This window comes from Acinetobacter sp. AHP123 (assembly GCF_023757925.1).
Taxonomy (GTDB): domain Bacteria; phylum Pseudomonadota; class Gammaproteobacteria; order Pseudomonadales; family Moraxellaceae; genus Acinetobacter; species Acinetobacter oleivorans.
In genome coordinates this window covers 1,901,854-1,959,524 of the sequence record NZ_CP092454.1, presented here as the reverse complement: position 1 = coordinate 1,959,524, position 57,671 = coordinate 1,901,854, and the positions used below count along the sequence as shown (strand labels likewise).

Sequence of the window (57,671 nt, the reverse complement as noted above, 5' to 3'; positions counted from 1 at the left end):
TAGAACCGTCTTCACGTTGGTAATTTTCCATTACAGCAAGCAAAGTACGTCCAACTGCAAGACCTGAACCATTTAGTGTATGCACTAATTCAGTCTTCTTTTGATCCATTCTGTAGCGTGCTTTCATGCGGCGTGCCTGAAAATCACCCATATTAGAGCAGCTTGAGATTTCACGATAAGTATTTTGGCTTGGAACCCAAACTTCTAAGTCGTAAGTTTTAGTCGCACCGAAGCCCATATCCCCACCACAGAGCAAAATTTTGCGGTACGGCAAACCAAGTGCCTGCAAAATGCCCTCAGCATGTGCAGTAAGGTCTTCAAGTGCCTGCATAGAAGTTTCAGGTTTAACGATTTGCACCATCTCAACTTTATCAAATTGATGCTGACGAATTAAACCACGGGTATCGCGACCATAAGAACCAGCTTCACTACGGAAACACGGTGTATGCGCTGCATATTTTAATGGCAAGCGTTCGGTATCAATAATCTCATCGCGAACGAAGTTAGTAACAGGAACTTCTGCTGTAGGGATGAGGTAATATTCTTTTTCACCTTGAAGTTTGAACAAATCTTCTTCAAATTTTGGTAACTGACCAGTACCACGAAGTGAATCAGCATTTACCAAATAAGGCACATAAGCTTCTGTATAACCATTCTTTAAAGTATGGGTATCAAGCATGAACTGCGTTAAAGCACGTTGTAGGCGCGCTAAAGAACCTTTCAACACACTAAAACGTGAACCAGTCAATTTAGTCGCAGTTTCAAACTCTAAACCGCCCATCCACTCACCTAAGTCAGTATGATCTTTGATTTCAAAATCAAACTGACGAGGCGTACCCCATTTTGAAATTTCAACGTTATCATCTTCATCTTTACCAGCAGGAACAGACTCATCTGGTAAGTTAGGAATGCTTAGTGCTTTTTGTTCAATCTCGTTTTGGAGCTCTGACAAAGCTACTTCAGCAGCTTTGATTTCATCACCAATCGCTTGCATACGCGCCATGATTTCAGAAGCATCACCACCGGATTTTTTAATCTGACCCACTTGTTTTGCACCGGCATTACGTTCTGCCTGCAATTTTTCAGTTTTTGATTGCAAGTCTTTACGGCGAGTTTCTAAAGAAGCCCATTCTTGAACATCTAATTGAACACCACGTTTTGCCAAAGCTGCATTAACAGCTTCAATATTATTTCTGAGTAACTTAGGGTCGATCATAATCAATCATAATATGGGTAAAAAACTGGCTATAGTGTAAGGCCTTCACACTAAAAAATATAGTGATCATCTTCATAACGAATAGCTTTCACACAATTGTTAGAATAGATCACCTATTTTAGAACTTATACTTTGGCACACTCGGTAAATACTCAGGTTTAATGAATTTACTCGCTTCAAAATATGGCAGCGTTAATTCAGACATCCCTTCAGCATAAGAAGCCAACTCATAAATTGGATAGACAAAAACAATCCCATTTGCGCCGTAGTAGAAATTATCACTTAATTGCAGTTTTTCACGGCTGATATTGTGCTCTTGAAGCCAATTTGTATTCGCATCAAAAAGTGCATCAACTAATTGTTTTTCAACATCTGGCTGAATGAGTTCAGCAACAGTAATATGTTTTTTATTTAATAAATCAAAAGTCACGAACTCTTGATGTGACATGCCATGTGCTGCGCCAACAGAATACGAATAGGTCTGTAATGCAAAGGTTGCAAGATTATAATTTTGCCCTAAATAGCGAACATAAATTGCACTTTGACTCGAACGAGGCTCGCCTTCAGGTACTTCGACTGGCTGATCAGCCAAATTTGCAAAAGCATTCGGATCTGCTTTCTTTATTCGATTAGTGAAGTAATCATTAATCCACTTCTGATTGGTTTGTACTGTTTGAAAATCATACTCAGTACAACCATCCTCTAAACAAACTTTTGATTTTGGCAATTTTACTGGGATTACTTTCGCTTGAATTACAGGAACACCAGCCTCTTTAGTTTCTTTAACTTTTGCAGTCGAAGCAGCCTGCTCTTCTTTGGCTGTCGACTTTGGTTGGCAACCACTCACAATTGCCATTGCAGCCATTAATGGAAGAATACAAATAATTTTTTTATCGTAAAGTCGCATAATAATCCCCATGAATTTACCTCTATCACTATACAAAGCGTCCGATCGAGGTGGGGTTAAAAAATGTATCTATCTCTCTTATATAAAAAAAGCTACCGTGAAAGGTAGCTTTTTTGAAGAGGCTTTAATTATTGGTCAATAATGTCGGTGCCTTTTGGTGGCGTAAAGTTAAAGACAGATGCTGGAATTGAAGCATTTACTTTCACGTTCTTAAAGCGCACATAGGTGGTCTGACCTAATGAGTCTTGTAATACCATAAGCGTAGGTGCTTTATTTGCTCCAAAACTAATCGTTAAGCTTTGGAAAGCACCATCTTCTTTTTTAGGGAATAATGTGAAATAAAGTTTTGATTTATCGGGTTGCGTTACACGATAAGATTTCATGATTTGATTGGTATTACCAGAGAGTAATAACGCTGGTGTATCTGCGACCTGATCATCTAAGCTTTGGCGGACCGCTTGTTGTAAATCTGGATCATAGATCCAAACTGTTTTTCCGCTCGTTACGATCGTTTGTTTAGCAGGACTTACTGTTTCCCAATAAAATTTCCCCGGACGTTCAACTTTCATTGAGCCTTTGAATGTCTGGTTCATATGCTGTGCACTTAAACTCTTTTTCTGTGCCACAGTTTTTGTATTGGCTTTAGTTGTTTGTTCAAAATCGGCAGTCAAACGCTGTAATCCTGATAACTGATTAACCAGGTTCCCAATTGCCTGTTGCTCCGGTGCTGCTACAGGCGCAGCAAACACTGTAGTACTCATTACAGGAGCAAGCACTGACGCGCTGAGTGTAATAGCACACATAGTTTTACGAAGCATATTCATGTCATCACCTTTTTAGTTGCTGTAAGACAACTTGCCATCTTCCAAAATTATGAAACTTAGCAAGCTCTTAATTCAAGACTCATATTAACCGACAAACTCTGTGCTAATCATTGAGAAAATAAGATATTTTGTTATGTTATTCATGTTGTTTGTAGAATTTCATTCATCATGATGAAGATACACCAGATTAAATTCCATAAAAAAAGCCCACAAAATGTGGGCTTTTTTTTGAAGCTAAAACTTATACAGTTTCAACTTTTACGTAGCGACGGCCAAATTGACCTTTCACTTCGAATTTTACTACGCCGTCAGCAGTAGCAAATAAAGTATGGTCACGGCCCATACCAACATTTGCACCAGCGTGGAACTCAGTACCACGTTGACGAACGATGATGTTACCAGCAGTTACAGCTTGACCGCCGTAAACTTTAACACCTAACATTTTTGGGTTTGAATCACGACCGTTCTTCGTCGATCCACCGGCTTTTTTAGTTGCCATGTCTCTTACTCCTCGTGATTAGCCTGAAATACCAGTAATTTTCAACTCAGTGAACCATTGACGGTGACCTTGTTGTTTACGGTAGTGTTTACGACGACGCATTTTGATAATGCGGATTTTGTCGTGACGACCATGGCCAACCACTTCTGCAGTTACTTTAGCGCCAGCTACAACTGGAGCACCGATTTGAATGCTGTCACCGTTTACAACCATTAATACATCATCAAATGTAATAGTCGCGCCAGATTCAGCTTTCAATAATTCAACTTTAAGGGTTTCACCCTCAACTACACGGTGCTGTTTACCACCGCTTTGGATTACTGCGTACATAATGTACTCCAATTAGCCCGTGTCGTCGTGCCGATAAGGGATATATCGATCTTAAAACGCTCGCCACTGGGGTTATATAAGGCGACAGATTTTAAGTGAAATTTGATCAAACGACAAGTATTTTCTATTTATCAGTGACTCCTATTCCCCTCTTTTTACAAAATCAACAGACAGCTTAGATTGGAATTTAGCAGTTTTCATTGATTCTGAATGAAAATTAAAATACAGTTCCAGACACAAATTGCGACAAGAACAAGTTGTATTAATGCTGATGTCATTAAATTTATTGTTTTGCCGGAAATATCATGTTTTGCTTAAATAAAGAACAAAGAACGCATAAAGACAATAGAAATGATTAATATCAGCCACTTGTTTACCTGTGCAACACACCTTTAATTGTTACACTAACGCCACTTATCTACCAATACGGGGTTTTTCTTCATATGGTCATCGATTTCAAGCAAGACATTCTTGCGCCTGTTGCCTCAGACTTTGCTGCGATGGATCACTTGATTAATGAAGGAATTAGCTCAAAAGTCGGTTTAGTCATGTCTGTCAGCAAACATGTGGTTGAAGCTGGCGGAAAGCGTATGCGTCCGATTATGTGTTTACTGGCGGCTCGCGCTTGTGGTTTAGACAACATGCAAAATGCACAACGTCTGGCTGCAATCATTGAAATGTTGCATACCGCGACATTAGTCCATGATGATGTGGTAGATGAATCTGGGCTTCGTCGTGGTCGACCTACAGCAAATGCGACATGGAATAATCAAACTGCTGTTTTAGTCGGTGACTTCCTTATTGCTCGCGCTTTTGACCTATTGGTTGATTTAAACAACATGACTTTATTGAAAGACTTTTCAACAGGTACATGTGAAATTGCTGAAGGTGAAGTATTACAACTTCAATCACAGCATCAACCCGATACAACCGAAGAAACATATTTAAAAATTATTCACGGTAAAACATCTCGCCTGTTTGAGTTGGCTACAGAAGGTGCCGCTATTCTGGCTGGGCAAGAGGCGTATCGTGAACCATTAAGATTATTTGCCGGTCATTTTGGTAATGCATTCCAAATTATTGATGATATTTTAGACTACACTTCAGATGCTGAAACATTAGGTAAAAATATTGGTGATGATTTAATGGAAGGTAAGCCAACTTTACCGTTAATTTCTGCATTAGCACACTCAACAGGTGAAGAGCATGCGATTATTCGTCGCAGCATTGCAACTGGTGGAGTGGACCAATTATCTCAGGTCATAGAAATTGTACAGAAGTCTGGTGCTCTAGATTATTGTCACCAACGTGCCCAAGAAGAAACAGAAGCAGCACTGCAAGCTTTATCAAACCTACCTGATACACCGTATCGTCAGGCTTTGATTAACTTAACTCAGCTTGCGTTACATCGAATACAATAGATATTATTTTGCCTATGCATATAAATTTTTCAGATCTTTTTTTAAAAATACAGAAACAGCTTGAGGATTCTCAAGCTGTCATTGACGAAAATGTACTCATTGAGTTAGTCAATGCGATTCGTCCATCCAATCCTCAAAATACGGATGAGATAAAGCAAAAAATTCAGGCTTTAATTGAAAGCCTATTACGCACACCCACAGCTCCCTTCCTGCTACAAAATTTTTTATTACGTCTAATTAATCGCTATAAACAAGTCAGCTTATATGCTGATAGCGGAATTTTGTCTTTAGATGGTTTTTGGAACCAGCTAGGTCAAAGACTCGGAGCACATTTTTTACCGTTAATCGAAGATTCAAGCCAACTCAAAATATTAATTGGTAGAATTTTCTATTTAGAAAGTGACAAAATCTGGCTCAATAATATTGATGAGGAAGATTGGGCAAATCTATTTGGGCTTATTGGACAAAGCCAAAGTAATGTAGATGAAAAGCTTGTCATTCAAAGTGAAATGATTAAAGCAATTACCGTTTTATCTTATCGTATTAGTGGAATTGGTCTTTACCCCGAATTTATTAATGCTCAACCGGAATTAACTGAATATGAATCACCATTTTTAGTTCAAAACCGTGAAATTGTTGAATTTATCGAGAAGTACAAAAAACAAGAACTTTTTGAACATGAAATTGCGGTGACTTCCCCTCCAGATGCATCACAAGCATTTGTTATGCTAGAACAGTGTCGGGATGTTGTTTTAAAAATTCGCCGTGCTACCAAAAGAATTGGGGTCAGCTTAAGTTTGACTTACTTATTGTCATTACTTGAGCAGTGCCTTGATCGCATTGAATTACTGCTTTATTTGGTTGTAGATAACACTAAAGGAAAATATGTCTCTTTAGGACATCTGATTTCCGATTTAACCAAGGCGCACTACAGTGAAAAAAGTGTCCGCTCTTTATTAAGCACAACAAGTGAACTTATTGCCTTTCAAGTGACTGAAAATGCCAGCCGAACAGGTGAGCATTATGTAAGTACCGATACCAAAGGCTTTTGGGGGATGTATAAAGCTGCTGCTGGAGCGGGTGTCATTATTGCCTGTATGGCATCTTTAAAAATTCTTGCAGCAAGAATGACAATGGCTCCACTCATGCAGGCCTTTACTTTCAGTATGAATTATTCTCTAGGATTCATTCTGATTCATGTATTGCATTTCACAGTTGCAACCAAACAACCTGCAATGACAGCTGCGGCCCTCGCAGCCACTGTGCAACAGCGTAAAGGCTCTAAAACAGCTCAAATTGCAGAGTTAGCAGCCCTGATTATTAATATTATTCGAACACAATTCATTGCTATTTTAGGCAATATTTCAATTGCGATTCCTACTGCCGCACTCATTACTTTTGCTTGGCAGTTCTATCTTGATGAGCCTTTATTAACTCATACTAAAGCAACGTATTTGTTGCACAGCTTAAACCCCTTCACTTCATTAGCAGTTCCACATGCAGCGATTGCCGGAGTGTGTTTATTTTTGTCGGGTCTCATTGCTGGATACTTCGATAATCTGGCTGTTTACCGAAAAGTCGGTCCACGCCTAAGAGCACATCGTCGCTTAGCAAACTGGTTTGGGCAAGATCGCCTTAACCGTTTTGCTGAGTATATTGAACGTAACTTAGGAGCATTAGCAGGTAACTTCTTATTCGGGATTATGTTAGGAAGTATGGGTACCATAGGGTTTATTTTAGGTTTACCTTTAGATATCCGTCATATTGCCTTTGCTTCGGCTAACTTTATTCAAGGTTTAATGACCATTAACGGTAGTCCAGACATCGGACTGATTATCGTGTCCTTTCTAGGTGTGTTATGTATTGGTCTCACTAACTTATTCGTTAGTTTCACATTAACGATTATTGTGGCTCTACGTGCACGTCGTGTTCGCTTCGAACAATGGAAACCTTTAGCCAAACTCGTTATGACCCATTTTCTGACTCGCCCAAGCGATTTTTTCTGGCCCCCAAAACAGCCGCTAGAACTTGAAGAAAATACGACTACAAATAATGGAAAAAAGATAGAACATTAAGAATTTTGCTTTGTACACAAAATGTGAATTCCGTCAATTTTGTTGTGATTGTTTTTCCAAATGTTAAAAATTTTTCAAAATGAATTTACGATGATCTATCAGGCTTGAAAAAAAGTGTACTGGCAAGTACACTTTTAACGGCTTTCAGTAGTGGACACTGCTTGAATAAGCAAAGGTATTTATATGCCCTATTTGTTGCTTTTTATTGGTTGTATTTTTTTAGGATTAGGTGTTCTTGGTCTTTTTGTACCAAGACTTCAGTCTTTGGATCTTCTCAGCGTTCAAATATTGAGTGAATATCGTTCAGATTATCTTAACTCTATTACGATCTTCCTAGCACGGATAGGCGGTATGCCTTTTGTACTTTTTTTATCCTTTCTGGTGTGTATATATCAGGCATGGTATAAAAAATATATTACTGTTATTTTCATTAGCGTGGGAGTTCTTGGCAGTATCACCATGGGTTGGCTGCTCAAGTGGTGTGTTGATCGCCCAAGACCCCCACAGGTATATCATATTGTCGAAAGTTACGGTGCATCGTTCCCAAGTGCACACAGTGTTTATGCATCAACACTGGCTTGTCTGGCAATGATAATGTTATGCCATAAGCCCAACATTAACTCTCCTTATATCATTTTGATTTCTTGCCTTTGGTTTATCTGCATGGGGCTTTCAAGAATATATGCTGGAGTTCATTTTCCAACAGATGTACTCGCCGGTTGGGGCATAGGTTTTATTTGGATTGCACTGCTTTGGCTCTGGTTATTACAAACACAAAGTAGGTTAAGTAAAAAACAAATATATTTTTAGATTTTATCTAACGAGGTGGAACAATGATGTCGGCTAAGCTTTGGGCTCCTGCCCTTACTGCTTGCGCATTAGCAACAAGTATCGCACTTGTTGGTTGTGGCAAAGGCTCCGATGAGAAACAGCAAGCTGCTGCTGCTCAGAAAATGCCGCCTGCTGAGGTAGGTGTTATTGTTGCTCAACCACAAAGTGTTGAACAAAGCGTTGAGCTTTCTGGCCGTACTTCAGCATATCAAATTTCTGAAGTTCGTCCTCAAACAAGTGGTGTAATTTTAAAACGCTTGTTTGCTGAAGGAAGTTATGTGCGTGAAGGTCAGGCTCTTTATGAACTGGACTCTCGAACAAACCGTGCAACGCTTGAAAATGCAAAAGCATCTCTTTTACAACAACAGGCAAATCTAGCTTCACTACGTACCAAGCTAAACCGTTATAAGCAACTTGTTTCGAGTAATGCTGTATCTAAACAAGAATATGACGACTTACTTGGTCAGGTTAATGTTGCTGAAGCACAAGTTTCTGCTGCGAAAGCTCAAGTAACGAATGCAAATGTAGATCTTGGTTATTCTACAATCCGCTCACCAATTTCTGGTCAGTCTGGACGTTCTTCTGTAACAGCTGGTGCTTTAGTTACGGCAAACCAAACTGATCCTTTAGTGACGATTCAACAGTTAGATCCAATCTATGTTGATATTAACCAGTCTAGTGCCGAGTTATTACGTTTACGCCAACAACTCAGCAAAGGCAGTTTAAACAACAGTAACAACACGAAAGTGAAGTTGAAGCTTGAAGATGGTTCGACTTATCCAATCGAAGGACAACTTGCTTTCTCTGATGCTTCTGTAAATCAGGATACAGGAACGATTACTTTACGTGCCGTATTCTCGAACCCGAACCATCTGTTACTTCCGGGTATGTATACAACTGCGCAGATTGTTCAAGGTGTAGTTCCAAATGCTTATCTGATCCCTCAAGCCGCAATTACGCGTTTACCGACAGGTCAAGCTGTAGCAATGCTTGTTAATGCTAAAGGCGCTGTTGAGAGTCGTCCTGTTGAAACCTCTGGTGTTCAAGGACAAAACTGGATTGTGACTAACGGTCTCAAAGCTGGTGAAAAAGTGATTGTTGATGGTGTTGCCAAAGTTAAAGAAGGGCAAGAAGTGTCAGCAAAACCTTACCAAGCTCAACCAGCGAATCCTCAAGGTGCAGCTCCAAATGCTACAAAACCGGCTCAATCAGGTAAACCTCAAGCAGAACAGAAAGCATCTAATGCATAAGGGGTAGATTGAATGGCACAATTTTTTATTCATCGCCCCATTTTTGCGTGGGTGATTGCATTAGTCATTATGTTGGCGGGTATTCTCACGCTAACTAAAATGCCTATTGCACAGTATCCGACGATTGCACCACCGACAGTTACAATTGCTGCAACTTATCCTGGTGCATCGGCTGAGACTGTTGAAAATACTGTAACCCAGATCATTGAACAACAAATGAATGGTCTAGATGGTTTACGTTATATTTCCTCTAACAGTGCGGGTAATGGTCAGGCTTCTATTCAATTAAACTTTGAACAAGGTATTGATCCGGATATTGCACAGGTTCAGGTTCAAAACAAACTGCAATCTGCAACTGCGCTTTTACCTGAAGACGTTCAACGCCAAGGTGTGACGGTTACTAAATCTGGTGCAAGCTTCTTGCAAGTTATTGCATTCTATTCACCAGACAATACCCTGTCAGACTCAGACATTAAAGATTACGTAAACTCGTCAATTAAAGAACCACTTAGCCGTGTTGCTGGTGTTGGTGAGGTACAAGTCTTTGGTGGTTCATACGCAATGCGTATCTGGCTCGACCCTGCAAAACTGACCAACTATCAGTTAACACCAAGTGATATTGCGACTGCTTTAGAAGCTCAAAACTCACAAGTTGCTGTAGGTCAGTTAGGTGGTGCACCAGCGGTTCAAGGTCAAGTGCTTAACGCAACAGTAAATGCGCAAAGCTTGTTACAGACACCTGAACAATTTAAAAATATCTTCTTAAAGAACACAGCATCAGGTGCTGAGGTTCGTTTAAAAGATGTTGCTCGTGTAGAGTTAGGTTCTGATAACTACCAGTTCGATTCGAAGTTTAATGGTAAACCTGCTGGCGGTCTCGCAATTAAAATTGCAACTGGTGCTAACGCACTTGACACCGCTGACGCTGTTGAACACCGTTTAGCAGAATTACGTAAGAACTATCCAACAGGCCTTGCAGATAAACTGGCTTATGACACTACTCCATTTATTCGTCTTTCAATTGAAAGTGTTGTACACACATTAATTGAAGCGGTAATTTTAGTGTTCATTGTTATGTTCTTGTTCTTGCAGAACTGGCGTGCAACGATTATTCCAACACTTGCTGTACCTGTTGTTGTATTAGGTACATTTGCTGTTATTAATATCTTTGGTTTCTCAATTAACACCTTAACCATGTTCGCTATGGTATTGGCAATTGGTCTTCTGGTCGATGACGCCATTGTTGTAGTAGAAAACGTTGAGCGTGTGATGAGTGAAGAGCATACCGATCCGGTCACGGCAACTTCACGATCGATGCAACAGATTTCTGGTGCGTTAATTGGTATCACAAGCGTATTGACAGCGGTATTCGTACCAATGGCATTCTTTGGTGGTACAACAGGTGTAATTTACCGTCAATTCTCGATTACCCTTGTAACAGCAATGGTTCTATCGTTAATTGTAGCGTTAACTTTCACCCCTGCACTTTGTGCAACCATTTTAAAACAGCATGATCCTAACAAAGAACCAAGCAATAATATTTTTGCTCGTTTCTTCAGAGGATTTAACAACGGTTTTGACCGCATGTCGCATAGCTACCAAAATGGTGTTAGCCGCATGCTTAAAGGCAAAATCTTCTCTGGCGTACTTTACGCTGTAGTGATTGGCCTACTCGTGTTCTTGTTCCAGAAACTCCCATCTTCATTCTTACCAGAAGAAGATCAGGGTGTGGTTATGACACTTGTTCAATTACCACCAAACGCAACGCTTGACCGTACAGGTAAAGTGATTGACACCATGACAAACTTCTTCATGAATGAAAAAGATACTGTGGAATCTATTTTCACCGTTTCGGGCTTCTCATTCACGGGTGTTGGTCAAAATGCTGGTATTGGCTTCGTTAAGTTGAAAGACTGGAGTGAACGTACTTCACCAGAGTCTCAAATCGGTGCTTTAATTCAGCGCGGTATGGCATTAAACATGATCGTCAAAGACGCATCTTACATCATGCCATTACAGCTTCCTGCAATGCCTGAACTTGGTGTAACAGCTGGATTTAACTTGCAACTTAAAGATTCAAGTGGTCAAGGCCATGAGAAACTTATTGCAGCACGTAATACGATCTTAGGTTTGGCTTCACAAGATAAACGTCTTGTAGGGGTACGTCCTAATGGTCAAGAAGATACACCTCAGTATCAAATTGATGTAGATCAGGCTCAAGCTGGTGCTATGGGCGTTAGCATTGCTGACATTAACAACACTATGCGTATTGCATGGGGTGGCTCATACATTAACGACTTCGTTGACCGTGGTCGTGTGAAAAAAGTTTATGTTCAAGGTGATTCGGATAGCCGTATGATGCCTGAAGACTTAAACAAGTGGTATGTACGTAATAGCAAAGGCGAAATGGTACCGTTCTCTGCATTTGCTACAGGCAAATGGACATATGGTTCTCCTCGTCTTGAACGTTATAACGGCGTGTCATCGGTTAACATTCAAGGTACACCTGCACCTGGCGTGAGCTCTGGTGACTCTATGAAAGCCATGGAAGAAATTATTGCTAAGTTACCATCTATGGGCTTACAAGGTTTCGACTATGAATGGACAGGTTTATCACTTGAAGAACGTGAGTCTGGTGCTCAAGCTCCATTCTTATATGCGCTTTCATTGTTAATCGTTTTCCTTTGCTTAGCAGCATTGTACGAAAGCTGGTCTATTCCGTTCTCGGTTTTACTTGTAGTACCACTTGGTATTATTGGTGCAATCGTATTGACGTACTTGGGTATGATTATTAAAGGAGATCCAAATCTCTCAAATAACATTTACTTCCAGGTAGCGATGATCGCGGTCATTGGTCTTTCTGCAAAAAATGCGATCTTGATTGTTGAGTTCGCAAAAGAGTTGCAGGAAAAAGGTGAAGATCTACTTGAGGCAACTTTACATGCTTCAAAAATGCGTTTACGTCCAATTATCATGACTACCCTTGCCTTCGGTTTCGGTGTACTTCCACTTGCCCTTTCAACAGGTGCTGGTGCAGGAAGTCAGCACTCAGTCGGTTTCGGTGTACTCGGTGGCGTACTCAGTGCAACGTTCTTAGGTATCTTCTTTATCCCTGTATTCTATGTGTGGATTCGTAGTATCTTTAAGTACAAACCAAAAACCATAAACACTCAGGAGCATAAATCGTGATGCAAAAAGTATGGTCTATTTCAGGTCGTAGCATTGCGGTATCTGCACTTGCGCTTGCTTTGTCAGCTTGTCAAAGCATGCGCGGCCCAGAACCAGTCGTGAAAACCGATATTCCAGAAAGCTATGCATATAACAGCGCTTCTGGTACGTCTATTGCTGAACAGGGTTACAAACAGTTCTTTGCTGACTCTCGTTTGCTCGGAGTGATTGATTTGGCGCTTGCCAACAACCGCGACTTACGTACAGCAACGCTCAATATTGAACGTGCCCAACAGCAATATCGAATTACGCAAAACAACCAGCTTCCAACAATCGGAGCAAGTGGTAGTGCAATTCGTCAGGTTTCTCAAAGCCGTGATCCGAATAACCCCTACTCTACTTATCAAGTAGGTTTGGGTGTAACTGCCTATGAACTCGATTTTTGGGGCCGTGTACGTAGCTTAAAAGATGCTGCACTAGATAGTTATCTTTCAACGCAAAGTGCACGTGATTCGACTCAAATCAGTCTGATCAGCCAAGTTGCTCAAGCATGGTTAAACTATTCTTTCGCAACAGCGAATTTAAGACTTGCAGAGCAAACGCTTAAAGCACAACAAGACTCTTACAATCTCAACAAAAAACGTTTTGATGTGGGCATCGACAGTGAAGTTCCACTACGTCAGGCACAGATTTCTGTAGAAACTGCGCGTAATGATGTAGCGAACTACAAAACACAGATTGCTCAAGCACAAAACTTGTTGAACTTGTTAGTGGGCCAATCAGTTCCACAAAACTTGTTGCCAAACCAACCTGTAAAACGCATTACTCAACAAAATGTATATACAGCTGGTTTACCAAGTGACTTGCTTAACAACCGTCCAGATGTAAAAGCTGCCGAATATAACTTAAGCGCTGCTGGTGCGAATATTGGTGCTGCAAAAGCACGTTTATTCCCAACAATTAGCTTAACAGGTTCTGCAGGTTATGCATCAACTGACTTAAGTGATCTATTTAAGTCTGGTGGTTTTGTTTGGTCAATTGGTCCAAGCTTAGACTTACCAATCTTTGACTGGGGTACACGTAAAGCCAATGTAAAAATTTCTGAAACCGATCAGAAAATTGCATTGTCTGATTATGAAAAATCAGTTCAGTCTGCGTTCCGCGAAGTTAATGATGCGCTTGCAACTCGTGCCAATATTGGTGAGCGTTTAACAGCTCAACAACGTCTAGTAGAAGCAACTAATCGCAACTACACACTGTCAAATGCCCGCTTCCGTGCTGGTATTGACAGTTACTTGACAGTTCTTGATGCACAGCGTTCATCTTATTCAGCAGAACAAGGTTTATTGTTGCTTCAACAAGCTAACTTAAATAACCAAATCGAGTTATATAAAACTCTAGGCGGTGGTTTAAAAGCAAATACTTCAGATACAGTGGTTAATCAACCATCAAGTGCTGAACTTAAAAAGCAATAAGTTTTAAATAACTTAATTTATAAAAGCTCACTTCGGTGGGCTTTTTTATTGCATCTGATGTGAATATTTTTTATCTTGAAACCTTAAGAATTTAGATTGATAAAAAACAATGTTACTAAGTAATTTAGAAAGTGTTCCGGGCCACCAGATTGTAAAGCAACTTGATGTTGTTTATGGAAGTACCGTCCGTAGTAAGCATGTTGGCCGTGATTTGATGGCAAGTTTAAAAAATATTGTAGGTGGTGAACTTACAGGCTATACCGAATTATTAGAAGAATCCCGCCAAGAAGCCATGGATCGCATGATTGCCAAAGCTCAGCAACTTGGTGCGAATGCAATTGTTGGTATTCGGTTTTCAACTTCAAATATTGCCCAAGGTGCTTCTGAATTATTCGTATATGGTACGGCTGTGGTTGTTCAACCTCAAGCGCCCCATCTACCAGATCCATTTAGTGCATAGGTAGAAAATGGACAATCTTATTTTTCAGCTTGTTATTTTTCTGATTCTTTTCAGTATTGGTTGGGGTTTTGGCCGCCATATTGAACAAAAACATTTGAAAGAACTTCAAGAAAAAGAACAGCAATTTGCCCATATCAGAATTAATACCAATCGTTTTGCAACGAGTGATCAGCTAGGTCATTTGATTAGTAGTAATGTCGTGATTTCTCATGACTACTTTAAATATGTATTGGCATCCATTAAGAATGTTTTGGGCGGAAGACTTACCAGTTATGAAAGTGTAGTTGAGCGTGCTCGCCGTGAAGCCATTGTTCGCTTAAAACAACAAGCCCATAACGCAGGAGCTAACCATATTATGGGAGTTCGGCTGAGTACAACCGAACTTGGTATGCAAGGTGGCATGGTTGAAGTATTTGCTTATGGTACAGCAGTAAAAGACTAGCACTGCCCCATAGCAGAAAAATGAATGCGCGGATTGCCAATATTTTTAGTTAAGTGTTGGCAAATTCCGGTAATTTTCCAACTCTCTTGTTGTTTTGCCAAAGTAAAATAATAACGACCAAACGAATGAAAATAATCATTTTCCGAAAAACGATAAATTTGATAATTACATTCTAACCATGCTTGATCTTGTTCAATACGGATAAGTGGATTACTTAAGTTATGCTGTAGGCGTAAATGCGATAAAGCTTGTTGCCGAGAACCTTTATATTCATGACAAGACACGACACATAAAGGCTCTCCCCTAAACTGGAAATAGTCCACCTCAAGTTGATCTGCCAATAACTCATCAAAAGCGTCCCAATTTTTCTGGTCAAAGACCAATTGAAAACGCGTAATGACGTCTAAAATACGGTGATAATCTTGATCCATGGTGAACCTTCTATGCGGGTTTTTCCATCAATTTAGCACGGCGAAATCACTTTTTTATTTTACTTTTGTTTTCCGAATCATTTTATAAAGAAGTTTTGGTGACATCCGAGAAACCATCACACCCAGTTTTTCTTTTGCTCCACCCACAACAATATATTCTTGACCCTGCATTAATGCTTTTACGGATTGCTCTGCAAATACATCTGCCTCTAAACCATTCTCGATAGCCTCATCTTGATGACCTTGAGGTTGCCCAGCACCATTTAGCGCATTGAACGAAACGTTAGTTTTTACAAAGCCTGGGAAAATAACTGAAACTTCAACACCTTGATCTGAGACTTCAGCACGTAAACTATTTGCCCACATATGAATTGCTGCCTTAGCAGCAGAGTAACTTGCACGATACTGAGTCCCTAATAAACCCGCTACACTCGACACAAATACAACTCGGCCAGACTTTTGTTTTAGCATGGTTGGCAATACAGTTTTGGTTAATGCCACTTGAGAGAAATAGTCGACTTCCATAATGGCCCGTTCAGTTGCCATTGTCGTATCTTTAATTAAAGCACGTTGGCTTAAACCTGCATTATTGATGAGCCAGTCAATTCGCCCTTTCGCTTTTAAAATCTGCTTATAAGCTTCGTTTACTTGTTTTTCATCAGTAATATCGGCAACCACCGACAAATGACGGTCAGCGTTTAACAAGCCAACCCGAACTTCTTCTAATTCTTCAAAACGACGCGAGGTCAAAATCACTTCGGCCCCTTGCAAAGCCAACTCACCTGCTAAGGCCTTACCCAGACCAGAAGATGCTCCCGTAATCCATACCACTTTATTTTGCAAAGTATCAAGTTTGGCCATGCTTTATGTTCCTATTATCTTTTTAAATTATGCTGCTTGATGCATGAAGGCCAAAAAGTGGTTGATATAATGAGTTGCTGTGGTCTGATCGACCTGTGTACCTAACTTTTCCAAACGTTTATAGCCCAAATGCGTCGTCATGTTGATTACTCCGTTAAGAGTTTTATCGACAACTAAATTAAATTTTAAACGCTTTTTAGGCTCACGTACTAGGCTTGTTACGCCTAAATCTACAATTTGTATTAATGTTTCAAAAGCTGCTGTAATACTTTGCATATTACCGTCACGAATTTGCTGCGTAAGGTTTTGAGCTTGTTGTACGAGTTGGAGGGTAACTGGATAGGTAATATAAACTTGCTGCCCCTGTTCTTTCATCAGAGACGTCATGTAATCGACTAAAGGCAAAAGACGCTCATTTCCAAAAAATGAAACTGACCACGGCATATATTTTCGAAAAGTCTCTAAAACTTGCTGAATCACTTTTTCAGACTCAGCTTGTTGTTTTGGAGACATGGTTGTACTTCCTGACTGTAAAAGCACAGAAAAAACCTGCTCAATAATTTCACAAGAAAGATCAGAGAGTACATCGCCTAAAGGTTTTGCCTGACTTTGACTTACCCCATCATGCAGTTTCTGTCGAATGATCTCAAATTGGGTATAAGTTGAATCGGAAATTTTCAAAAAAACTTCATAACTCATGAGCAACATCCTTTTTCAATTCGTTTGTAATTTTTGTGCCGTGTGTCTACACGATTAAATTGTGATCCATCCTTCATAAATCTACCGTTTTTTGAAAAAAATACAAAACCGTTTATCTGTTTTCAGCACATTAATTTCGAGGCATTTTTTTGATACAATAGGTGCAATTTTTTATGCATATTCGATCTAAGCTACTATGACTGACGCTCAAACCGCTCAAAATATTGCGACCACATACGATCCAACCGAGATCGAAAAGAAGTGGTACCAAACGTGGGAAGAACAAGGTTACTTCAAACCTTCTGGTCACGGTGAATCATTCTGTATCATGATTCCACCACCAAACGTCACTGGTAGTTTGCACATGGGCCATGGCTTTAACAATGCCATTATGGATGCCCTGACCCGTTATAACCGCATGATGGGTAAAAACACTTTATGGCAACCAGGTACAGACCATGCTGGTATTGCAACTCAAATGGTTGTTGAGCGTCAACTTGGCTTACAAGGTGTAACTCGTCACGACTTGGGTCGTGATAAGTTCATCGAAAAAGTTTGGGAATGGAAAGAACAATCTGGCGGCACGATTACTAAACAAATCCGTCGTTTAGGTTCTTCGGTAGACTGGTCACGTGAACGCTTCACGATGGACGAAGGTTTATCAAACGCAGTTAAAGAAGTATTCGTTCGTTTGCACGAAGACGGTTTAATTTACCGTGGTAAGCGTCTTGTAAACTGGGACCCTAAACTTCAAACAGCACTTTCTGACCTTGAAGTAGAAAGCAAAGAAGAAAAAGGCTCGCTTTGGCACTTTAAATATTTCTTTGAAGACAAATCAGTTAAAACTCAAGACGGCAAAGACTATTTAGTTGTTGCAACAACTCGTCCTGAAACTTTACTCGGTGATACTGCGGTTGCTGTTCACCCTGAAGACGAGCGTTATGCACACCTTGTTGGTAAAAACATCGTATTGCCAATTACTGGTCGTTTAATTCCAATCGTTGCCGATGACTACGTTGAAAAAGACTTCGGTACTGGCTGTGTAAAAATCACGCCTGCTCATGACTTCAATGACTATGACCTAGGTAAACGCAATAGCTTGCCTATCATTAATATCTTCAACAAAAACGCCGAGGTTTTAGGTGAGTTTGAATATATTGCAAAAGCTGGCGAACAAATTTCTAAAACCATTACTGCACCTGCAGACTACGCTGGTTTAGAGCGTTTTGAAGCACGTAAAAAATTAGTTGCTCAAGCTGAAGCTGAAGGCTGGTTAGATCAAATCCAACCGTATGACTTAAAAGCTCCACGTGGCGACCGTTCAGGTGTGATCATTGAGCCGTTACTGACTGACCAATGGTACGTAAAAATTGCGCCTCTTGCTGAGCCTGCAATTGAAGCAGTTCAAGATGGTCGCATTAAGTTTGTTCCAGAACAGTACAGCAACATGTACATGGCGTGGATGCGTGACATTCAAGACTGGTGTATTTCACGTCAGCTTTGGTGGGGTCACCGTATTCCAGCTTGGTACGATGCAAATGGCAACATCTATGTAGGTCGTAACCAAGAAGAAGTGCGCGCGAAAAATAACATCGCTGCTGACGTTGAACTTAAACAAGACGAAGACGTTCTTGATACATGGTTCTCATCTGCACTTTGGACATTCTCAACCTTAGGTTGGACTGGCGACGCACAAAAAGATGCAGCAAATGATTTCTTAAAAACCTTCCACCCAACAGATGTGTTGGTGACTGGTTTTGACATCATTTTCTTCTGGGTTGCCCGTATGATCATGATGACCCTACACTTCATGAAAAATGAAGATGGTTCATCGCAAGTTCCATTTAAGACTGTTTACGTTCACGGCTTGGTACGTGATGGTGAAGGTCAAAAAATGTCGAAGTCTAAAGGTAACGTACTTGACCCATTAGACTTGATTGACGGTATTGATCTAGAAAGCTTAGTTGCAAAACGTACAACTGGCCTCATGAACCCGAAAGATGCAGCGAAGATTGAAAAATCAACGCGTAAAGAGTTCCCAGAAGGTATCAATGCTTATGGTACTGACGCAGTTCGTTTCACGTTCTGTGCGCTTGCAAACACTGGTCGTGACATCAAGTTCGACTTAAAACGTGTTGAAGGCTACCGTAACTTCTGTAACAAAATCTGGAACGCGACTCGCTTCGTTCTGATGAATGTTGAAGGCCAAACTGTTGGTACTGACGCTCGCCCTGATCTTTGGGAACTTCCAGAACAATGGATTATGAGCCGTCTGCAAAAAGCTGAAGCTGCTGTACATCAAGCGTTTGCAACGTATCGTTTAGACCTTGCTGCTCAAGCGATTTACGACTTTATCTGGAATGAATACTGTGACTGGTATGTTGAGTTAACTAAACCAGTTCTAAACGATGCAGAAGTTTCTGAAGAGCGTAAAGCTGAAGTACGCCGTGTATTACTTGCAGTGATGGAAGCTTCTTTACGCTTGGCTCATCCGTTAATGCCGTATTTGACAGAAGAAATCTGGCAGACTCTTGCACCAATGCTTGGTCAAGGTGGTCCAACGATTATGACTGCTCAATATCCTATTCCTGAGCAAGCAAAAATCAACGAACAAGCTGAAGCAGATATGCAATGGCTTCAAGGATTGATTGGTGCAGTACGTAACATTCGTGGTGAGTTAGGCTTAGGTAATGCGCGCTTGTTGCCAGTATTACTTCAAAATACATCTGACGCTGAACGTGAACAAATCATTCGTATTGAAGCTTTGTTCAAAGCCTTGGCTAAAGTTGAAAGCATTGAGTTCTTGAATAAAGACCAAGAGCCACCTTTGTCTTGCTCTAGCGTTGTTAGCCATGCATCGGTATTTGTACCAATGAAAGGCTTAATCGACCCTAAAGCTGAACTTGCTCGTTTGCAAAAAGACTTGGATAAAATCCAAAAGCAACACGACCAAATCGCGGGCAAACTTGCAAATGAAGGTTTTGTATCTAAAGCGCCAGCAGCGGTTGTTGAAGGTGAAAAAGCGAAGCTTGCTGAATTTGCTGCTCAGTTAGAGAAAGTTAAAGCGAATATGGAGCAAATTGCTGCGCTTTAAGCTTTTTTAGTCGAATAAACCCAGAATCTGTGCAAGCAGGTTCTGGGTTTTTCTATATTTTAAAATTACTTTTTTTGTAGAATCAGCATATGAAGATGCCATGATTTTATATAACCATTCAATAAAGGTAAATTTTCATTAATTTCTTTATGAAACAATAAATTAAACTCGCATAAAAACAAATCGGCAATATCTTGATAAGTAAATCCTATAAATTTTTCAGGTTCGCTCATAACCCATTCATCTTGAGTCCCCAATAAATCAGCTACCAGAATTCCGCCTTCAGGAAGCGCATTTATAATTCGTTTAATTACACTATAAAAATAGCTTGGCTCACAAAAGAATAGACTTGATGAGGCAATAATTAAGCTTGCAGACGGGAAATTAAAGTCTTCAAAAGATTCATGATACAAAATAAATTTAGAGTCATCTTTGAATCGCTCAGCACAGACTTTTTGTGCATCAATTGAAATATCAAAAGCATGAACATTAAATCCCTTTGAGAGTAGATAAGCAGATTCATTGCCAGCGCCACAGCCGCAATCTATAGCAACTAAAGGTAAATTAGGAAAATGTCCTAAAGCCCTCTCTAAAATAGGTCTATGTTTAAGTTCTTTTGATAATTGAATAAATTTTTCATTCATAAATCCGATCTTTTAATTTTTATAATTTTCACACTATATTTTATAAAGAATATAACCTCAACGATTTCTTATTTTTAGAAGCTACCGACCAAGTCACGGGCCAACTTGCAAATGAAGGCTTTGTGTCTAAAGCCCTATCAGGAGTTATTAAGGATGAAAAAGCAAAGCTTGCTGAGTTTATTGCTCAGTTAAGAAAGTTAAAGCGAATACGGAGCAGATTGTTGCACTTTAATCTTTATAGCATCCAATTTAATCTGTAATATAAAAGGCTGATTTATCAGACCTTTATATTCATAGATAAAAAATAATGAATACAACCAATCATCAACCCCAGCTCAAAATAGTCAATTCTGAAAAACAATTGACGAAATATTTCCCTCTAAGCCTGTCACCACAATGGCTACAAAACTTGCTTAAAGCTATTCTTATTCTTTTTTTAGTTTTAGCAGTCTGGAAAAAAATTGATAATCAAATATTTATTATTATTCTTTATACTTTGTGTGCTATTGGGCTATTATCTTCTACTCTATTTCTTTATTTTGATTATCAAAAACAAAAAAAGTTACGCCAAGAAGCCCAAATTAAAAAATATCTTTTAACATATGGTGTTGTCAAAAAAATCCAACATTGGAATAAGAAAAAGTTTTCCCTCATTATTACAATAGAATATCAGGATATAAGTAATAGAACGTTAGAGAAAGATTTTAAAATTAATTATCCTCAAATCAATCTCAGTAAAACCAATCTCGTACCTCATCAATTAATCGGGCAAGAAGTTAAACTTTATTTATTACCGCATTCTTATACTTTACTGCTAATTGAAGTAATCAACTCCCAACCGCATAATGTACTGATTGAATTCAAACAAGCAAGAACTAATCCAAAAATCCCTGTTGGTTTATGTAATATGTATGGTTTAACAAACTCAAATTTTCTTTATTTCAATGCAGTTGAAAAAATAAAAATTTTACGTAATTCTGATAATCAGTTTCTCGAAATTCATTTTCAACAAGTTGAATTTAATAATTTTATTTTATCTGAATCCATACAAAATTTTTATGTTGCAGAACAGAAATTTTTAGATTTCTTCGCTATTGATCAAAACTATTATCAGGAACTTAAAAATACAACTTTGGCTCATTCACATACAGTTTGGCAATCTCCTAGACCTATTTTAAACCAAGCACAGCGTAAATCTAAAATTAAACAAATAGAGAAAAAATATATTACTTTATTTCTTTATATTTTAATTAGTTTACTTGGGTGTAGTCTTATATTCTTTTTTCTTTCAGAGTTTTTAGCTATTATTATATTCTGCATTATAGTTATTCTGTTTGGTTTTATATTAAGAAAATGTATTAACTTAATACAATCACCTGATGTTGCCCTCTTTATAAAAACTCATGATTTATATAAATAAATATTTTAGTCTTTTTATAGAATAAATATGTTTATCTAACCTATTGGAAGAGAGTACTTCGAATTTCATTTCTTATTCGATATATTCCCTCTTCCAAAGGAAGAGGCAAAAAAGCTTTAAAGCACTCCATGTCCCAACAACATCTCAACCCCACTCACCTTTTTCATATGCTTTAAACGTTCCTTTTCCAACTTCAACTGTTGCTTTAGCTCAACACAATCAGCATCTACAGCTTTATAAACATCACTAATGTGTACATGCTCTGCTTTTACATTCTTGGCTAACTGAAAAGAGTCCAAAATTTCAGCCATTTGACTTTCAAGCTGCTGACTTTGTGCATCCAAAGCCAGTTTATAAAACCTCAACTGCTCCGCAGATAGTTCTTTAGCGCCTAGCCCTTTATTCTGTTCAAGCTGTAACTGGAGTTTGAGTAAATAAAACAAATCTTGCTTTTCATAGGCCTGACTTGCCTGTTGAAACAATTCAGTTTTTTCTTCTTTTTTTGTTTCATCTTGCTCACGGTCTGGATGAATCATCGCAGCAATTTTTAAATAAACTGTTTTTAACGACTGCGTTGCCATCTGCTCGACTTGTTCACGTTTCTGTTGTTGTCTTTGCTGCTTGGCTTGTTCCCGCGCTTGTTGTTGCTCAGCAGCATATTGTTCAAAGTCTTCTTCAAACTCTGAACCTTGATCAACGCTTTCTTCATATTCAGATTTTATTGACTGAGCTTTTTTATTCTTCCTTGCTGACTCTCGTGTATGTTGCTCATAAAAGGTATCGATTTGCTTCACTAACTCTAACTGCTCAGCAGATAGGATTTTGGAGCGCTTCAACATTTGTGCAAGCTGGGCAATTTTTTCATCTAGTTGTTGTATGTCTGCTTTGGAAAACTCATGGCTATGCAGCATATTCCAAAGTTGCTCTAGCTGCTGAAATAGCACTTCATGCAAATCGTTATACAGGGGCATCAGTTTTTGTCGTATGTGCTGTTGAATCTCGGCTTGTGCATTTTGCCATGTGCTCAGGCTAACTTTTTGCTGTTCTATTTTATCAATCAGGCGATTCAGTTTTTTCTGCTGTGCAGACGGTTCAGACCTTTGCTGCAAGCTCACTTTGAGATCAAAGGACATACTCATCCACCTGAAAAAGAAAAAAGTGTAGCAATAATCAGATGAGGAAGGTAGCAAAGCATTCTTTAAGCCAGAATCAGCCTACTCATTTTTAGAAAATAGAATACGACTTATCTAAGTTATAACCTAAGAAATCCACCAAATCACTAATGGTAAAGTCACGGCAGCACATAGAGTTTGAAAGCTAATCACGGCTGCCATAAGCTGACTATCGCCACCCAAAACTTTAGTTAAAATATATGATGCGGAAGCAGTCGGTAGCGCAAAGAAAATGACTAAAATTTGTGTTTGTAAGCTTGGTAAACTAAACCACATGCAGACCGCGTAAGCCAAGGCAGGTACTGCTAAAAGCCGAGCAAACGTGTCTGCTGCCAATACCACAATGTCTTTTTTAATTTGCATAAACTGTAAAGCTGCACCCACACATAACAAACCTAGTGGCAAACTCGACACTGCAAAAAGCTTAATAAACTGGGTAAAGCCTTCCCAAATTGGGATATGAAGTGCATTGACTGCTGCCCCGACTACACATGATGCAATTAAAGGGTTTTTAAGGAGTGCAATCAAAACAGGTTTAATTGCCATGTGTTCTTTAGAAGTTAAAGCAAGCACCGAAATAACGTTCACAAGTGGAATGCAAAGCGCCAATAAAATTGCCAGAATTGCCATTCCTTCACTTTTAAAAAGTGAAGTCACTAAAGCCAAACCAATATAGGTATTAAAGCGAACCATACTTTGTACATGCACACCAAAACGTGCAGGCGGTATGTGCCAAAACATTCGGAGTATGTATAAAAAGGTGGTCACTGCTAAAACCACAATCAACATTGCAATAATGGCTGTACTCAAGCTTTGTAAGTCAATTTTTGCGGTTGATAGCGTACTAAAAAGCAAAGCGGGAAATAAAATATAGTAATTAAGCTTCTCTGCCCCAGCCCAAAACTCATCGCTAAAAAAACGATATTTTTTAAATAAGTATCCCGATGCAATTAATGCAACTAAGGGAAAAAGAGATAAAACAATGCTATTCATTTCTTTACTCGAGTTTTGTGGAGGTTTGCTGTTTGGCAATAACCTTGGCTTACTCATATATTAAAGATAATGAAAACTCATGATAAAATGAGTTTTTACTCATAACAAATACAATATGACATTTACCCAGCTTGAAATTTTCGCACTCATTGCTGAACTAAAAAGCTTTACGGCTACAGCAGAAAAGCTGGGAATTTCACAGTCGGCAGTTTCCCATGCCCTTAAATCGTTAGAACAACAATGGGGCATTAACCTGATTTCAAGATCCCAGAGTGATATTGAGCTCACCACGACAGGTCAACAGCTTCTTACGCATGTAAAAGAGCTATTGAGTATTTCCAATACATTAGAAAAAGAAGTGGCTGCCATCCATGGTTTAAACGAAGGAACATTACGTATTGGCTCTTTTGGTGCTTCATCTTCTATTTATCTATTGCCTGAAATTTTAGAAGCCTTTCGGCAACGCTATCCTAAAATTGAAATTTATATTGATGAAGGCGAAGATAAAGAAGTTGCTCAGTGGTTATTGGAACGGCGCATAGAGGTTGGTTTTTTGATTATGCCAGATGAGCGTTTTGATACGTTCCCTTTAATTGAAGATCATTTTGTTGCGTTAATTCCTAGTCACTACCCGCTCGCGCAACAACTCTATATTGATCCAGCACAACTAGAAAATTGCCCTTTTATTATGACAATGGCTGGGAGTCGATATCAGGTCGAATTAATTTTAAAAAACTTTAATGTGAAACCAGACATCAAATTTTATGTGTCACAAATTTTGAGTATCGTCAGCATGGTTCACAATCAATTAGGGGTGTCTATGGTGTCTGATATGGTCATCACTAAAGAGTTACTCTCACTTTATCCAAACGTAGTTAAACGCCCTTTTAAACCAAACCTTAAACGTTCTATTGGACTGGCAGTGAAAAATAAAAAGCACATGAGTCCTGCTGTGAAAGCATTTATAGAAGTTGCTCAAGAGATTTGGTCAAATCATTAAATAATTACGAATAATTTTTAGGAATTTGATAACGAACTTTTTCAGGTCAATTTACAAGCGCATTAGATGACTTGTAACGTAAAAAGCGCCATAACTGCCCTATATTAACCAAATCAACGCACCATTTATCGCCAAAAAACACTTTTCCAATTCAAATTGGTGCACTTATTGCATATTCACTTTTATGCAATTGAGTTTGTTTCGACAAACTTAGGTTTTTAGATTCCTTAAATCTATTTTGGTGCAATTTACAGACCCAGATTTGTTCCAAAATGGAATTTAGCACTTTTTTCGAGCATGCTATGCAAAATGTAGATCTATTTTTCTTATTACTTGGTGCTGTTTTGGTTCTTGCCATGCACGCAGGTTTTGCATTCTTGGAACTTGGTACGGTTCGCCATAAAAATCAGGTGAACGCACTAAGTAAAATTCTGACTGACTTTGCCCTTTCTGCAATCGCATATTTCTTTGTTGGCTACTATATTTCTTATGGTCAACATTTCTTCCATGATGGCACAAGCCTCGCAAGTGATCATGGCTACAACCTCATGCGTTGCTTCTTTTTACTGACTTTTGCTGCGGCTATTCCTGCCATTATTTCGGGTGGTATTGCTGAACGTGCAAAAATGCGTTCACAAGCAATTGCGACACTCGCTTTAGTTGCACTGGTTTATCCATTTTTCGAAGGTATGGTCTGGAATGGTAACTACGGTCTGCAAAAATGGTTAGAAGCAACTTTTGGTGCAGCCTTTCACGACTTTGCAGGTTCGGTCGTGGTGCATGCTATGGGTGGTTGGATTGCACTTGCTGCCGTGATTTTATTGGGTGCCCGTTCTGGTCGTTATAAGAAGGATGGTCGTGTAAGTGCTCACCCACCATCTTCTATTCCATTTTTAGCGCTCGGTTCATGGATTTTAATTGTAGGTTGGTTTGGCTTTAACGTGATGAGCGCGCAACGTGTTGATGCAATTTCAGGTCTAGTTGCAATTAACTCGCTCATGGCTATGGTTGGCGGAACCATTACAGCAAATGCGATTGGAAAAAATGACCCTGGTTTCTTACACAACGGTCCACTTGCAGGCTTAGTTGCAATCTGTGCGGGTTCTGACATTGTTCATCCAGTCAGTGCGCTGGTTATTGGTGGTGCAGCTGGTGCAATGTTCGTGTATCTATTCACCTACACCCAAAACAAGCTCAAAGTGGATGATGTACTGGGTGTATGGCCTTTACACGGCGTATGCGGCGCATTTGGTGGTATTGCAGTAGGTCTATTCGGCCAAAAATGGCTTGGTGGTTTAGGCGGTGTATCTTTTGCTTCACAGCTCATTGGTACAGTACTTGCGATTGCGATTGCGCTCGCTGGGGGCTTTATTGTTTATGGCTTACTCAAAGCAACTATTGGCATTCGTTTATCTCAAGAAGATGAGTTTAGAGGTGCAGATTTATCTATTCATAAAATTTCTGCAAACTCTGAAGAAGGTATGTTCTAACTCAACAGCTGATAAGCAGGGCCAAAATGTCCTGCTTATCATTTTCTTAAAATTCCTTACTACCCAAGTTAATTAAAAATTTCTTTAAATAAATAATATATATCTATGAATCATCAATATTATTTTTTAAGCCTTAACTTTATTTCAACATTAAATTTTGTTTAGTTTAAGAACAATTTAAGTTTTATTTTATGTAATGCCTTCAACTCACACTCAAATTGATGTTGCATGGCAATGAACCAACAAAAACAATTTTTTCAACTTCATCTTATTTTTCTTGCCCTTAGTTTTTTTATACTTTTATTTATATTTCCAGTGGGTGGGAAAATTGATATGTATTTCATCCAGCCATGGATGGATTCAACGGGTCATTTCTTTAATCGGGATAATTGGTACCTTGTCAGGGTTAACCATGAAATAGTAAAACAAATCATTACCACTGTTTATGTGATCTTTTTATTTCTGTGGATTGCGTCATTTAAAGTAGAAAAATTGAAGCTTTATCGCTGGCAATATGGCTATATGTTTTTTGTGAGCATGATTGGTAGCGGTGTAGTTGGCCTATTAAAATCACAATCGGCTCACGCTTGCCCTTGGAATATGGTTCATCCGACTGCTTTAAGTTATGTGTGGGACTTTACCGCTACCCATGGTCATTGCTTTCCAGGTGGTCATGCAAGTGCAGGCTTTATTTTAATGACAGGCTTTTTTGTTTATCGCCTTGAGCAACCTAAACGTGCCTATTTTTATCTCATCGCTGGCATTATCTTAGGCTTTCTAATGGGCTGGGGACAAATGATGCGTGGCGCTCATTTCCTTAGCCACAATTTATGGACAGGCTGGGTGGTTTGGGCAGTGAATATCTTATTTTATAGAATATGTATTCACCGCTTTGAGTTTGAAAAACGAATCAAACAAGAACTTGTTTAAATCAAGTTCTTGCTTCATGAATATGTAGAGCTTTTGGCAGTTTAACTAAAACAGAGAGTCCGCCAAGCTCTAAGCTTCGATCTAGTGTCAAAGTCCCACCTAAACGCTGAGTCGCTCGGTCAACAATTGATAAACCTAAACCACTACCCACTTCAAGGTGGTGGTGTACACGATAAAAACGTTTTAAAACTTTATCGTAATGTTCAGGGTCAATCCCTGCACCGCTATCTTCAATTTGTATACACGCATCGCCATCTTTAGCAGTAAAGACTGAAATATTAATCATTCCTTCATGAGGCGTGTATTTAATTGCATTATCAATTAAGTTAAAAATAATTGAGTGTACTGTTGGCTCAACACTATGCATTTCTATAGGTTCATTACGGACAAACCCTAGGTCAATATCTTTTTGCATAGCTAAATTAACCAGCTGCTCAACACAGTTTAAAGCGACATCATTGAGTTGAAAAGTTCTGGTCGGTTCAATCACACTTAAAGAGACATCTTGCTTAGCCAAAGCCAAAAGCTGGGTAACCAAATGCTGAATACGCGCTAATCCTTTACTCAAGTTTTGCAGCGCTTCATGCTCAGGAAACTGACTGATTAAAATCTTGGTTTGTAAATTTAGAGCTGTGACAGGAGTTCGTAATTCATGAGCAGCATCTGCAATAAATTGTTTCTGCTCATTTTGAGCTTTAGAAATACGCTCAAACAAACGGTTCATTTCATCAATAGTTGGCAATAACTCTTGAGGATAGTCCGAAACTTCAATGGGAGTTAACTCTTCCGAATCGCGTTCTTTCAGCTCATTTTTAAAGTCATCTATCGGCTTTAGGCCTCGACCAATAATTGCAGCCAAAGCAAAAATCGCAAATGGCAAAATAATTAAATACGGAATAAACATACTTCCCGCAAGTTCCCAAGCAAAAGCTTCGCGAACTCGTTCTTGTTGACTGACCTGAATCTGGTAATCTTTTAAAGGCAAAACATAAGTTCGCACTACACCTTGGCTGGTTTTATGCGAATAAAAACCAGCTTGTGTAACAGGTGCAACCAACAGATGTAAACTGTGAGATAAATGAGCCTGATCCTTATAGGCCCAAATATCTAAAAACAAATCTTCTTCATGATAAGTTTTATGTAAATCAAACTTACTACTTACTGTTCTTAAAGGATACTCAGCTGTTCGTTCTGCTAAATACTGCATTTGAGTATCTAAAATTTCATCAACTTCTTGAAGTGCAACTTTATAGGCACTAAAAATTAATATACAACCTAAGATGACACTGAAAATTGAGGTGCCCCAAATCAGTCGTTTCTTTAATGAATAATGCACTTTTATAAAGTTCCAAAATTGAAGTGAGGATTACCCTAAACGGTAACCCAACCCTCGAATAGTTCGAATAAAGTCTTTTCCAAGTTTAGCTCTCAAGTGATGCACATATACTTCAATCGTATTACTGGTCACCTCACTATCGAAATCATATAACTTATCTTCAAGATTTGCTTTAGAAAAGATTTTATTTGGATGGCTCATTAAAGGAATAAGAATCGCCCATTCACGGTTCGACAAATCAATCCGCTGGCCTTTAAAGGTTGCAATATGTTGTTCAACATTTAAAACCAGATCGCCATTTTGTAAAAGTTGCTCATGATTCGCAAGCTGAGCCTCTACTCCAGTACGGCGCAATAGCGCATGAATACGGGCAAGTAACTCATCAAACTCGTATGGTTTAATTAAGTAATCATCTGCCCCGTGATTTAATCCATCTACACGGTTTTGTAACTGGTCTCGTGCCGAAATGATTAAAACTGGAGTGACAGCTCTTTGACGGATTTGCTTTAAAACTTGCATACCATCCATCATCGGCAAACCTAAGTCTAATAAAATGATATCAAACTTATTTTTGGCCAATTGAGCTAGACCATCTAAGCCATTATTGACCCACTCCACCTCAAATTGATGATATTGCAGCAACGTTATTGTTGACTCTGCAATCATAAAATCATCTTCAATCATCAAGATTTTTGTCATGTTCTAGGCTCGCTTTAATTCACATGGGCACAAGAGTGCAGCATATCCAGTTGAGGGTTGATGACCTGAGTTTTTACATCTAACAAACTTAATAAGCTTGGGAATAAATTATCCTGACTTAACTTTTGTTTCGTTTGTTGGCCTAAACAACTCACTTGTGCAAGATTGTGCTGCTTCCATTTATCAGAGAACCACATAATCATTGGTACATGTGTTTGTTGACTCGGTGCGATTGCATAAGGTGAACCATGTAAATATAAACCATGTTCGCCAGTTGATTCACCATGATCAGATAAATACCATAAACCTGTTTGATATTTCGATACTTCTTTTAAATTATTAATCATCTGACTTAACACATGATCTGTATACACAATCGTGTCATCATAACTATTTAATAACTCTGTTTGAGAACAGCCCTGTATCGCATTAGTATCACAAGTCGGTTTAAATGGTTGATATGCATCAGGTGCGCGTTTGTAATAAGCTGGGCCATGACTTCCGACTTGATGTAAAACAATTAAACGTGGACGCGTATCTTCTTTAGGAATAGTGGCTAAATACTCATTTAAGCTATCAATTAAAATATCATCAAAGCATTCGCCATCTTTACACCATTTTTGCTTTAACTTTTCTGGAATTTGATATTGCTCAACACGATCACATGCGCCTTTACAACCAGAATTATTATCAATCCAAGTCACCTGATAACCCGCACGCTTTGCAATATCAAGTAATCCTTCACGATGACTTGCTAATTGCTCATCATAGTCAACACGTGGCATGCCCGAGAACATGCATGGAACCGAAACTGCTGTTGCTGTACCACATGAACTTACCTGAGAAAAATTCAAAATATCTTGTTTAGAAAGCTCTGGATTCGTGTTTTTAGCATAACCATTGAGTGAAAAACTTTCCGCACGCGCTGTCTCACCGACAACCAGCACCATTAATTTAGGCAGGTTCTTTTGTACTGACTGAACCTGATGAGCATCTTCACCATAATGTATTAATGGTAAGTTCTTCTTAGGCGCCTTCTTATGATAATAAGACATTAAAGAAGAAATAGTGTTTTGAGGAGAAATCATGCCTTTTAAATCACGATGTTCACGAAAAATGGCTGCAAAATCCACATAATATGTAAAAAGCAAAATACCAACAATTGCAAAAGAAGCGATAATTGAACCGACTTTTTTCAACAACAAATGGGATACTTTTTCTTTTTTAAGTTTTACTTGAGTAATTAAAATAATAGGTAAAACAACGAAGAAAACTGTCCAAAGTCCAAAGCGTAATGAAACTAAATCAGAAACTTCAGATACATCCGTTTGTATCATATTTTGAATCTGATCAGGCGAGATGATTACACCTAACGTATTTACAAAATAAGAGCTAAAACCACCAATAAAGACCAGCAAAATTGCAAAAAGTTTGGCTGTCCATTTCCAGTTTAAAATTTGTAAAAGCGCATAATACGCAGCAACAACAATAAGCACTGTAGCAACTAAAAATAGAATAGCTTTTACTCCAAAATATGGAGTCAAAAGATGTACTTTGTTATAAAAACCAATATTTAAAACTGCACCTAACCAAATGGCTATAATGAAATTAAACATAAACAGTGAAATCTGTTTATTTTTTAAGGTAGAAAAAAAATTCAGCATCTTGGGGGAACTACAATCTTTTTATGATGCTTTACTGTAGAAATTGAAACTTAAAAATGACTTAAATAAAAAATGATCTAATACATAAATCTTAAAAAATACTTATTTCAAAATTTTTCTAATAAAAAGACGAGGTTAAATTTAACCTCGTCTTTTTTGATTTTTAACTAAATATTGTTCTTAGAAACTATATTTAGCCATTAAACCAACACGGTTATCTTTGTAAGACTTACCATCAAAGGTATCACGCTTACCATTAACGTATTCAACACCTAAGTCAATTGGTTTAACTGGTGTATAAATCACGTTAAGCCATGCTTGTTGAACTTTTTCATTAGCAGAGGTATTTGCTGTAGCGTATTCAGTGCCATCATCAGAGAACTGTGCACCATATGCTAAAGTTGAACGCAAGTTAGGTAAAATCTTATAAGTTCCACCTACTTGTACTGCTACAAATTTATTTTGTTCAATATCGCCATTTACTAATGTGTAAGCCTTATTACTACCATATAAGTAGTTACTGTTACCTACAACATAAGATGCATCAGCAAAGAGTTTTAAAGGATCAGATACTTTAAAGTCCGTACCAACAGCAACACCCCAACCAGTTTTGTCATTATCACCAATATCTGACTTGTAGTTTTCAACTAATGCACGAGCTGAAGCTGAACCTTTACCATCTGCATAGCCTTGGGTTACTTTAGCAGTCAATACTGGTAATCTATATTTAATTGCATCTGTTGCTACTGCTGATGAACTATTACCTTCTTCAGCCGATACAAACAATTGAGTTGTAGGACCTAATTTGTAGTTATAGCGTACTTGCGGAACACGTTCTGTACCACCACCAATGTTTGTCGAGAAGTCGATCATTTCTGGCGCATGGTTAGACAAGAAGTTAGACGTTGTTTGACCAAACAACCAGTTGTTATAAGTTAAGTAAGCATGACGAATACGTACGTTTTCAGATTTGCTATTGTCACTACTTGCAAAATCTAATTCAATTTTACCACCAACTTTGGCATCACTTACTGGAGCAGTAAAATCTAAACCAAGGCGAGTTGTTTTCGCTGTAGCACGGATTTTATCACTCGCCTCACCTTTTGAATCAGCTACTTTACCAAAGTCGTTATCCGCACCTTCAATAATATAGTTAGCGTCACCACGAACAAAACCATATAGGTTCACATCAGCGCCAGCTTTAGATTTAAATCCTGCTAACGGTGAAACTGGTGCAGCAACTGGTTGCGCTTTCACTTCAGCGAGTTGAACTTGCTGTTGTTGCTGTACTTGCTGTTGTTGTTGCTGTACTTGGCTTTGTTGTTGAATTAAAGCTTTTAAAGCCTCAACTTCTTTACGAAGCTGTTGAATTTCCGCTTTGTCGGAAGTCGCAGCATGTGCCCCACTCATCATTAAAGCTGTAACTGTAAGAGCTAAACTTTTAACAACGAAAGATTTACGATTAAGGAATAGATCCATCAAAAACTCCAAAAAATATATTTTATGTTGCCTATCCATGCCAAGTTGATTTACGCCATTAAATTAAGGGGCTAAAAAATCAACTCTCCTCCACTTTGGTTACATTAATTTTATTACCGCAACCAAAACCAATTTCAACGTTATGCAAGACCAAAACCAATAACCAAAGACATAAAAAACTTACTTTGACTTACAGATTTTTACCTTAACTTCATGTTGTAACGAATCCTACACAACTCTCTTATCTTATAGAATGATTAAATCGTTATTTCATTATTCTTTTTTAGACTTTAGGCTAATATCCAATCTACTTGAACATTTTTCTACCCATTTTAATTGATTCACATGATTTTTCTTGTTAACGAAATCCATTTTTACTCCAGTTAGCTTCCATTTGCTACCCAAACAAGATGGCACAATTAATAGAGCATTTAAATAGCTAAAAACATACATTTTTAAAAACATAGACAAAGGTAGTAGATAATGACGAGATCACTCCTTAATCGATATTAAATTTCTTTATTTCATTTAGTTAACATTATTTTTCTTGTAGTTTTGCATGTTTCCAGACAGAAATAGGGAGCAAAGTAACGGTGCCAATAATGACAATAGCTATCAAATAATGGAAATAACCGAAAGCATCTCCAAACACACCACTCAAACTATAAAGCCCCCCACTCACAGTCGCCATGACTGAAACCTGAAAGGTAAAATCCGTACCTGCATATTCTTTTCGACTGTAGTGCATGACTAAGGTCAACATAACCACCAACAACATTGCCGAGAATGCATCCTCTAAAGCATTGACTGTGTAGATAGCCCAGACATTGAGTTGAATTTTCTGTTCGTAAGCATAAGCTAAATAGGCATAGGCCGCTAAACTCATGATTTTAAATATTGAAAAAATAATTAAAGTAGTGGGTCTAGAGAAGTATTTAAGCACTCCACCAGCTATTGCGGCCCCTGCCAGTGCTGCTACTGCACCAAGCATGGTGATATAAACACCAATTTGAGTAAAACTTAGCCCCATATCGACCATTAAAGGTTTAAGTAATGGTCCAGCTAAACCATCTGCTACTTTAAAAGTAATAAGTACAACTAACCAAGAACGAAGCTCTTTATTTTGGGAGAAATAACTCAAGTAAGCTTTAATCTTTATGACTAAATTTTGCTGACTAGGTTTAAGTTGATGACCTGAATAAGCTGCATGTTTAGGTTCTTTAAATAATAAAACGGGTAAAGTATTTAAAAACACCAAGGCTGCTAATAACAGGAAAGTGGGTTGCCATGTTAACCAGTCTAAACACCAGAGTACGGCACCTCCACCGACAATAAAACCGAGTCGGGAACCAATCACCTGAAATGTATTTCCCCAATGTTGCTGGTCATGCTTTAACAAATTAACGGCCAAAGCATCGGTCGCAATATCTTGTGTTGCTCCAGTTAAGTTCATTAAAAGAAGCGAAATAAAAAAAGCAAATAAATAAAGAGGTTGGTCTAAAGCCTGAATAGGGAAAAAAGACAAAATACACAGCACAGCTACCGTCAAAAACTGCGTAGGTAAAATCCAACTACGATAGTGCCCCAAACGGGAAAGTGCATGTCGGTCAACCCACGGCGCCCAAAAGATCTTAATTGACCAAGGCAACATAAGCAGCCCAAAACCACCAATATGAGCGAGTGACACACCTTGTGCCCTTAAAATAACAGGTAAAGCATGGGTCATAAAACCGACAGGTAGCCCTTGTGCCCAATATAAGGAAAATAGCAGAAGATAAAGATTTTGCTGCCGAAACATATATACCTACTTTTTATTTCTTTAATGAGGAATAACATCAAATGTCATGTTGTTCTTACATTTTGCCAATGAAGCATATATTTCAAAAGATTAAGATAAAACTAGGACAAGTTAAAATTTAAAAAAATATGGATCAACATTTCCCTAATTTACCTGATTTGGTACCCCAACGTGGCACTGCTTTAAGCCGGGCACTATTTAAGAAACTTTTTTTAGCGCAAGGTTGGACAATTGAAGGCGAAGTTCCTAATTTGCCAAAAGCAGTAGCGATTATTTCCCCTCATACTTCCAATATTGATGGATGGTATGGCTTTCTTGCGATTTTCGGATTAGGTATCCAAATAACAGTATTAGGTAAAGATGCCCTTTTTAAACCACCGTTTAAGCGGGCATTAGACTGGGCTGGCGTTATTCCTGTTAAACGTGATACAGCCAATGGACTTACTGAACAAGTGGTTGCAACCATTCAAAAATATGACAAGATCTGGATTGGGATGGCGCCCGAAGGCACACGTAAAAAAGCAAAAAAAATGAAAAGTGGTTTTTACCATATTGCCGCAAAAGCCAATATTCCCATTGTGATGTTTTCTTTTGATTATGACCGTAAGACAATTCACTGCTTAGGTCACTTAGACCCAAGTGGTAACTATGATGAAGATCTCGCCAAGATTTTTGAGCGTTATAAAGGAAAAATCTCACCCAAGAATCGCAATTGGCTTGCCGAACCTTTACAAAATCTAGTGAAAAAAACCTAGCAAAAATTGAGCGAATCTGGTCTTATGGCCCTTCTTAATTTATCTCGACATAGATTATTTTTAAAGATGAAAATTGCTCAATTTACCAGTATTGGATTTATCTCTCTAGCACTCTTTGGCTGTGATAAATTTAGCAAAACACCAACGCCGACTACCTCAATTAAAGCCCGTGAACCTGTGATTGCACTTGCTTTAGGTGGCGGTGGAGCAAAAGGATTTTCACATATTGGTGTGATCAAGGTTTTAGAGTCTCATGGAATTAAGCCTAAAATTGTAACGGGTACCAGCGCTGGTAGCTTTGTTGGAAGTATCTACGCGAGTGGACAAACACCTTATCAATTGCAAAGTCTGGCTCTGAAATTACAAGAGTCTGATATCCGTGATTTAACGCTTAATCGTCAAGGCATTATTCTTGGACAAAAGTTACAAGACTACGTTAACCGTAATGTTGGCAATAAACCGATTGAGAAATTCCCAATCCGTTTTGCGGCTGTGGCAACTCGTCTTGATAATGGTCAAAAGGCAGACTTTATTAAAGGTAATGCAGGCCAAGCAGTACGCGCCTCTTGCAGTATTCCAAATGTGTTCGTGCCAGCCACAATCGGCAATCAAAAATACATTGATGGCGGATTAGTTAGCCCAATTCCCGTTAAAACAGCTCGTGATATGGGGGCAGATATTGTGATTGCCGTTGATATTTCAGCGCGTCCAGCAGGTAATCGTCCAGCCAATATGTGGGGATTACTAGATCAAACCATCAATATTATGGGTCAACAAAGTATTAATGAAGAACTCAAGCAAGCCAATGTTGTGATTCAGCCTAAAGTGGGTCATTTAGGTACACTTGATCTCAAATCAAGTAATCAGGCAATTTTGGAAGGTGAAAAAGCTGCTCAAGCTCAAATTCGCCAAATTGAAACTGCAATTGCAACTTTCAAAAAATCTCCAGCAGCATTTAAGCCTGCGCCACGTTCTAAATTCTAATTGAAGTGGTTTTTTTCTATCCACATTTCCTATCATCTGCTACAGTGGTAAAAGTGATATTAGTCACTTTTACCCATCATAAAGATATATAAAAGAGCAGATTTATGGAGTTTGTTGTACAACCTTGGCACTGGTTTGTATTGGGTATCTTACTTATTCTTTCTGAACTGATTCTACCTGCCTTTGCCGCACTCTGGTTTGGTATTGCCGCCATTATGGTGTGCATTCTCTATTGGTTATTTCCAGATATTAGCCTCACAACACAAATTGTATTGTGGATAATACTATCAGTACTATGTACCATTCTTTGGTTCAAATTTATTAAACCCTTATCAATTGATAAAACCAAAGCGGGACTGCCCCGTGAAGCAACCATTGGTCAAATTGGAATGGTGATTCAAACCGGTCTAGACCATGATCAAATTATTGTTCGCTTTCCAATGCCTATTTTAGGAGCCGATGAGTGGAATTGTCGGAGCACTACCCCTGTTAAAGTAGGCGATCGTGTTAGAGTTATTGATATTTCGGGTAATGACTTAATTGTTCAAACCCATGGTACTTCATAAACATTAAAGATAAAGAGAGGGTATTTTCATGCCAGTCGGTACTATTATTGTTTTAGCCTTTTTGGCTTTTGTGGCTATTACCATTTTTAAAGGGGTTCGAATTGTTCCTCAGGGCTACAAATGGATTGTCCAACGTTTAGGTAAATATCACACCACCCTTAACCCGGGACTTAATTTTGTAATTCCCTACATCGATGATGTGGCTTATAAAATTACCACAAAAGATATTGTGTTAGATATTCCATCACAAGAAGTGATTACACGTGACAATGCTGTATTACTCATGAATGCTGTGGCATATATTAATTTAACCACACCAGAAAAAGCAGTTTACGGTATTGAAAACTATACATGGGCGATTCAAAACCTTGTACAAACCTCACTGCGTTCTATTGTGGGTGAAATGGATCTAGATGATGCATTGTCTTCACGTGATCATATTAAAGCGAAGCTCAAAGCTGCAATTTCTGATGATATTTCGGATTGGGGTATCACCTTAAAAACAGTCGAAATTCAGGACATTCAACCGTCTCATACCATGCAAGCTGCCATGGAAGAGCAAGCTGCCGCAGAACGTCAACGTCGTGCTGCTGTTACTAAAGCCGATGGTGAAAAACAGGCTGCTATTTTAAGTGCAGAAGGTCGTTTAGAAGCTTCTCGCCGTGATGCAGAAGCTCAAGTTGTTTTAGCTGAAGCCTCTCAACGTGCAATTGAAATGGTGACCAGTGCAGTTGGCGATAAAGAGATTCCGGTTGCTTACCTTTTGGGTGAACAATATGTAAAAGCAATGCAAGAGATGGCAAAATCAAGCAATGCCAAAACTGTTGTGTTACCTGCCGATGTTTTAAATACAATTCGTGGCATTATGGGAAAGCATAATTAATTTAATTGCTTTCAATAAGTCATTGAAATAAAAACGGCGACAATCATGTCGCCGTTTTTATATTAAGTATTATTGGTTGTTTAATCTTTTTTGATCTTTCAGCGGTAGCTTTTTTACAACTAAGTCATAAGAATCGCGAATCAAGTCTTGAAGCAAATCCCGAGTTAAGTTTTTATGTGGAGTAATGGAAATCCAGTGTTTTTTATTCATGTGATACCCTGGAATAATAAAAGGATAAAGCTCCTGATATTCCTGACTTCTATATGGGTCACATTTAACAGTAATCATTTTTGTGCCCGTTCCTTCCCCTACTAACAAAAACACCTTTTCTAAAATTTTAAAGACGTCGCATTCTGGGCCAAAGGGTTGGCTTTGCTCACTAAAAGGAAGATTACGCGCAATATCTATCGTAACTTGGTGGAGCTGATCACCATTCATTTTTATCTCCTTTATTCATTAAATATGAATACAAGCAGGATTATAAATTTGATTTTATATTAGTTGGTACGGGCTAAAAGGAACTGTGAAATCTCAACTAACTCTTTTGCATTTTCACCAAAATGCGCTAAAGCCTCAAAAGCTTGGTCATGCAACTCTTTTGCATAAACCTGTGCTTGCTCAAGTCCCATTAAAGCAGGATAAGTCGATTTTTGTACTTGTTCATCCTTACCCGCAGTTTTACCCAAAGTTTCAGTGCTTGAGGTAATGTCCAAAATATCATCTTGCACCTGAAAAGCCAGTCCAATCGCTTGTCCGTATTGACGCAATTTCGGAATTGCCTGATCTGTTCCAGAGAAAATTGTCACTGCACCCATCATAATGGCAGCCTGAATAAGCGCACCCGTTTTATTACGATGGATATTTTCTAGTTCATCTTGAGAAATTTGCTTAGCTTCAGCTTGTAGGTCTAACACCTGTCCACAAACCATTTTAGAGCTGGCTGTTGCTAAAATTTGAATTTGCTTTAAGACAATTGCAGCATCAATTCCCTGCCCTTGTTCATCAAACAAACGGCTACCTAAAACTTCAAAAGCCATCGACTGTAAAATATCACCTGCAAGTAAAGCGGTATCTTCACCAAATGCTACATGACACGTTGGCTGACCACGACGAAGTAAATCATTGTCCATACAAGGCAAATCATCATGCGCTAGCGAATAACAATGAATAAGTTCAACTGCAACCGCCGCACGGCGAGCAGCCGCAAAATTTGGATTGTCTTGTAAAGAAGCTGTGGCGTAACACAAAGCTGGGCGCACACGTTTTCCACCAAGCATAACTGCATGGTGTACTGCGCTTTTTAAAGGTTCAGGAATTGAAAATGCGGCGAGTGTCGTCAATAAATCTTGTTGAATACGTTGTTGAGCTTGTTTTAAAACATCCGCATTAACTTGAGAGAGTGATGACACAGTCGCCTCGTAAAATCAGTAGAGAAATTTTATTAAATGTTATGAAACATTCGTGTGTTACATCATACACGATTCGCTGTGAAAAGTGCGTGATGAGTTATGGATGTCACATGCAAAAGAGCCTCTCTATAGTAGAGAGGCTCTTTCATTTAAATAACTTTTAGAAACTGTCGCCCGGAACGCGTACCCAACCTTCCATTAAGACACGTGCACTACGACTCATAATGGCTTTTTTTACCACCCATTGGCCATTTGCAAGTTCAGCTTGAGCACCAACACGTAATGTTCCAGAAGGATGTCCAAAACGCACTGCTTCACGTTCACCACCGCCAGCTGCTAAATTTACTAATGTGCCCGGAATGGCGGCAGCCGTGCCAATCGCCACTGCTGCTGTTCCCATCATCGCATGGTGTAATTTACCCATCGACAAAGCACGAACCAGTAAATCAACATCGTTTTCTGAAACGTCCTTACCGCTTGAAGCTGTATAGTTTTTCGGTTTAGAAACAAAAGCAATTTTTGGTGTGTGCTGACGTGCAGCCGCTTCTGAAATATCTTTAATTAGGCCCATCTGTACCGCACCATACGCACGAATTTTTTCAAAACGTGCCAGCGCAGTTGCATCACTATTAATATGATCTTGCAGCTCCGTACCTTGGTATCCTAAATCTTCTGCATTTAAGAAAATGGTTGGAATACCTGCATTAATAAATGTGGCTTGAAAACTGCCAATCTCAGGAACATCTAATTCATCAACGACATTCCCTGTAGGGAACATATCACCGCCTTCTTCGCCATCATCGGCTGGATCTAAAAACTCAATTTGAACTTCAGCAGCAGGAAACGTCACTCCATCAAGTTCGAAATCACCAGTTTCTTGAACTTGATCATTGGTGATAGGCACATGCGCAATAATGGTTTTTTGAATATTTTTTTGCCAGATTCGAACCGTGCATAGACCATTTTCTGGAATACGATCTGCATCAACCAAGCCATTTGAAATCGCAAAAGAGCCAACAGCAGCGGTTAAATTACCGCAGTTACCACTCCAGTCTACAAAAGCTTGATCAATTGAAACCTGACCAAACAAATAATCAACATCATGATCTGGCTGAGTACTTTTAGCGAGAATAACTGTTTTGCTGGTACTAGAAGTGGCTCCGCCCATCCCATCAATTTGTTTTCCATATGGGTCAGGGCTACCTATGACACGTAGTAAGAGCTGATCTCTTGCTTGTCCTGCAACTTGGGCTTTTTCCGGCAAATCATCAAGCTTAAAAAAGACACCTTTACTGGTTCCACCACGCATATAAGTTGCTGGAATTTTAATTTGCGGTACTGAGCTCATATCAACTGTTATCCTTACTATTATGTTCTTCTATATCAAAACAAGCATTCTTGTTTACCCTTCTCTGCATCTTAAATTGTTTTAAGGCCAAGAGATAGCGATCTGCTTTATACATCAATCGTATTGACGCGAGCATATTTTGAGAATTTAGATTCATGCTCGCAATGACCGAATTAAGCAAAATCATGAAAAAAAGAGTCTATCAAAAAATATATTTTTAGAATATTTTTCAATCATTTTTGAATTATTAAAAGCAAGTTAATGATTTTAAATATTTTTTAGTGTTACTTTTCAGTCACTGCTTGTTAATTTGTAGTCTAGGCTAAAATAAATCCATCTATTAGAATAATTTACTTATTCATAGTGAGTGAAGACCTTTGACCAACGAATCTTCTACACTGCAACGAGGACTAAAAAATCGACATATCCAATTAATTGCTATGGGTGGAGCAATTGGTACCGGATTATTTTTAGGCTCGGCGCAAGTGATTCAATCTGCGGGACCATCCATTATTTTAGGATATGCCATTGGTGGCTTAATCGCTTTTTTAATTATGCGCCACCTGGGAGAAATGATTGTTGAAGAACCTGTTGCAGGATCGTTCAGCCATTTTGCTTATAAATATTGGGGTAAATTTCCCGGATTTTTAGCTGGATGGAATTATTGGATACTCTACGTTCTGGTCGCGATGAGCGAACTTACTGCGGTAGCCAAATATATTAATTATTGGTGGCCTCATATTCCAGCGTGGACGTCTGTCTTATTTTTCTTTGTCGTGATTACGGCAATTAACCTAACAAACGTCAAATTTTATGGTGAGTCCGAATTCTGGCTCGCTATTATTAAAGTTGTTGCGGTTATCTCAATGATTGTTTTTGGACTGTATTTGCTATTTACAGCAGATGTAGGCTCAAGCATTTCATTTAGCAACCTTTGGACACATGGTGGATTCTTTCCAAATGGCTTTAGTGGCCTGTTCTACATGTTGGCTTTCTTGATGTTCGCCTTTGGTGGTATTGAACTGATTGGTATGGCTGCGGCAGAAGCAAAAGATCCGAAAAAAACCATTCCAAAAGCAATTAACCAAGTTGTTTTCCGTATCTTGATTTTCTATATCGGTTCATTGGCAATTTTACTTTCATTAGTGCCATGGAACCAATTAGACCTTGGCGGTCTCGATAAAAGTCCATTTGTTATGATCTTTAGTCAAATGGGTATTGGTTGGGCTGCACACTTACTTAACTTTATTATTTTAACCGCTGCCCTTTCTGTTTATAACAGTGGGATGTTTGCCAATAGCCGTATGCTTTACGGTTTAGCTCAACAAGGTAATGCGCCTAAAATTTTCAAGAAAGTAAATAAACAAGGTGTACCTGTACCAGCAGTTTTGTTGTCTGCATTACTCATTTTTGGCTGTGTTCTTTTAAATTACTTTGTACCTGAAAATGCACTAAGCCACTTAATGTACATTGTAGTTGGAGCATTGGTATTAAACTGGGCGATGATCAGTATGACTCACCTTAAGTTTAAATCAGCAATGAAAAAACTCGGTCAAAAAACTCACTTCCCTGCACTTTGGGCACCATTTAGTAACTATTTGGTTTTAGGTTTCATTGCTGTTGTACTCTACATCATGTGGAGCCAAGGCTTTAAAGAATCAGTGATGATGATTCCAATCTGGATCGTTCTTATGTTTATTTTGTTTAAAGTACTTAATGCTAAAGAACAATAATCTGAACGCTTGTACTTAAAACACAAAAAAGCCATTGTCTAGACAATGGCTTTTTTGTGTAAGACGATAAGATTAAAGTTTTATAGTGATATCTGTTTAGAGCCAATGTTTCGTATCATCAGCCACAGGTGTGCCATGAATAACGTGCATAATCATTGCATGCGCAATACTACCTTTAAATGGTATTTCGGGTAATTCATCAAATTTGAAAAACTGAGCATCACTGAGCTCTTTCTCCTGAATTTCAATTTCGCCCGCTTCATATTCAGCTTTAAAGGCCAACATTAAGTTACTCGGAAATGGCCATGGTTGACTCGCCAAATACTGAATACTCTTAATGTGCAATCCAACTTCTTCTAAGGTTTCACGTCGCACAGCATCTTCTAAGGTTTCCCCTACCTCTACAAAGCCAGCGATTAAACTGTACATCTGGCCCGTATTTCTGGCATTTTTAGCCAGCAAAATCTCGTTCTCACCACGCGTAATAATAGTAATCACACAAGGGTTAACTCTAGGATATTGACTAAAATTACATGCAGGACAAGTCATAGAATATTCAGTCTTATGCTGCTGGGTTTTATGTCCGCAACGGCTACAAAACTGATGATTACGTCGCCACTCTAGTAACTGAAAAGCACGACTCGCCTGTTCAAACTGCGGTTTAGTCCAATACTGTAAGAGTTGGCGAATCGATATGAACTGATATCCATTTGGTATAGGTTCACCTTCTTGGAAATCTCTTGCTATTACTTGAGGGTCTGCTTGTATATGTAAATCATGTTCCTGCTGTTTAAGGCAAGGCAAATTAAAATTCGCATCAACCAAAAGTTGTTGCTGCTGAAAAATATAAGCAATAGGAAGGTTGTTGATATCCATTTATATACTCGAGTGAAGAACCTTTCGACGACCTCTATAGCTCCTTCAAAAGGATCAGACTTAAAACATATTTTTCAAAAATCTTACGCATACTGGCAAACATCTTCAATTTATTTAATTTGTATCTTTTTGATTAAAATAACATTTTATTCACACATGCTATGCTTTTAAGTTATATCTATGACTTTATAGCTAACTGACCAATGATGAACTTAGAAGCACTGCTTCACATAAAATTGATCTCTGAAAACTTAGACTAGTTTTAGTTCCATCTCATGAAGCAAAAATATGCGATTTGGTTTAATTCTGGGTGATCAATTAAATCACCAACTCGCAACGCTCAAGTATTTAAACCAGAATGAAGACATTATTTTGATGGCTGAAGTACTTGAGGAAACATCTTATGTTGCTCATCATCCACAAAAAATAGCGCTGATTTTTAGTGCAATGCGGCACTTTGCAAAAGAATTAAAAGCACAAGGCTGGAAAATCCGTTATCACACATTTAAGCGCGAAAGTCATATAAAAAAGTTAGTCGACTTTATTGCTTTGCAGCAGCAACACTTCTCGGCAAATACTCTCATCATTACCCAATGTGGTGAGTATCGCTTACAGCATGAAATCGAAAGTTCATGGGCTAACTCACTAAAACTACCTGTTATTTGTTTAGAAGATGATCGCTTCTTTTGTACCGTAGAACAATTCAAGCAATGGGCAAACAAATATAAAACGCTAAGGATGGAATACTTTTACCGAGAAATGCGCAAGCAAACTCACTATTTAATGCATGACCAACAACCCGTAGGCGGGCAATGGAACTTTGATCAAGCCAATCGAAAAGCATGGTCAGGCGATCCACCTTTGCCATCAACATTAACCTTTGAGCATGATCAAATTGATATAGATGTTATTCAACTGGTCAAGAAAGAATTTTCTCAACATATCGGCAATCTCAATTCCTTTCAATGGGCAACAACCCGTCAAAATGCCTTGCTTGCTTTAGACCATTTTATTTCTAACAACCTCCCCCACTTTGGCGATTATCAAGATGCTCTGGTTTATGGTTCAGATTTTATGTTTCATAGCCTGCTCTCGCCTTATTTAAATTGTGGATTGTTATTGCCAAAAGAGGTGTGTGACGCTGCTCAAACAGCCTATTACAACGGACAGGCCCCCTTAAATGCAGTAGAAGGATTTATTCGTCAGATATTAGGATGGCGGGAATATGTGCGTGGAATCTATTGGTTGTCTATGCCTGACTATAGCGATCAAAATACCCTTCATGCCACCACGCCGCTGCCACAATATTACTGGACAGGTGATACAAAAATGGCATGTATGGCCAAGTGTTTCAGAAATACCTTTGAACATGGCTATGCTCACCATATTCAGCGTTTAATGATTACAGGCAACTTTGCGCTTTTAGCTGGTGTAAATCCATCAGAAATTTGCGAATGGTATTTAGCTGTCTATGTAGATGCTTATGAATGGGTCGAATTACCGAATACTTTAGGCATGGTGATGTATGCAGATGGCGGCATCATGGCAAGTAAACCCTATGCTGCATCAGGTAATTACATACATAAAATGTCAAATTATTGTCAGCACTGTACATATAACGTCAAAACCAAAACTGAACCAGACAGCTGTCCATTTAACAGCTTGTATTGGTATTTTATGAGCCAGCATGAGGCCATATTTCGTCAAAATACCAGAATGGCGATGGTCTATAAAAACCTTGATCGTATGAAAGATAAAGCTTCTGTCATGCAGCATGCAAAGTTACTTATTCATCAACTTGATGAGCTTTAAGATCATGAAAAAACAGCATCTACCCCAGAAAATATGTGTCTATTGTCAACGACCTTTTGACTGGCGAAAGAAATGGGAGCGTTGCTGGGAAGAAGTAAAATATTGCTCTGAAAGATGTAAACGACAGGCTCGCTCAAATAAGTAAATATTTCACGCGATTGTTTTCACTGATTCAACACTACTCTTCATTGTTGAATCAGTTGTCTTTCAATTGATTATATTTGATGGTCTTACGCATATTTATACTGACGAGAACAGTAAGCTCTTTCAACTTCTGGTGAACGTAATTGCTGATGCTTGGTTTTACGCCCTGCCATACGCTTGCGCCAGAGTTTAAAACTGCTCAATTTTAAGTTATATCTCATTAAACGAATAACTTCACTTTCACGCAAGCCATACTCTCGCTCAATTGCTTCAAATGGTGTTCGATCTTCCCATGCCATTTCAATAATTCTAGATAAGTCCTGTTCATCAATTTTTTTCATGTTATGCCCTTTTAAATTATGTCGTAGCCAAGTCGGATTCTTTAACAAACAACCTTTCGGAAATAGCTTCACTTACCCGATTGCTTGCTTTGAATGTTTTCGTGTTTTGCTTCAGATCATAGAAAGGCAAACATGAATTTTTTGTGATTTTTTTGCTTAATAAACTCTATTTTTTATATAAGACATAAACAATTCTAAAACCTTTGAGTAGTTTAACTTTTTATTAACCACTATGACAAAATTTTTAATACCTAAAACATGAAAAAAGCCATTGCCTTAGCAATCGCTTTTTTGTTTATAATCATAAAATTATGCGCCCTTAGCTTAACTGGATAGAGCAGTTGCCTCCTAAGCGACCGACGTGGGTTCGAGTCCCGCAGGGCGCACATATTGAATCACTTAATCCTTCACTTCAGCCAGCAACGTTTCAGCTGCAAGTTTTCCTAAATTATTAGAAGCAAGCGGACTATCGCCTGTTAATAATTTACGATCTCTATGACATTGTCCTGTAATGCCAGTGTTCAAAATCTTCACACCGAGTTTTTCAAGGTTCTCACCGACTAGCCATGGTAAAGCTCCTGGCATATAACCGATATCAATATTTGCCCCCTTATCTAATGAATCAGGGAATACACAAATTTGATAATCTTTAAAAATATAATTCTCAGGTTGTTCATCTACTGCCGCAGCCAATAACGAAGCTGGACCATGACATAAAGTAATAATAAATTTGTCTTGTTCAACTGCCCATTTCAGAACTTTTTTGACATCCAAGCTATGTGGAATCTTAGCTAAAACACCATGCCCACCCGGAATAAATACAGCTGCGTATGGTGAGTTTTTCCCCACTGCATTTTCTAAAATATCGGCAAGTTTTAGCGGATTTTTTAATTTATCTGCATATTTATGAAAAGTATCTAATACCACTTGTTCTTGCTTTGGCATTGCCCACATTTCAAGCTTGGCTGGATTACCTGAAAGTGTCGCGACATCAATTTCAAAACCAGCATTATCTAAATGGAACATTGGCAAAAGCATTTCTACTGGATGGTTGCCTGTTGAAAAGAACTTACCGTTTTGCATCTGGATGTAACGCTCATCAGTTGCAATCATTAAAACTTTTTTATTGCCCGCATACGGCGTTGAATAAGTCGTGCCATCGTAATCGGTTTTAGGAGCAGTATATTGACTTAGTGAATAAGGTGATGGGAAAAAGGCATTATCTTCAGCCAAATCTGGAGTAGGATTTTTATCATCAATATTTGCGGTATTCATTGTTACTATCCTTTTTCATCAATATGGAAAGAAATAATAAGGTAAGAACCCATTTTTATTTCTTACTTAATTTATAGGTGAAGTTATGGAACTGGTGCAATCTGCCAATAGAATTTGGCAATTTTTATAGAGAAATAGGCAGAATCTAGAATTATAAAATTCAGTTTAGGCGAACCTGCCGTTCGCCCAAACTTTAATGAGTACAGCGTTACGCATTCATTTCTAAAACGATCTTTCCAATATGATCACCTTGTTCCATACATGCGTGAGCACTTTGTACATCTGAAAAAGCATACGTTTTATAGATTTGAGGTAAACATTTACCTTGAGCCAATAATGGCCATACATGCTCATGCAAAGATTGTGCAATCTCTGCTTTTTCTTGGCTATTACGTGCTCGCATCGTTGAACCCGTAATTGTGGCACGTTTTAAAATCAGTTTTTGTAAGTCAAATTCTTTTGCGATTCGACCCCCCATAAAACCAATAATGACAAGTCGGCCATCACGTTTTAATAGATTTAAATTTTTCGTGAAATAAGAACCACCCACAATGTCCAAAATAACATCAACACCTTGATCTTGAGTATGTTTCAAAACTTCTTGCTCAAAATCTTGGGTTCTATAGTTAATTGCTGTGGTGAAACTAGAGAGTGCTTCAACTTTATCTTCACTACCAACCGTAGCAAAAGTTTTAATCCCCAAAGCGTGGCAAATGGCTAAAGCTGTGGTTCCAATACCACTTGCCCCACCATGAATCAGTGCGGTTTCATCTTTCTTTAAACGGCCAATATCAAAAAGATTTGCCCAAACCGTAAAAAATGTTTCCGGAATCGCAGCGGCTTGAGTAAATGATAAATTTTCAGGTATTGGCAATACTTGAGTTGCTGTTACCGCACAGTACTCAGCATAACCACCGCCATTTGTTAAAGCACAAACTCTATCTCCAACCTTGAATCGATCGACTTGTTCACCTACAGCAACCACGACACCCGCGACTTCAAGTCCCGGTATTTGAGTAACACCTTTGGGCATAGGATATAAACCCATACGCTGCAAAACGTCAGGACGGTTAATTCCAGCAGCCTTTACCTCAATTAAGACTTCATCTGCTTGAGTTGCCGGAATATTAGCATCTTGAACTTTTAGAACCTCAGGTCCACCCGGAGCCGTAATTTCAATAATTTTCATGGTTGTTGGAAGGGTCATAAAATGCTCCATATTTGATTTATATTTCAAAATACTAATCTACGTTAAATAATTGAGGACTTGGGTGGAACGCCAAACAGTCGCTTAAATTCTCGGCTAAATTGTGAAGCACTGACATAACCCACTTCATAGGCTGCTTCTGCTACACCCATTTTGTTGTTCATGATTAACTCACGTGCCTTATGTAGTCGAGTAATTTTGATGTACTGTAATGGCGAATAATTCGTCACCTTTTTAAAAGTTTGATGAAAAAGCGAGATGCTCATGCCCGCTTGTTTCGCCAACTCTTGAACCGTTAAGTTATGATAATAATCACGCTGAATAATTTCACAAATGGTGTAAATCACGCCATTTCGACTTGCTATAGCCGATAAACTCTCGATTAGATTGCCACCTGAGGCCTGCACCACACGATAAACCAATTCTCTTTTGACTTGCTCACCCAATATAAAAGTATCTTGTTTAGAACGAAGTAAATTGAGCAATCTGAAAGCAACCTCTAAAATGGTGGCATTCATGTCGATCACTCTAAGCCCACAGCTTAATTTTAAATCTTCCGAGTGAGCATCTTCAGTAATCACTTGTTGCTGTTTATCCATTTTAGTAATGAGATCAGCCATCATTTGTGGTTCAAATTTTATTGCAATCGCCAACATGGGTTCATTATTTTCAACAACAGTATCGCAATCAAACGGTATTGCAATTGAGATGAATAAGCACTGCCCTTGTTGAAATTGAAAGATTTCTTTACCAATATACCCTCGTTTTAATCCTTGTATCACTAAAACAATTGAGGGTTCTTGCAGCACGGCAACAGGTGGTGTGGAATGATCTACACGCATCAAAGTGATGTTAGAGATAAAAGTAGGATAGAGACCTTCTGCTGGAGCCAAGTGCAAAAATGCATCGACCAAATGTTCTGTAAGATGATTTTGCGGCATAGTTTTATTGTGAGAAGTAATCTAATAATCAATATAACAATGAACCTAAAATGAAAACATCAGTCTTACGTTTACTTTGTATAAATAGGCAATTCAAATCAATTTTTAGGCATAAAAAAACCTAGAATGTTCTAGGTTTTTCACTTCATCAGATTATTTAAGCCGATAAATTAAAGAACATTGCTGCAATCAAAATGATTACACCAAGTACAATTCTATACCAAGCAAATACGCGTAACGTATGACGCTCTACAAACAGAACCAATGCTTTTACAACAAACAATGCGGCAATAAAAGCAGCAACGAAACCTACCCCAATATTAATCATATTATCGGCAGTCAGTACGTCAGCATTTTTAACCAAGTCAAAAGTTGCAGCACCTAACATGGTTGGCATAGCAAGGAAGAAAGAGAATTCTGTAGCTGCTTTACGTGACAAGCCCGCAAACATTCCGCCTACAATTGTTGCACCTGAACGTGAAGTTCCCGGAATCATGGCAACACATTGAGCAAGTCCGACTAAAAGTGCTTGTTTAAAAGTAATTTTGGTTGCATCGAGTGTCTTATGTTCAAATTGTCTAGATTCAACCCAGAAAATAATAAGCGCCCCGACAATTAAGGCAATCGCCACCACAATTGGGCTGAATAAAACACTTTTAATAAAGTCTACTGCCAAAACCCCAATAATAACTGCTGGGAAGAAAGCGATAAGCACACTGATAGCAAAATGACGTGATTCCACATCACTACTAAAGAAGCCTTTAATCAAGTTAACAATTTTTTGTCGGTATAACCAGCACACTGCCAAAATAGCACCTAACTGGATTACGACCTCAAATACACGACCGCCGTCTGAATGGAAATCGATAATATGACCAAATAAAATTAAATGGCCTGTACTCGAGATTGGTAAAAATTCAGTTAAGCCTTCGACAAAGCCTAAAAACAGTGCTTTTATAACTTCAAAATTTTCCATCACTTGCTCAAAAAGTTAATCACCAGAAAAGTCTAAAAATTTGTTTTATATCATGTACAAACCATAATTTTGGCCTAGTTCATGCCCAATATCAGATCATTTCTAGCATTTGTGGTTATTGCCCTTAGCAAAAGGCGGTTTATTTAAAGGGGAATAATGTATCACATCATCATGACAATCTTAGGTTAACTATCGTAAAAAGATGAACTTGCTTAAGAACTACAAAATTTCTCATTCTATAGCTAAGATTTTTACGCTTATTGACCCTAAAAATGATCTTAAAAAGACATTACAAAAACATGATATTATTTTTATTACATGCAACTCATATCAAAAATTCTATCTGAATGAAAAATACCAAAATTAATGCACGTCATCTTATTATCGATTTATTTCTTTCCTCCGCTTATCCTCAGCTCACCATTAAACAAATATTGATCGCCGCTAAACTTTTTAATATGAGTGACAACGGTATTCGTGTTGCTACGACTCGGCTATTAAATGAAGGCATGATAGAAAGCGTCGAGCGCGGTATTTATCAACTTTCGCCATCAACAAAAGAATGGGCAAAAGTCATTTTGAATCGTAAAAATGGCATTAAACAGACCAAAGAATGGCAACAGAATTATCTGGCAGTATTTACGGGGACATTAGGCCGTATAGATCGGACCGCTTTAAAAAAGAGAGAACACGCTTTACATCAATTTGGCTTTAGAGAGCTCGAAACTGGTATTTATATACGCCCAGACAATTTAGCCTATAGTTTTGAAAAAACATGTGAAGAACTCACTTTAGCTGGCCTTGAAAATGAAGCCAAAATTTCTATTATTCAAAAATTTGACTCAAAAACAGTTTCGTTAATTCCTTCTTTATGGGATACGAAGCAGCTTGAAGAAAATTATGAGATGTATAGTCAAGATATCCAAGAATGGCTTTTGAATTATAAAAATTTATCCTTAAAAGAGGCCGCTACTCAAGCTTTGTTATTAGGACGTGAAACGATTACCTTACTCATGAATGATCCTCTGCTGCCCCCTCCATTTGTTAACGAACATGCCCGCAATCAGTTTGCTCAGAATGTACAGCAGCTCGATTCGATTGGACAAAAACTTTGGCAGAAACTTTATGAAAATGAATTAGCCCATTAAAGGGCGATTTATTTTTTTACAAACAAATATTACACTTTTTAAAATTTTATAATTATATTGGTAATATAAAATATGGATACCAAAATCTGATTTGGGAGAATAAAAATGAATGCACAAGTGAGTGTGACCGATCTCTTTAGCAGAGAAGAAATACAGGAACTCACACAACCCTCAGATGCATATGGTGCTTGGGCTGTTGCAAGTACGTGGGCTGTTATTGGCGGAACATTTGCCAGTTTAATCATGATGTGGGATTACTTACCGAGCTGGGGCAAATTACTTGCTTGTATGCTTGCTTTAGCAATATTGGCTGGTCGCCAGTTATGCCTAGCGATTTTGATGCATGATGCATCACATAAAAGCTTGTTCAAAAATAAAAAAATAAATGACTTTGTCGGTGAGTGGCTATGCGCCCGTCCCATCTGGAATGATCTACAAAAATATCGCGTACATCATGTGCGTCATCATGCAAAAACCTCTACTCCAGATGACCCAGACCTTTCTTTAGTTTCTGGTTTTCCTGTTAGTAAAAAATCTCTTGCTCGTAAATTCTTACGCGACTTAACGGGTATGACCGGATTAAAGTTTAGCTTTGGTCGAGTGTTAATGGATCTCGATTTAATGAAATGGACAGTTGCCAATGATCAAGTCTGGCTAGACCGAAGCAATAAAGACTTCGTTGACTATGCTAAAAGTCTTATAAAAAACAGTAGCGGAGCTATTGCAACCAATGTAGCTCTTTATGGGGTTTTAAAAGCTTTTGGTCAACAACGGTTTTATTGGTTATGGCCTTTAGCTTATTTAACACCATTTCCATTATTTTTAAGAATTCGCTCAATGGCCGAACATGCAGGGATGCAAACGAGTAATACCGCTTTAACGAATACCCGTACAACACGTGCAGGATGGATTGCTAGAAGCTTTGTGGCTCCTATTCATGTTAATTACCACATGGAGCACCATTTAATGGCTTCGGTGCCCTACTTCAAATTGCCACGTATGCATCATTTATTGAGAGATCGCGGCCATGTTCCAGCACCACCTAGCTATTTTGAAGTAATTGAATCACTCTCATCTAAGCCAGAACAATCTACTTAATTAATTCATATGATAAATAAAAGGCCATAAATTTATGGCCTTTTAACTTAAAACATCCATCTTCTGTTGGGTTTGGAAATATTTAGGCGTGACGCCCATCCAGCGCTTAAATGCACGGGTAAAGTGAGAAGTCTCGGCATAACCTAGCATTAAAGCGACTTTTTCAATCGACATATTATTTTGAGCTAAAAGTTTCTGGGCCTGCTCTTTTTTCAGTGAGTCTACTAAAAAGGTAAAACTAGTGTGATCAAGAGCTAAATAGCGTTGCAGGGTTCGCTCTGACATATTCATGATTTGAGCAACTTGCCCGACTCTCAATGCCTCAATCTCCCCATTCAAAAGCAATTTTTCAGCAACTTGTTTGACTCGCCCTTTCCAGCCACTTTTTAATTTTAATTTATCTATATCCCGCTTGCATTGTGCATTTAACAACGGCGCTAGCATTGGGTCCGCCGTTAATACAGGCTGTGCTAAATATTCTTTTGGAAATATCCAACGATTACACTTTTGATTGAATAAACAAGTGACAGCCAGTTGATGACCTATTTGTGAAAAACCTATCGGTTCTGGTATTTGTAATTCAACTTTTCCTAAATGAGAAAGTCCTGTTAATTTTTTTGCTATTTGAACAAAACCAACTAACAAAAAAATGTTGGCATTTGGACTCAACTGAAATTGATTAACAGGCTGATGAATTGACCAACATGCATCATTATCGTCTTGTTTTAATTCTGGTTTAAAAACCTTACAACGTGAGCCAATGAACTGTTCAAGAATTTTCAGCGCTTCCCCTAAATTTGGAGAAACTATGGCGGCCATTCCGACTGAACCATAACATGAAGCTGTCATGTTTAAAGCTAAATACCCAGCTAATGCTGGCTCTTTGCATAACTCAATGGCACGTTCAATAAGCTCATTTAAGATGTAGAACTCAACATACCAGTAGGGCTTTTTTAATTGGTCTAAGGTTATTCCACTTCCATCTAAAAGTTGCTCATCAGAGACACCCCACCGCTTAACAGTCTCGACGATTAAATTAATATAAGTTCCGGGTAATTCTGGATTCATGAGCAACCCATTCAGCAAAATAAAATGGCGTGAAATGGTAAAAACTGTCAGTTCATGAACTATGCCATGCTTTTAAATTGATGCATAGTTATTCAAAACAAAATCTGCTGAATTGCACGAGACAGCACAATTTCTGAAAAGAATACAGGTCCTCCCCTATGAACATTCTGATTGTCCATGCTCATCCAGAACCACAGTCTTTTACTGCTGCTCTAAAAAGTACAGCTAAACAAACCTTAGAAAAATTGGGGCACACAGTAGAGATTTCAGATTTATATACGATGCAATTTAACCCTGTTGCGTCCAAAGAGGATTTTCTAGAGCTTAACCAACCTGATTATTTTAACTATGCCCTCGAACAAAGAAATGCCAGCAAAAATCAACTTCTAGCTCCAGATATTCAAGCAGAAATTGAAAAAGTAAAAAAAGCTGATTTAGTTATTTTTAATTTCCCACTTTATTGGACATCCGTTCCAGCAATTTTAAAGGGCTGGATTGATCGTGTGTTCGTCTCTGGCTTGTTTTATGGTGGTAAGCGGTTTTATAACCACGGCGGCATGGCAGGTAAAAAAGCGATGTTGTGCTTAACACTCGGTGGTAGAACACACATGTTTGGAGAGAACTCAATTCACGGCCCAATTGAAAATTATTTATCACCGATTCAACGTGGTACTTTGGCATATGCCGGTTTTGAAGTTTTACCACCATTCATTGCTTATCACGTACCTTATATTAGCCAACAAGCACGAGAAACCCTTCTCGACGACTACGTAACCTACCTCACTCATCTAGACAAGCTTGAACCACTAAAATTTCCTAAGCTTGAGCAATTTGATGAAAAACTATATCCACTCTAATGCTGTGTTTGAGCTCTAAAAATTAAATAGCCGAATCTATCTTTATATTTTTGGCTATTCTCTCATAGTTACTCCCGAACAGAGAGGCAAAAATCGCAAAAAAAATAGATCAAACGGTAAAAAAACTAAGGTGAACTTTTTTATAAAATTAAGAATATAAAAGTTAATCAATAATATACAGATGTAGAGAAACTAGACTTATCAACTAAAAATGACAACTACTACTCATTTCATAATCGATTAATTCATATTTTTACAAAAAAATCTTTGACCATTTTTCTTGGATTTGTGACAAAAATGTCACTAAAACAAACCTCTTTACTAATAGATTAAAAATATAAATATCAACTAATTAAAATAATTTACCAACGAAAATATTCCTTCATATTTCATTCATTATTGGCACTATTTGTATAAAAAGTGAGTACTCCTCAGTTCATATAACAGATTTACTCTTATTGTAATTATGCTATTTTTGTTACATGGAGTTATCAAAGCTTTTATAAGTTGTAATTAGAAGCTTTGAAGGCAACACAGTTTAAACGGTTTAACTCTGTTACTTTTAAAAAAATGTCTTGAAGTTCAAGGAAAGATTAAAATGAAATTAAAACATCTGAGCACTGCAATGATTTTAGCAACGCTGCCTGCAACTGGGGTTTTTGCAGCAGCATTGGATCGCTCTGGACAATCGATGTCTGCATTTTTGCAGCCTGGTAACTACTTTGAAGCTGGTATTTCCGCTTTAGATCCAGATGTATCAGGTAAAGATACTTCTGGAAATGCAACAGGAGATATGGCAAATGACTACTATTTCCCTAGCGCAGCATTAAAATTACAACTCACTGATAAATTCTCTTTTGGTTTACTTTACGATCAACCATTTGGATCTGACTCAGAATATAGTGGTAAAAATAATTTTGTAGCAAATCCAAATGACCGTCTACTACCTTCACCTTTAAGTCCAACATTGGGTCAAGCTGGCTTAGGTAATACTATTACTGGCGGCACATCTGTAGAAGTTGACACACAAAATCTTGCTTTAGTTTTTGGTTATCAACCGACAGTAAACTGGAATATTTATGGTGGTGGTGTATACCAAACAATTAAAGGTAATGTTCATTTAAGAGGTTCAGCTTATAGCTTATATAATGGCTATGATGCTGACATTAAAGAAACTGGTGGAGCTGGCTGGTTAGCTGGTGTAGCTTATCAAATTCCAGAAATTGCTCTTAAGGCTTCTTTAACTTATCGCTCTGAAATTGATCATGATGTAAATATCAAAGAGAACATTCCTATTGTAAACTTAGTTGCTGCCAACCCAGCACTTCTATTTGGTGCTTTAGGAATTACTGATCCTGCAACTCAAGCTGCTATTGGTAAACAACTTGCCTCACTTCAAAGTGATGGTAAAACTACGATCACAACACCACAGTCTGTGAATCTTGATTTCCAGACAGGTATTATGGCAAATACAGTTGCATTCGCGAATGTACGTTGGGTGAATTGGAAAGACTTTGCAGTTCAACCATATAAATTTGGTATTGTTTCAAAAGCGGCTGGTCAATTACTTCCTCAATTAGGCAAACCTAATGGATTTAATTTAGTAGATTACTCAGATGACCAATGGTCTGTTACTGCTGGTGTAGGCCGTAAACTTACGGAAAAGTGGGCTGGTAATGTCTCTGTAGGTTGGGACTCTGGTGCAGGTAATCCAGTTACAACTTTGGGTCCAACAGAAGGTTACTGGAATGTAGGCTTAGGTGTTCAATATAGCCCAACACCACAAACATTTATTGCTGGCGGCGTAAAATATTTCTGGTTGGGTGATGCAGATGCTGTTACAGGCGCTCATTCAGCTGCAGGTACATTTGATGACAACAACGCAATCGCTTATGGTTTAAAACTTGGTTATAAATTTTAAGTTTCAAAACTATTTAGATAAAAAAGGCGCTTAAAGCGCCTTTTTTATTATTTATTTCTTATGCTGGAATACTACGCTTTGAAACTGAACGAATTGCTTCTTTTAATGCATCATATCCGTGAATGGCTGGAAATTGCGGGAACTCAGCAATCACGTTTGCAGGTGCATCAAATAAGAAACCGTGGTCAGCCTCTCCAAGCATCGTTGTATCGTTATATGAATCACCCGCTGCGATTACACGGAAATTTAAACCATGTAGCGCTTTAACAGATTCACGTTTTTGATCTGGTTGGCGTAATTTATAAGCGGTGATCATCCCTTCTTCATCTGTCTCTAATTTATGACAGAAAATTGTTGGCCATCCTAATTGCTTCATTAAAGGATGCGCAAATTCATAGAAAGTATCTGACAAGATCACGAGTTGGAAATGTGTGCTCACCCATTCAACAAATTCTTTTGCACCTGGTAATGGCCCCATCTCGGCAATAACTTCTTGAATGTCATTTAAGCCTAATCCGTGTTGTTTTAAAATATTAAGACGCTGAGTCATTAAAACATCATAATCCGGAATATCACGAGTTGTTGCCTCGAGTTCTTTGATCCCTGTTTTTTTAGCGAAATTGATCCAGATTTCAGGAACTAAAACCCCTTCAAGATCTAGGCATACGATTTCCATGAATGCTTCCAACGTTGGTTAAAAATTGCTGTATCATACCACTAAGATTTTCAGTTTTGCGTTGTTATTGATCAAATCAATTTTATTCATAAGGATCGAAATTAAAGTGCTAAGCACTTTATTCACTATCCATTAGAATATTTTTCATAACTCAATGCGCCCAAGCCTTTTGCCAGGAACACACATGACCGTTATTCCGACTATTGATATCGTAGATGCTCTTGCAGCCGAATATGCGACCAAAAGCCCGCGAGAAATTTTAGAGCTTGCCTTAAGCCAGCAAGGTGAAATCGCAATTTCTTTTTCGGGAGCAGAAGATGTTGTCTTAATTGATATTGCTTCACGTTTGGGTAAGCCGTTCCGTGTTTTTAGTCTCGACACTGGTCGACTGCATGCCGAAACTTATCAATTTATTGAGACTATCCGTAAACACTACAATATCAATATCGAAATTTGTTTCCCTGAATCTGAAGCTGTTCAAAACATGGTAAACGAAAAAGGTTTATTCAGCTTTTTTACAGATGGGCACCAAGAATGTTGTGGTATCCGAAAAGTTCAGCCTTTGCGTAAGAAACTTGCGACTTTAGATGGCTGGATTACTGGCCAACGTAAAGATCAAAGCCCTGGTACACGTACAGAAATTCCAGTAGTACAAGCTGATGCAGGTTTCTCTGGTCCAGGTAAGCAACTCATTAAATATAATCCTCTAGCGAACTGGACAAGTGCTGAAGTATGGAGCTACATCCGTATGATGGAGATTCCATATAACCCTCTTCACGAACGTGGTTTTGTTTCTATTGGCTGTGAACCATGTACACGTGCTGTATTACCGAACCAACATGAACGTGAAGGACGCTGGTGGTGGGAAGAAGCGACTCAAAAAGAATGTGGATTACACGCAGGTAATATGAAAAAGTAATTTGTTATCAAAAAACCACTGCTAAATCAGTGGTTTTTTTTATGTCATGTTCCGTACACAAAGTCATATTTTATCTACTCTAAACGCTATATACTTAATTTTACGGTTCTATAATTCTAATAAGAG

Annotated in this window: 52 protein-coding genes, 1 tRNA gene and 2 pseudogenes (1 of these 55 running past the window's edge); 27 read left to right on the top strand and 28 right to left on the bottom strand. The window is 38.3% G+C overall.

Annotation, left to right across the window (positions count from 1 at the left end):
* The 5 genes from serS to rplU form a co-directional block, all read right to left on the bottom strand.
* Positions 1-1,216: the 5' portion of a serine--tRNA ligase gene (serS, locus tag MJX77_RS09470; protein WP_013196969.1), read on the bottom strand. It extends 56 nt beyond the left edge of the window; the window shows 1,216 of its 1,272 coding nt (coding positions 1-1,216); the start codon lies at positions 1,214-1,216; the stop codon falls past the left edge of the window.
* A 118-nt stretch (positions 1,217-1,334) separates the two neighbouring features.
* Entirely contained in the window at positions 1,335-2,135 is an 801-nt protein-coding gene (locus tag MJX77_RS09465) for an RsiV family protein (RefSeq protein ID WP_107881194.1), read from the bottom strand.
* Positions 2,136-2,251: 116 nt separating this feature from the next.
* Complete coding sequence (lolA, locus tag MJX77_RS09460) at positions 2,252-2,947, bottom strand: outer membrane lipoprotein periplasmic chaperone LolA (protein ID WP_005310008.1); 696 nt, start codon at positions 2,945-2,947, stop codon at positions 2,252-2,254.
* A gap of 241 nt (positions 2,948-3,188) precedes the next feature.
* On the bottom strand, positions 3,189-3,446 hold the full coding sequence (gene rpmA, locus MJX77_RS09455; protein ID WP_002116037.1) for a 50S ribosomal protein L27: 258 nt from the start codon (positions 3,444-3,446) through the stop codon (positions 3,189-3,191).
* Positions 3,447-3,464: 18 nt separating this feature from the next.
* Positions 3,465-3,776: a 50S ribosomal protein L21 gene (gene rplU, locus MJX77_RS09450; protein ID WP_004639133.1), complete on the bottom strand. Its 312-nt coding sequence runs from the start codon at positions 3,774-3,776 to the stop codon at positions 3,465-3,467.
* 443 nt (positions 3,777-4,219) lie between these two features.
* Between rplU and sdsA the strand changes: the two genes are divergently transcribed.
* The 8 genes from sdsA to MJX77_RS09410 all read left to right on the top strand — a co-directional run bounded on the left by sdsA (position 4,220) and on the right by MJX77_RS09410 (position 14,898).
* The gene (gene sdsA / locus MJX77_RS09445) at positions 4,220-5,197 is read left to right on the top strand and encodes an All-trans-nonaprenyl-diphosphate synthase (RefSeq protein WP_005310003.1); all 978 of its coding nucleotides are present in this window, start codon (positions 4,220-4,222) and stop codon (positions 5,195-5,197) included.
* Positions 5,198-5,211: 14 nt separating this feature from the next.
* The gene (locus MJX77_RS09440; RefSeq protein ID WP_252061282.1) at positions 5,212-7,272 is read left to right on the top strand and encodes a site-specific recombinase; all 2,061 of its coding nucleotides are present in this window, start codon (positions 5,212-5,214) and stop codon (positions 7,270-7,272) included.
* 183 nt (positions 7,273-7,455) lie between these two features.
* On the top strand, positions 7,456-8,082 hold the full coding sequence (locus MJX77_RS09435; RefSeq protein ID WP_004789375.1) for a phosphatase PAP2 family protein: 627 nt from the start codon (positions 7,456-7,458) through the stop codon (positions 8,080-8,082).
* A 23-nt stretch (positions 8,083-8,105) separates the two neighbouring features.
* Positions 8,106-9,353 (top strand): multidrug efflux RND transporter periplasmic adaptor subunit AdeI, encoded by a 1,248-nt coding sequence (adeI, locus tag MJX77_RS09430; protein ID WP_004789373.1) that lies wholly within the window; start codon positions 8,106-8,108, stop codon positions 9,351-9,353.
* A 12-nt stretch (positions 9,354-9,365) separates the two neighbouring features.
* Complete coding sequence (gene adeJ / locus MJX77_RS09425; protein ID WP_252061281.1) at positions 9,366-12,542, top strand: multidrug efflux RND transporter permease subunit AdeJ; 3,177 nt, start codon at positions 9,366-9,368, stop codon at positions 12,540-12,542.
* A complete protein-coding gene (adeK, locus tag MJX77_RS09420; protein WP_049838025.1) occupies positions 12,542-13,996 on the top strand; it encodes a multidrug efflux RND transporter outer membrane channel subunit AdeK in 1,455 nt (484 codons plus the stop codon). Before adeJ ends, adeK begins: the two co-directional genes overlap by 1 nt.
* A 109-nt stretch (positions 13,997-14,105) precedes the next feature.
* Positions 14,106-14,456 (top strand): YbjQ family protein, encoded by a 351-nt coding sequence (locus MJX77_RS09415; RefSeq protein WP_004789368.1) that lies wholly within the window; start codon positions 14,106-14,108, stop codon positions 14,454-14,456.
* Positions 14,457-14,463: 7 nt separating this feature from the next.
* Complete coding sequence (locus tag MJX77_RS09410; RefSeq protein ID WP_252061280.1) at positions 14,464-14,898, top strand: YbjQ family protein; 435 nt, start codon at positions 14,464-14,466, stop codon at positions 14,896-14,898.
* Here the strand turns inward: MJX77_RS09410 and MJX77_RS09405 are convergent.
* From MJX77_RS09405 to MJX77_RS09395, 3 genes are read right to left on the bottom strand one after another with little or no spacing between them, the layout of a single operon-like run.
* Positions 14,895-15,329: a nuclear transport factor 2 family protein gene (locus MJX77_RS09405; protein WP_004789364.1), complete on the bottom strand. Its 435-nt coding sequence runs from the start codon at positions 15,327-15,329 to the stop codon at positions 14,895-14,897. The genes MJX77_RS09410 and MJX77_RS09405 overlap by 4 nt on opposite strands.
* A 54-nt stretch (positions 15,330-15,383) precedes the next feature.
* Positions 15,384-16,190, bottom strand: a complete 807-nt coding sequence (locus MJX77_RS09400; RefSeq protein ID WP_005309982.1) for an SDR family NAD(P)-dependent oxidoreductase — start codon at positions 16,188-16,190, stop codon at positions 15,384-15,386.
* 27 nt (positions 16,191-16,217) lie between these two features.
* A complete protein-coding gene (locus MJX77_RS09395; RefSeq protein ID WP_252061279.1) occupies positions 16,218-16,889 on the bottom strand; it encodes a hypothetical protein in 672 nt (223 codons plus the stop codon).
* 196 nt (positions 16,890-17,085) lie between these two features.
* Here MJX77_RS09395 and MJX77_RS09390 point away from each other — a divergent pair, with 196 nt between their 5' ends.
* Complete coding sequence (locus tag MJX77_RS09390) at positions 17,086-19,983, top strand: valine--tRNA ligase (protein WP_252061278.1); 2,898 nt, start codon at positions 17,086-17,088, stop codon at positions 19,981-19,983.
* Positions 19,984-20,048: 65 nt separating this feature from the next.
* Here the strand turns inward: MJX77_RS09390 and MJX77_RS09385 are convergent, their stop codons facing one another.
* Entirely contained in the window at positions 20,049-20,627 is a 579-nt protein-coding gene (locus MJX77_RS09385; protein ID WP_252061277.1) for a methyltransferase domain-containing protein, read from the bottom strand.
* 86 nt (positions 20,628-20,713) lie between these two features.
* Here MJX77_RS09385 and MJX77_RS19355 point away from each other — a divergent pair.
* A pseudogene (locus MJX77_RS19355) lies at positions 20,714-20,859 on the top strand (hypothetical protein); the annotation flags it as partial.
* A 75-nt stretch (positions 20,860-20,934) separates the two neighbouring features.
* Entirely contained in the window at positions 20,935-22,047 is a 1,113-nt protein-coding gene (locus MJX77_RS09380) for a hypothetical protein (RefSeq protein ID WP_252061276.1), read from the top strand.
* Positions 22,048-22,163: 116 nt separating this feature from the next.
* Here the strand turns inward: MJX77_RS09380 and MJX77_RS09375 are convergent, their stop codons facing one another.
* Together MJX77_RS09375 and MJX77_RS09370 are read right to left on the bottom strand one after the other, a co-directional pair.
* Complete coding sequence (locus MJX77_RS09375) at positions 22,164-23,180, bottom strand: molecular chaperone DnaJ (RefSeq protein WP_252061275.1); 1,017 nt, start codon at positions 23,178-23,180, stop codon at positions 22,164-22,166.
* A 126-nt stretch (positions 23,181-23,306) separates the two neighbouring features.
* Positions 23,307-24,212: an AEC family transporter gene (locus tag MJX77_RS09370; protein WP_252061274.1), complete on the bottom strand. Its 906-nt coding sequence runs from the start codon at positions 24,210-24,212 to the stop codon at positions 23,307-23,309.
* Positions 24,213-24,327: 115 nt separating this feature from the next.
* On the opposite strand from MJX77_RS09370, the gene MJX77_RS09365 reads away from it, so the two are divergent.
* From MJX77_RS09365 to MJX77_RS09355, 3 genes and pseudogenes are all read left to right on the top strand, one after another.
* Positions 24,328-25,212, top strand: a complete 885-nt coding sequence (locus MJX77_RS09365; RefSeq protein WP_252061273.1) for a LysR family transcriptional regulator — start codon at positions 24,328-24,330, stop codon at positions 25,210-25,212.
* Positions 25,213-25,514: 302 nt separating this feature from the next.
* The gene (locus tag MJX77_RS09360) at positions 25,515-26,702 is read left to right on the top strand and encodes an ammonium transporter (protein ID WP_016137075.1); all 1,188 of its coding nucleotides are present in this window, start codon (positions 25,515-25,517) and stop codon (positions 26,700-26,702) included.
* A 221-nt stretch (positions 26,703-26,923) separates the two neighbouring features.
* Positions 26,924-27,632 (top strand): annotated as a pseudogene (locus MJX77_RS09355) (phosphatase PAP2 family protein).
* A 1-nt stretch (position 27,633) separates the two neighbouring features.
* Here the strand turns inward: MJX77_RS09355 and MJX77_RS09350 are convergent.
* The 6 genes from MJX77_RS09350 to MJX77_RS09325 all read right to left on the bottom strand — a co-directional run bounded on the left by MJX77_RS09350 (position 27,634) and on the right by MJX77_RS09325 (position 34,608).
* On the bottom strand, positions 27,634-28,968 hold the full coding sequence (locus MJX77_RS09350) for a two-component system sensor histidine kinase PmrB (RefSeq protein ID WP_005309951.1): 1,335 nt from the start codon (positions 28,966-28,968) through the stop codon (positions 27,634-27,636).
* A 30-nt stretch (positions 28,969-28,998) separates the two neighbouring features.
* On the bottom strand, positions 28,999-29,667 hold the full coding sequence (locus tag MJX77_RS09345; RefSeq protein ID WP_005309947.1) for a DNA-binding response regulator PmrA: 669 nt from the start codon (positions 29,665-29,667) through the stop codon (positions 28,999-29,001).
* A 14-nt stretch (positions 29,668-29,681) separates the two neighbouring features.
* Entirely contained in the window at positions 29,682-31,331 is a 1,650-nt protein-coding gene (locus MJX77_RS09340) for a phosphoethanolamine transferase (RefSeq protein WP_252061272.1), read from the bottom strand.
* A 180-nt stretch (positions 31,332-31,511) separates the two neighbouring features.
* On the bottom strand, positions 31,512-32,810 hold the full coding sequence (locus MJX77_RS09335) for a DcaP family trimeric outer membrane transporter (RefSeq protein ID WP_252061271.1): 1,299 nt from the start codon (positions 32,808-32,810) through the stop codon (positions 31,512-31,514).
* 273 nt (positions 32,811-33,083) lie between these two features.
* On the bottom strand, positions 33,084-33,275 hold the full coding sequence (locus tag MJX77_RS09330; protein ID WP_034591627.1) for a hypothetical protein: 192 nt from the start codon (positions 33,273-33,275) through the stop codon (positions 33,084-33,086).
* A gap of 73 nt (positions 33,276-33,348) precedes the next feature.
* A complete protein-coding gene (locus tag MJX77_RS09325) occupies positions 33,349-34,608 on the bottom strand; it encodes an MFS transporter (RefSeq protein ID WP_252061270.1) in 1,260 nt (419 codons plus the stop codon).
* A gap of 128 nt (positions 34,609-34,736) precedes the next feature.
* Here MJX77_RS09325 and MJX77_RS09320 point away from each other — a divergent pair, with 128 nt between their 5' ends.
* From MJX77_RS09320 to MJX77_RS09305, 4 genes are all read left to right on the top strand, one after another.
* Entirely contained in the window at positions 34,737-35,363 is a 627-nt protein-coding gene (locus MJX77_RS09320; protein WP_252061269.1) for a lysophospholipid acyltransferase family protein, read from the top strand.
* A 66-nt stretch (positions 35,364-35,429) separates the two neighbouring features.
* Positions 35,430-36,347: a patatin-like phospholipase family protein gene (locus MJX77_RS09315; protein WP_252061268.1), complete on the top strand. Its 918-nt coding sequence runs from the start codon at positions 35,430-35,432 to the stop codon at positions 36,345-36,347.
* Positions 36,348-36,451: 104 nt separating this feature from the next.
* Positions 36,452-36,913 (top strand): NfeD family protein, encoded by a 462-nt coding sequence (locus MJX77_RS09310; protein WP_004789340.1) that lies wholly within the window; start codon positions 36,452-36,454, stop codon positions 36,911-36,913.
* A 28-nt stretch (positions 36,914-36,941) separates the two neighbouring features.
* On the top strand, positions 36,942-37,796 hold the full coding sequence (locus tag MJX77_RS09305; RefSeq protein ID WP_252061267.1) for an SPFH domain-containing protein: 855 nt from the start codon (positions 36,942-36,944) through the stop codon (positions 37,794-37,796).
* 69 nt (positions 37,797-37,865) lie between these two features.
* On the opposite strand, the gene MJX77_RS09300 is transcribed toward MJX77_RS09305, so the two are convergent.
* From MJX77_RS09300 to prpF, 3 genes are all read right to left on the bottom strand, one after another.
* A complete protein-coding gene (locus tag MJX77_RS09300; RefSeq protein WP_252061266.1) occupies positions 37,866-38,234 on the bottom strand; it encodes an MmcQ/YjbR family DNA-binding protein in 369 nt (122 codons plus the stop codon).
* A 59-nt stretch (positions 38,235-38,293) separates the two neighbouring features.
* Entirely contained in the window at positions 38,294-39,205 is a 912-nt protein-coding gene (locus MJX77_RS09295; protein WP_252061265.1) for a polyprenyl synthetase family protein, read from the bottom strand.
* 160 nt (positions 39,206-39,365) lie between these two features.
* On the bottom strand, positions 39,366-40,553 hold the full coding sequence (gene prpF / locus MJX77_RS09290) for a 2-methylaconitate cis-trans isomerase PrpF (RefSeq protein WP_252061264.1): 1,188 nt from the start codon (positions 40,551-40,553) through the stop codon (positions 39,366-39,368).
* A gap of 377 nt (positions 40,554-40,930) precedes the next feature.
* Between prpF and MJX77_RS09285 the strand changes: the two genes are divergently transcribed.
* The gene (locus MJX77_RS09285) at positions 40,931-42,286 is read left to right on the top strand and encodes an amino acid permease (RefSeq protein WP_004885437.1); all 1,356 of its coding nucleotides are present in this window, start codon (positions 40,931-40,933) and stop codon (positions 42,284-42,286) included.
* A gap of 96 nt (positions 42,287-42,382) precedes the next feature.
* On the opposite strand, the gene nudC is transcribed toward MJX77_RS09285, so the two are convergent.
* A complete protein-coding gene (gene nudC / locus MJX77_RS09280; protein WP_252061263.1) occupies positions 42,383-43,162 on the bottom strand; it encodes an NAD(+) diphosphatase in 780 nt (259 codons plus the stop codon).
* A gap of 288 nt (positions 43,163-43,450) precedes the next feature.
* Between nudC and MJX77_RS09275 the strand changes: the two genes are divergently transcribed.
* Positions 43,451-44,974, top strand: a complete 1,524-nt coding sequence (locus MJX77_RS09275; RefSeq protein WP_252061262.1) for a cryptochrome/photolyase family protein — start codon at positions 43,451-43,453, stop codon at positions 44,972-44,974.
* Positions 44,937-45,119: a DUF2256 domain-containing protein gene (locus MJX77_RS09270; RefSeq protein ID WP_425331691.1), complete on the top strand. Its 183-nt coding sequence runs from the start codon at positions 44,937-44,939 to the stop codon at positions 45,117-45,119. The genes MJX77_RS09275 and MJX77_RS09270 overlap by 38 nt, the downstream gene beginning before the upstream one ends.
* A gap of 85 nt (positions 45,120-45,204) precedes the next feature.
* On the opposite strand, the gene MJX77_RS09265 is transcribed toward MJX77_RS09270, so the two are convergent.
* The gene (locus MJX77_RS09265; RefSeq protein WP_100192981.1) at positions 45,205-45,459 is read right to left on the bottom strand and encodes a TIGR03643 family protein; all 255 of its coding nucleotides are present in this window, start codon (positions 45,457-45,459) and stop codon (positions 45,205-45,207) included.
* 313 nt (positions 45,460-45,772) lie between these two features.
* Here MJX77_RS09265 and MJX77_RS09260 point away from each other — a divergent pair.
* A tRNA-Arg gene (locus MJX77_RS09260) sits at positions 45,773-45,845 on the top strand.
* A 13-nt stretch (positions 45,846-45,858) separates the two neighbouring features.
* On the opposite strand, the gene hchA is transcribed toward MJX77_RS09260, so the two are convergent.
* The 4 genes from hchA to MJX77_RS09240 form a co-directional block, all read right to left on the bottom strand.
* Positions 45,859-46,734 (bottom strand): glyoxalase III HchA, encoded by an 876-nt coding sequence (hchA, locus tag MJX77_RS09255; RefSeq protein ID WP_252061261.1) that lies wholly within the window; start codon positions 46,732-46,734, stop codon positions 45,859-45,861.
* 208 nt (positions 46,735-46,942) lie between these two features.
* Positions 46,943-47,953 (bottom strand): NAD(P)H-quinone oxidoreductase, encoded by a 1,011-nt coding sequence (locus MJX77_RS09250; protein WP_252061322.1) that lies wholly within the window; start codon positions 47,951-47,953, stop codon positions 46,943-46,945.
* 32 nt (positions 47,954-47,985) lie between these two features.
* Entirely contained in the window at positions 47,986-48,882 is an 897-nt protein-coding gene (locus MJX77_RS09245) for an AraC family transcriptional regulator (protein WP_252061260.1), read from the bottom strand.
* Between the two features lie 157 nt (positions 48,883-49,039).
* Entirely contained in the window at positions 49,040-49,858 is an 819-nt protein-coding gene (locus tag MJX77_RS09240) for an undecaprenyl-diphosphate phosphatase (RefSeq protein ID WP_252061259.1), read from the bottom strand.
* A gap of 347 nt (positions 49,859-50,205) precedes the next feature.
* On the opposite strand from MJX77_RS09240, the gene MJX77_RS09235 reads away from it, so the two are divergent.
* A complete protein-coding gene (locus MJX77_RS09235) occupies positions 50,206-51,006 on the top strand; it encodes a PaaX family transcriptional regulator C-terminal domain-containing protein (protein WP_252061258.1) in 801 nt (266 codons plus the stop codon).
* 105 nt (positions 51,007-51,111) lie between these two features.
* Positions 51,112-52,104, top strand: a complete 993-nt coding sequence (locus MJX77_RS09230) for a fatty acid desaturase family protein (protein ID WP_252061257.1) — start codon at positions 51,112-51,114, stop codon at positions 52,102-52,104.
* A 42-nt stretch (positions 52,105-52,146) separates the two neighbouring features.
* Here MJX77_RS09230 and MJX77_RS09225 read toward each other — a convergent pair whose 3' ends face one another.
* Positions 52,147-53,172, bottom strand: coding sequence for an AraC family transcriptional regulator (locus tag MJX77_RS09225; protein WP_252061256.1), 1,026 nt, complete (start codon positions 53,170-53,172; stop codon positions 52,147-52,149).
* Positions 53,173-53,330: 158 nt separating this feature from the next.
* On the opposite strand from MJX77_RS09225, the gene MJX77_RS09220 reads away from it, so the two are divergent.
* Both MJX77_RS09220 and MJX77_RS09215 read left to right on the top strand, forming a co-directional pair.
* The gene (locus MJX77_RS09220) at positions 53,331-54,029 is read left to right on the top strand and encodes an NAD(P)H-dependent oxidoreductase (protein ID WP_252061255.1); all 699 of its coding nucleotides are present in this window, start codon (positions 53,331-53,333) and stop codon (positions 54,027-54,029) included.
* A gap of 598 nt (positions 54,030-54,627) precedes the next feature.
* On the top strand, positions 54,628-55,950 hold the full coding sequence (locus MJX77_RS09215; protein WP_151827268.1) for an OmpP1/FadL family transporter: 1,323 nt from the start codon (positions 54,628-54,630) through the stop codon (positions 55,948-55,950).
* A 58-nt stretch (positions 55,951-56,008) separates the two neighbouring features.
* Here the strand turns inward: MJX77_RS09215 and thrH are convergent, their stop codons facing one another.
* A complete protein-coding gene (gene thrH / locus MJX77_RS09210; protein WP_003655338.1) occupies positions 56,009-56,626 on the bottom strand; it encodes a bifunctional phosphoserine phosphatase/homoserine phosphotransferase ThrH in 618 nt (205 codons plus the stop codon).
* A 184-nt stretch (positions 56,627-56,810) separates the two neighbouring features.
* Between thrH and MJX77_RS09205 the strand changes: the two genes are divergently transcribed.
* Complete coding sequence (locus tag MJX77_RS09205; protein ID WP_252061254.1) at positions 56,811-57,545, top strand: phosphoadenylyl-sulfate reductase; 735 nt, start codon at positions 56,811-56,813, stop codon at positions 57,543-57,545.
* Positions 57,546-57,671: the final 126 nt, after the last annotated feature.

Excerpts from the sequence above, each read along its gene's own strand:
- MJX77_RS09300 (WP_252061266.1), bottom strand. The coding sequence starts at position 38,234 with ATGAATGGTGATCAGCTCCACCAAGTTACGATAGATATTGCGCGTAAT.
- MJX77_RS09370 (WP_252061274.1), bottom strand. The coding sequence starts at position 24,212 with ATGAATAGCATTGTTTTATCTCTTTTTCCCTTAGTTGCATTAATTGCA.
- MJX77_RS09360 (WP_016137075.1), top strand. The coding sequence starts at position 25,515 with ATGCAAAATGTAGATCTATTTTTCTTATTACTTGGTGCTGTTTTGGTT.
- MJX77_RS09440 (WP_252061282.1), top strand. The coding sequence starts at position 5,212 with ATGCATATAAATTTTTCAGATCTTTTTTTAAAAATACAGAAACAGCTT.
- MJX77_RS09275 (WP_252061262.1), top strand. The coding sequence starts at position 43,451 with ATGCGATTTGGTTTAATTCTGGGTGATCAATTAAATCACCAACTCGCA.
- sdsA (WP_005310003.1), top strand. The coding sequence starts at position 4,220 with ATGGTCATCGATTTCAAGCAAGACATTCTTGCGCCTGTTGCCTCAGAC.
- adeK (WP_049838025.1), top strand. The coding sequence starts at position 12,542 with ATGCAAAAAGTATGGTCTATTTCAGGTCGTAGCATTGCGGTATCTGCA.
- rplU (WP_004639133.1), bottom strand. The coding sequence starts at position 3,776 with ATGTACGCAGTAATCCAAAGCGGTGGTAAACAGCACCGTGTAGTTGAG.
- MJX77_RS09220 (WP_252061255.1), top strand. The coding sequence starts at position 53,331 with ATGAACATTCTGATTGTCCATGCTCATCCAGAACCACAGTCTTTTACT.
- MJX77_RS09230 (WP_252061257.1), top strand. The coding sequence starts at position 51,112 with ATGAATGCACAAGTGAGTGTGACCGATCTCTTTAGCAGAGAAGAAATA.
- MJX77_RS09250 (WP_252061322.1), bottom strand. The coding sequence starts at position 47,953 with ATGGAGCATTTTATGACCCTTCCAACAACCATGAAAATTATTGAAATT.
- MJX77_RS09270 (WP_425331691.1), top strand. The coding sequence starts at position 44,937 with ATGCAAAGTTACTTATTCATCAACTTGATGAGCTTTAAGATCATGAAA.
- MJX77_RS09465 (WP_107881194.1), bottom strand. The coding sequence starts at position 2,135 with ATGGGGATTATTATGCGACTTTACGATAAAAAAATTATTTGTATTCTT.
- MJX77_RS09305 (WP_252061267.1), top strand. The coding sequence starts at position 36,942 with ATGCCAGTCGGTACTATTATTGTTTTAGCCTTTTTGGCTTTTGTGGCT.
- MJX77_RS09205 (WP_252061254.1), top strand. The coding sequence starts at position 56,811 with ATGACCGTTATTCCGACTATTGATATCGTAGATGCTCTTGCAGCCGAA.
- MJX77_RS09375 (WP_252061275.1), bottom strand. The coding sequence starts at position 23,180 with ATGTCCTTTGATCTCAAAGTGAGCTTGCAGCAAAGGTCTGAACCGTCT.
- MJX77_RS09385 (WP_252061277.1), bottom strand. The coding sequence starts at position 20,627 with ATGAATGAAAAATTTATTCAATTATCAAAAGAACTTAAACATAGACCT.
- MJX77_RS09315 (WP_252061268.1), top strand. The coding sequence starts at position 35,430 with ATGAAAATTGCTCAATTTACCAGTATTGGATTTATCTCTCTAGCACTC.
- MJX77_RS09405 (WP_004789364.1), bottom strand. The coding sequence starts at position 15,329 with ATGGATCAAGATTATCACCGTATTTTAGACGTCATTACGCGTTTTCAA.
- MJX77_RS09325 (WP_252061270.1), bottom strand. The coding sequence starts at position 34,608 with ATGTTTCGGCAGCAAAATCTTTATCTTCTGCTATTTTCCTTATATTGG.
- nudC (WP_252061263.1), bottom strand. The coding sequence starts at position 43,162 with ATGGATATCAACAACCTTCCTATTGCTTATATTTTTCAGCAGCAACAA.
- MJX77_RS09340 (WP_252061272.1), bottom strand. The coding sequence starts at position 31,331 with ATGCTGAATTTTTTTTCTACCTTAAAAAATAAACAGATTTCACTGTTT.
- MJX77_RS09415 (WP_004789368.1), top strand. The coding sequence starts at position 14,106 with ATGTTACTAAGTAATTTAGAAAGTGTTCCGGGCCACCAGATTGTAAAG.
- prpF (WP_252061264.1), bottom strand. The coding sequence starts at position 40,553 with ATGAGCTCAGTACCGCAAATTAAAATTCCAGCAACTTATATGCGTGGT.
- rpmA (WP_002116037.1), bottom strand. The coding sequence starts at position 3,446 with ATGGCAACTAAAAAAGCCGGTGGATCGACGAAGAACGGTCGTGATTCA.
- MJX77_RS09265 (WP_100192981.1), bottom strand. The coding sequence starts at position 45,459 with ATGAAAAAAATTGATGAACAGGACTTATCTAGAATTATTGAAATGGCA.
- MJX77_RS09245 (WP_252061260.1), bottom strand. The coding sequence starts at position 48,882 with ATGCCGCAAAATCATCTTACAGAACATTTGGTCGATGCATTTTTGCAC.
- MJX77_RS09380 (WP_252061276.1), top strand. The coding sequence starts at position 20,935 with ATGAATACAACCAATCATCAACCCCAGCTCAAAATAGTCAATTCTGAA.
- MJX77_RS09320 (WP_252061269.1), top strand. The coding sequence starts at position 34,737 with ATGGATCAACATTTCCCTAATTTACCTGATTTGGTACCCCAACGTGGC.
- MJX77_RS09335 (WP_252061271.1), bottom strand. The coding sequence starts at position 32,810 with ATGGATCTATTCCTTAATCGTAAATCTTTCGTTGTTAAAAGTTTAGCT.
- adeI (WP_004789373.1), top strand. The coding sequence starts at position 8,106 with ATGATGTCGGCTAAGCTTTGGGCTCCTGCCCTTACTGCTTGCGCATTA.
- MJX77_RS09215 (WP_151827268.1), top strand. The coding sequence starts at position 54,628 with ATGAAATTAAAACATCTGAGCACTGCAATGATTTTAGCAACGCTGCCT.
- thrH (WP_003655338.1), bottom strand. The coding sequence starts at position 56,626 with ATGGAAATCGTATGCCTAGATCTTGAAGGGGTTTTAGTTCCTGAAATC.
- MJX77_RS09345 (WP_005309947.1), bottom strand. The coding sequence starts at position 29,667 with ATGACAAAAATCTTGATGATTGAAGATGATTTTATGATTGCAGAGTCA.
- MJX77_RS09365 (WP_252061273.1), top strand. The coding sequence starts at position 24,328 with ATGACATTTACCCAGCTTGAAATTTTCGCACTCATTGCTGAACTAAAA.
- lolA (WP_005310008.1), bottom strand. The coding sequence starts at position 2,947 with ATGAATATGCTTCGTAAAACTATGTGTGCTATTACACTCAGCGCGTCA.
- MJX77_RS09225 (WP_252061256.1), bottom strand. The coding sequence starts at position 53,172 with ATGAATCCAGAATTACCCGGAACTTATATTAATTTAATCGTCGAGACT.
- MJX77_RS09240 (WP_252061259.1), bottom strand. The coding sequence starts at position 49,858 with ATGGAAAATTTTGAAGTTATAAAAGCACTGTTTTTAGGCTTTGTCGAA.
- adeJ (WP_252061281.1), top strand. The coding sequence starts at position 9,366 with ATGGCACAATTTTTTATTCATCGCCCCATTTTTGCGTGGGTGATTGCA.
- MJX77_RS09235 (WP_252061258.1), top strand. The coding sequence starts at position 50,206 with ATGAAAAATACCAAAATTAATGCACGTCATCTTATTATCGATTTATTT.
- MJX77_RS09395 (WP_252061279.1), bottom strand. The coding sequence starts at position 16,889 with ATGAGTTATGAAGTTTTTTTGAAAATTTCCGATTCAACTTATACCCAA.
- MJX77_RS09310 (WP_004789340.1), top strand. The coding sequence starts at position 36,452 with ATGGAGTTTGTTGTACAACCTTGGCACTGGTTTGTATTGGGTATCTTA.
- MJX77_RS09390 (WP_252061278.1), top strand. The coding sequence starts at position 17,086 with ATGACTGACGCTCAAACCGCTCAAAATATTGCGACCACATACGATCCA.
- MJX77_RS09330 (WP_034591627.1), bottom strand. The coding sequence starts at position 33,275 with ATGTTTTTAAAAATGTATGTTTTTAGCTATTTAAATGCTCTATTAATT.
- MJX77_RS09410 (WP_252061280.1), top strand. The coding sequence starts at position 14,464 with ATGGACAATCTTATTTTTCAGCTTGTTATTTTTCTGATTCTTTTCAGT.
- hchA (WP_252061261.1), bottom strand. The coding sequence starts at position 46,734 with ATGAATACCGCAAATATTGATGATAAAAATCCTACTCCAGATTTGGCT.
- MJX77_RS09435 (WP_004789375.1), top strand. The coding sequence starts at position 7,456 with ATGCCCTATTTGTTGCTTTTTATTGGTTGTATTTTTTTAGGATTAGGT.
- MJX77_RS09400 (WP_005309982.1), bottom strand. The coding sequence starts at position 16,190 with ATGGCCAAACTTGATACTTTGCAAAATAAAGTGGTATGGATTACGGGA.